Genomic DNA, 57,671 nt, shown 5'->3' with positions numbered 1-57,671 from the left:
CCCAATAGAGTAATTAGAGGGTTGATGGCGTTGCGGAGAGCATGAACATATATTACTCGGTTTTCTGGTAATCCTTTAGCACGAGCTGTTTGGATGTAATCTTGGCGCAGGACATCTAATAATTCGCCGCGAGTGATGCGTTGTAAACCAGCAAAACTAGTAATCGAGAGAGCTATGGTTGGTAAAATCATGTGCCAGGCAATATCAAGGATTTTACCAAACCAATTGAGTTCTGAGTGATTGATACTAGTCATATCACCTACTGGGAATAGTGGCGAGGTGACTTGAGCAAAAAAAAGCAGCACTAAAACGGTGATGAAACTGGGAAATCCTTGCCCAGCGTAACTAATAACTTGTAAAATCCGGTCAACCGAACGATTTTGCTTGATGGCGGCGATAATTCCTAAGGGAATAGCGATCGCCCACGTTACAATCAAAGAAGCGATCGCTAAAAGTAAGGTTGCTGGAACACGTTCCCACAACAGCGATACTACTGAGCGTTTATAGGAAAAACTTGGGCCAAAATCGCCTTTCGACACAATATTCCACAACCAAAACCAATATTGTTCTACCCACGATTTATCCAAGCCCCAAAATTTCCGTAAGGCGTTAATTTGGTCTCTAGATTTTTTTGGATCTGCTTCTAATTGGGTGACAAAATCTCCTGGAGCAAGTTGCATAACTAAAAACGATAGCGCTGAAGCTAAAAATAAAGTTAGCAACGCCTGCAACAACCGCTTGATTACGTATATAAAAGTTTCACTCGTGACTAGCCTAATCAGCCAATCCCAACCCGTTGCTAAAGAAATTTTTGTTGTAGTTGTCATCATATTTTGCTAGTTATTCGTTGTCAGTTGGATTATTCTTTATGGTCACTGACAAAAGAAGCAGGGGAGCTAGAGAAAGATGAGGGAGAGAAGCACAAGGCGTAGGGAGAGAAATAATCAATGACAAACGACAAATAACTTAATATTCAACTAAAGTGATAATCGGCACATTTGGTAAATGCTTGCGCCCTTCTAAATCCCGTAACTCGATAATAAACGCAAATCCTACTAGATTGCAGCCAATCTTCTGCACCAAGTTTGCTGTTGCACTTGCAGTTCCACCGGTGGCAATCAAATCGTCCACAATTAAAACTCGGCTACCTTCATCTAAAGCATCTTGATGTACTTCTAGGCAGTCTATACCATACTCTAGTTGATACTCAACTGAGTGAACTGCTGATGGTAACTTACCTTTTTTGCGAACGGGAATAAAACCGACTCCTAATTTATAAGCTAGAGGTGAGCCAAAAATAAATCCCCTCGACTCCATACCAATGACATAATCCACCCTCATCTCAGCTTCAATGCATTTTTGTGTTAAAAAGTCAATAGTATAGCGTAGTCCTTCAGGGTCGCGCAGCAGCGTTGTAATATCCCGAAATAAAATTCCAGGTTTGGGGAAATCTGGGATGTCACGAATCAGAGACTTCAAATCCATAAAATGGGTTAAGGGGTTAGGAATTAGAGATTAGGGATTGGGGATTAGGAAAGTAAGGAGTTGAAACTGAGAAGTTATGAATTTAAATTTCTAGCTATCCCAGTCCCTAGTCCCCAGTCCCCAATACCAGATACCTGAAAAATCGTACACTATAATGTCATACGCCGAGGTGGAGACTGAAGCTTGACCCTTGATTGACGATAATTAGAATCTAAATCAAGCTAGAAAAGGTATAGCACTAATAAAAAAGGTGAATTAAGTTATGTTTTAAACTTTTGAATTTAATATAGGGAATCCTTTGAGTAGAAAGAGTTAAGTAATGTATATATCAGGTAGTCATAACTGCTGTTATAAGTCTAATGTTCTTGTCTTGCTACTGATCTGAAATTTGTTTTATCTAGTCTGTGACAAGCGCACAAGGTATTTATAGAATGAATGTTTCCGCAAGTTTAACGCCGTTGAAAAGTCCAATTCAAGATTCATTGCCGATGATTCTGGACACTTTGCCAGATCCAGCGATCACCGGACAAACATGTCCTCGCAGAACCCGGTTGCAAATTGACCTCATTTTACTCGCTATTGAAGCTTTAGAGCTTGGTGGTTCTGAAGCAATCTTGGCTTTCGCTCAAGAGTTGGATCTCAAAGGAATTGTCAAAGATCGAGTGAATTTATGGCGGATGCGTAGCTCTAACCCGCTACGCAGAGCACACATGCGCCGCCCTCTAACTGTTATGGAAGCCAAAGCTTTGGTAGTCATTGCTTGTTATATAGCACGGCGTTTAACTGTGGTCATCCGCCAATTATTAATGATATGCCAACAAATGGAAGAAAAGCAGATTCCCTTAGAACAAAATTTACGCTTATCTAATTACCTAGAGCGGTTTAGAGCGCATTTTAAGAGCCGGATGAATGCTCGACGTTCTGGGTCACTAGCATTAAGTTCCGATCAAAAGTTAGATGAACTAGCGATAAATTTGTTAGGACAATTACTATTTTGTACTGGTACAGCTGGAATGCAGCGGTTCTGGATTAGTCTTTTTGACGGTGAGGTGGAATGAATATTCAACGTAAGTACAGTTTACCCAATTGTACACTGCTTTTAGAAGGGTTAAGTGATGTCACTAGGGCTGCACAGTTTCAAGAACTGCGACCGGAATTATCAATATTGGTAAATGCAGAATGCTATATATCTGGATATAATCAGCCTTTAACCGGAGGGCGGGAGTTTTTTGAAAGTTTAGTCAGGGCGGTTAGTGGCTATGCTCAAGAATTTTTAAGTAATGTACCTAACCCTCAGGCCCACAACCACGAGTCGGAACTAGTAGAGTTTCAAAAAGTTGACAGCAACCGACATAAATTAATTGTGCATTCAGAAGGCGCACCAGAGGGTTTCGAGTCTCGCTCAAGCAATTCTAAACGTCCACCGATTGAAATAGATTTAAGTACTGTGCAGTTGTTTGATTTGGTGGAAGCAGTGGATCAGTTTTTTGCTGATACTCAGACTTTACCAGAACTTTCCTTAGAACTACAACCAGTTACCAGACGCTATGGCGGTGCTAGTCAAGCGTTGATTAATCAGACAGTTCCCGCAGCTATAGGAGTATCTAGTTTAGCAGTAGCGGCGATCGCCTTTAACTTGATTCCACCTCCACAAATACGTCCACCGCAGCCCAAGCCAAACGAGCAAACTACCTCAACAATTCAAAACCTCACTCCACCATCAACTGCTGCAATTCCCACATCGGCTGCAACACCAATAACTGCTGCAACTCCCATCCCAACACCTACAACTAATAGCAAGCCAGCAGTTAAAGATTTAGAAGCACTTTTAAATACAGTTCCAGAAATTACTGACCCATCCCAGCTACGTGCATTAAATCGCCAAGTATACAATCAAATTCATCCAGCTTGGACTAATCGCTCAGGATTGCAACAGGATTTGATCTATCGTTTAGGTGTAGCTGCCGATGGAGCGATCGTTGGTTATAAAGCGGTGAATAAAGAAGCGAATGAGGGAGTAGGGCAAACTCCTCTACCTAACGTACTTTACAATCCAGCTAATCGCGCTCCCATCTCCAATGAACCGATCGCTCAATTCCGAGTAGTATTTACTACAGGAGGTGTACTACAAGTTAGCCCTTGGCGGGGATATGCCAGAACACCAGAGGTAGTAGGAGCAAAAATTACTGACTCTAATATAATTAAAGGTTTAAATCAGAAACTTTATAATACAGTTGGTCAAGCTTGGAGTACCACCCCCACTTTTACACGAGATTTGAAATATCGGGTAGCAGTCAACAAAGATGCTGTAATTGCTGACTATGAACCACTTAATCAAGTTGCCTTTGACTATTTCCGGGAAACACCCCTTCCCCAGATGTTCAATTCTATCTACGGTTCCAATGTCGCAGCTCCCAATAACAAAGAACCCCTTGCTCACTTTCAAGTGATATTTAAACCTAATCACAAATTAGAAATCACTCCTTGGCAGGGATATCAGTAATTGGGGGCTAGGGATTGGAGACTGAGGACTGGGTATTAGGTATTGAGGATTAGATATGGGACATAAATAAGAGGTAGAGGGCAAACGGGCAAACCGGCAAAGGGAAAAGACTGCTCTGCGCTTCCCAGTCCCCATTACCCCTTATCCTCAGAGGGGGCCCCACCTTCCCCAGTCCCCAGTCCGCAATTCACCTTGTAATCCGCCCCATATAATTTCCCCACAGTTGAGCTGCTTGAGCGCTACTACCAGATGTAGGGGAATTGTTGTCGTTTCCCAACCAAATGCCAGTTACCAGCCGCCGACTGGGAATGAAACCTATAAACCACAAGTCAACGTTTTTATTAGTAGTGCCTGTTTTACCAGCTTCTCCTAGTCCAATGGCGGCACTACGACCAGTACCTCTGCTGATTACACCGCGCATTAAACTAGTCATTTCATCGGCGACACCATTTGATAATACTCGTTTGTTGCCGTCTGGGTCTTGGTCGAAGGAGTAAATGACGCGGCAAGTTTTGAGATCGTTGCGGTCTTTGCAATCTCCACTGTCTAAAATCCGATTAATCGCATGGGGAGGATTCCATACGCCGCGATTGCCAATGGCGCCAAAAGCACCAGTCATTTCTAAAACATTAACTACACTTTGACCTAGTACCAACCCAGGAACCGGATCTAGTGAGGACTTTACCCCCAAACGCTGGGCCATAGAGACTACTTTATCCAGCCCAATTTCTCTAGCAACTCGCAAAGCGATGGGATTTTCCGAAAGCGCCAGCCCAGTGGCAATATCGAAAGTAGTATCTGCACCTGCACGACAGGGTTTGTAAGTAAACCCTTGCCAAGTTAAAGGAGCACAAGAATAAGTTTTTGATGCTGGAATCCCCTGTTGGATAGCGGCAGTGTAAGCAAAGATTTTGAAGGTGGAACCTGGTTGTCTTTTAGCTTGAGTAACCCGATTGAACTGACTTTTTTTATAATCAGTTCCCCCCACCATTGCCAAGATACTACCAGTACTAGAGTCAAGGGTGACCACTGCCCCTTGAGAAAAGTTAAAACTTCTACCACTACCATTTACTGAATTACGCAATGCAGCTTCTGCTTGGCTTTGGATGCCTGGATCAAGCTTGGTTTCAATAATATAGTTTCCTTCTCTTGCTGCTCCTTCCCCCAAGATTGATTCCAACTCAGAGAAAACGTAATTGTAAAAATAAGGAGCGATGGTTTTAGCTTGTTGTTCGCAGACTTTTGGACTAACTTGTACTGTGGAACGTCTGGCTCGGTTGGCATCTTCGGGTTTGATTTTGCCCATCTCCAGCAGCCGCTTAATTACACGATTGCGGTATTCAGCAGTTTCTAGCTTATTTGGCCCGTCTCCACAATAATCAAAACCATTGGGAGCTGGTAAAATTCCCACCAATGTTGCAGCTTCTGCCAGACTTAAATCTTTAACTGGCTTTTCAAAATAATACTTAGCTGCATCCTCAAACCCAGAGGTGTCCCCTCCCAAAAAAACTCGATTTAAATACATCAGCAAAATATCATCTTTGCTGTAAAACGTTTCTAGCTTTAAGGCGACAACTGCCTCCCGCAATTTACGTCCCAAAGTGTCTTGTCTGCCTACATAATCGCGGAACAAACTGCGGGCAACTTGCTGGGTAACAGTGCTAGCTCCTTGTTGCACATCTCCGGTGCGGCTATTAATTAATACGGCTCGTAAGATTCCCAACGGATCGACCCCAAAGTGCCAATAATAACGGCTATCTTCGGAAGCAACCACGGCAGCAGGCAAATAAGGACCAAAGTCCTCTAGTCGCTTCAAGTCTACGTGAGAGGTAGTCCGAGGCTCTCTTAAGGGGGTGGCTCCATCGCGGGCATAAACAACAACTGGGGCGCGTGTCGCTGTGGGTAAGGGTCTAACTGAAAATTTTAGCCATTCAACGCCAATCACTAATGCAAATAAGGCGCTGACACCACCAATGCCATAACCTGTCCAAGTCGCGGCATTGATATACCAAGGTGGCGGATCGACGTATTGCAATCGTACAGAAGCAGCGAGTTCTGGTGGCCCCAAGGTGAGAATATCCCCATGACGTAGTTCCAGAGAATTGACACGACGCTTGCCACGATAAATGCCATTAGTAGAGTTTTCGTCTTTGATGATGAAAACAGGTGTGCGCTGAGTAGAATTGCGCGATAACGACAAGTGAATTTGGCTGACAACAGGGTTACGGATGACGATATCGCAGGACTTGGAGCTACGACCTAGAATATAGCGATCGCCCAACAGTGGATATACCTCTGCTTTATCCGCCCCCGCATCCTGCACCCAAAGTTCTGGTACTTTGGCATTAGGCTTGAGCGCCAATTTAGAAAAATCGACCCTAGCTTGAACTGTTTGTACTGCTTGAGTCAGTTGACCTAGTAACGTTTGTGGCTTGTGAGGGGGTTGGGGAGAACTCATCGGCTATTTACATCACAGTTTTTAGTGAATAATCGGGCGAACTACAATTTAGATGTTAATCTTCCATCATTTTACTCATAAGCCAAGGCATAAATTGGTTTTATGGTTTTTGTGATTTATTTTATACTTTCTTCTTGAGGTGGCAAATAATTACTTGTTACTTTTAATACCTTGTTTATCGAAAGCTAATTTCATTTTCCTATTGTCAAATGACTGTTATATCTAACTTTTTTTAGTTCATAACTATAACTAATAATTTAATGTTTGCATTTTCTTATACTAGTAATTATTAATATATAGATTCAATTTATACCATTTTTACATATTCACATATTTTGAAACAAAGCTAAATATCTTCATTTAGGAAGATTTTTTAAATCTTATTATCTGTTTTAATGAGTCGAGTGTTCCGTTGAGGTTAATTTCAGAATGATGGGAAAATCTCTGACCCTGATTGGTACAGCTTTATGTTTGGCATTCACCACTAATATTGCCGTAGCCCAATCCAGTAAATCCCCCATAGCGCAATCCAGTAGTAACTCCTCCACTAGTTCACCAACGGAAATCAAGATGTCGCCAGAAGGTATGAAAATTCTGTGCGAATATTTCCCGCTTAACTCCCGCTGTCCTGGTGGTACAGCAGTCACGCCTACCACTCCTAGCAGCACTACAACTCCTGATACAACGACTCCATCGAGTACCACTACTCCTGATACAACCGCACCATCAGGCACTACTCCACCTCCAGCTAACACCCCGAGTGACAGCACGACTCCAGCACCAGGAGGAACTATGACTACTCCTGATTCTGGCGCTCCTAATAATATAACTCCAGCACCGGGAAGCATTACCCCTTCTGAACCTGGCGCTCCTAGTAATATAACTCCAGCACCGGGAAGCATTACCCCTTCTGAACCTAGTACCCCTGGCAGCACTACCGAACCAGGAAGCATTACCCCACCTGAGTCTGGCACTCCTGGTAGCAGCACTGAACCAACTCCTGTTACTCCTGCGTCGCCAAAAACTCCTTCCACAGGTAATTAAATTCAAAGCTTTGGCACAATCTGAATATCAATTTGCCATTGGTGATCGCTGTGTATCTTGACATCCTGCACCAGTTATACTTAAAGGTGTAGGATAAAAATCTAAATGGCTTGAACATACAAAGCGAGTTGTCGGATATTATCTATTCAAAAAAGCTTTGAGCAACCAATAGCCTGGGATAATTCATCCCAGGCTTAATAGTTTAATGCCTACTACCAGTTGAAGTCGGTGCTTTTTGCAACGAGGCAATTAGCAGGCAGACAATACCGATACTAATAAATGAATCTGCCACATTAAATACAGCAAAGTTAATCAGGCGAAAATCTAGAAAATCAACGACATAGCCTAAAATAAAGCGATCAATACCATTCCCCATTGCTCCACCTAAAATCAAACCATAACCTAGCTGATCCCACAGATTTAACGTTGGGCCAAACAGTGCTACTGCTATCAATACTAAACTCACTCCTAAAGATAACCAGCGCAACCATTCTACTTTCCCACTTAACAGGCTAAAAGCTGCACCAGTGTTAGTGACATAAGTCAGGTGAAATATTCCAGGTAAGAGTGGTCGCGTTTGTTCCAAGCTGAAGGTTTGCACCACCCAATATTTTGTTATTTGGTCTAGGAAAAAAGCTATAAAGGCAGCAATCCAAAAAAGGCGATTTTTTAAACGCATAGCGAATTTGTCATTGGTCATTGGTCATTGGTCATTGGTCATTAGTCATGAGTTTTTGACAAATGACAATAAACTAAGTAGGTCGGTGTGAATATTTACGGTTGGGATGAGGCAGTTCGCGTAGCGTGTGGAAGACAAGATAGCTATGCTGGAGGGAAGAGGGTTTAAGTCTATTTAATTTTTCTTAACATAGTTTTGTTTTCCACACTGTTCTACTTAATAAAACATTAAGTGACGCAATACATATGCTATTACAGTAACGGCACAGACTACAGTTAGTTGCCCTGGTAGTGCAAACCAAGAATATCTGAGAATTGCTTGCATCAAAGGTAGATTTTCTGTGCCTTTCCATTGAAGAAGATAACTAATAATCAAATAAGTAATACCGCATAGGTGGAGAGTTAACAAGCCACAAACGCAACTAAAGGCTAGGGTTTCTAGTCGAGGTCTAGCTTTAAAGGCAAATAAGCCACAAATCCAAGCTCCGGGAATAAAGCCTAGCAAATAGCCAAATTGAGATAACTTGACATAACCAATACCACCACCATCGGTAAATACTGGTAATAAGGTTAATCCCATGACTAAATAGGCTATTTGCGAGAGCGCACCGGCATTTTTGCCCCCTAAACAACCCACCAAGAGTACTGCACCTGTTTGAAAATTTACACCTAAAGAAAAGGTCTGAATTCCATGCTTACTCCAACTCCAAGGTGAAGTTATACCATAAGCTTCTAGGAAAGCGCCACCGATTGTCAGGAGTAAGCCAATCATTGACCATAGTAATTGGTTGGAAGCAGCAAACATTTATCAGGCAACTAAAGAAAGGCAAAAGGAAAACCAATAGCAACCAGTATAGACATTAATATTAAAATCAAATCTGTATTGACACTTAAAGAACTAGCATATTTTCTTTTGCCTTTTGAGTATGTAATTTTTCAGCTGTGCAAATTGTAGCTTAGGCATCTATTGTCTAATTTACTTAATTGTGGTTTGGTTTGATTATGACTAGTATTTGATTTAGATTTTGGTCAAATTAATATCAAATAGTCTAGTATTTATACTGTTTTTTCTAATTTTTTAGATAATTATTGTTTAAATAAGTTTTTTAGCGATCGCCTGCCCTATTTTGCATACATAGGCAATCTACTTTTACTCTGACTCTGCTTTCTCAAAGAAGAATTTTCCGGTTTAAATCTTTTCTTCACTAGCCTCCGGTTGTAAAGCTAGAGAGCATAAACAGTTTTTTCTTATATAAAAATATTAAGTTTATTAAATTACCATATTCTTTTACATATTTAAATATTTTTTCTGAGTTGAGTAACAACAATACACGAGCAATTGATTTCTGCTACAACATGTAACGAAGATACGCTCAGATTATCTTAAAAACATAGGTATAAAATTTATCAACCATCATTTTAAACAAGTATTTGCTATTTGTCTAAAAAAAACATTAGATTTTTCTGTTTGTTAACCTATTGTTTACCTAGAGCTTCACCTTTTAAGGGTATGTTAGAAGCGCTCACCTGGAAAGTTACTAAAAATTGATAGCAATGCTTTCACGTATTAGTGTAGAAAACAGTCACAAAATTACAGGTTTAATTTCAGTATTAGCACTGGCTATCAGCTTAACAGGCTGTGGCGGCCAGCAAACCTCAGATAATACAACCACCAAAGATAGTCCTTCTGGTACTGCTACAGATACTACTGCTTCTAGCCCAGCTAAACTTGACCTTGGTGGAAATGTCAAGTTAACAGGGGCTGGTGCGTCTTTTCCAGCACCACTGTATGACACCTGGTTCACAGATTTGAACAAAAAATATCCAAATCTGCAAGTTGACTATGCATCAGTTGGTAGCGGTGCTGGAGTTGAGCAATTTATCAAAGGCACTGTAGACTTTGGTGCTAGCGATGTTGCAATGAAGGATGAAGAAATCAAGAAGGTGCCACAGGATAAGGGCGTTATTTTACTGCCCATGACTGCTGGGAGCATCGTGCTAGCTTATAACTTGCCAGATGTTGCCGAACTAAAGTTACCACGGGCTGTTTACGCTGATATTTTATTAGGCAAAATCAAGTCTTGGGATGACGCACAAATTGCCAAGGCTAATCCAGGTGTCAAACTTCCGCAACAGCCAATTACAGTTGTTTATCGTTCTGATGGTAGCGGTACCACTGGTGTATTTACAAAACACCTCAGTGCTATCAGCCCAGAATGGAAGAGCAAAGTTGGCGAAGGTAAAACTGTTAACTGGCCTACGGGAGTTGGTGCTAAGGGGAATGAGGGTGTTACAGCCCAAATTCAACAAACTCAAGGTTCTGTTGGTTATGTCGAGTACGGCTATGCCAAACAAAATAGTCTCAAGTTTGCTGCTTTGGAAAACAAAAGCGGTAAATTTATTGTACCTAGTGATGAGTCAGCCGCTAAAACCCTAGAATCAGTAACTCTACCACCAGATTTGCGCGCCTTTATTTCTGACCCCCAAGGAGCTGATTCCTATCCGATTGTTACCTACACCTGGCTATTAGCTTACAAGAAATATGCTAATCCGGCAAAAGCTAAGGCTATAGAAGCTGCGATCGAATATGCTTTAACTGACGGTCAAAAGCAGGCTACTGCACTAGGTTATGTTCCTCTACCCCAAAATGTAATCACCAAGGTAGCTGCTGTTGCTGACCAAATTAGTCCAGAGTATAAAATCGCTGTTGGTAGTGGTGCCAGTGCTAGCAAGTAGCTACATCCTCGCTCAAAAATCGAGCGCCTGCCCGCTAGACTGATGATTCTATAGCGATTCGATGTCTTAGTTTTAAAAAATTATGAGGCGACAATTATTCTCAATCTGGTTGCCTCGCACATTTTTCTCTGATTTAATTGTAACAGTCGGTATTCATGACTACAAAATCTCCAAGTCTGTCATCAGGGATTAAAAATCGCTCTGATACAGAAAAATCTCTAGATCGGAGTTTTATTTGGCTAACTCGCGTTTTCGCATTTGGGGTTGCTGCCACCTTATTATGCATTGGGTTACAGGTTGCAATTGGCGCTTGGCCTGCTATCCAAAAATTTGGTGTTAGTTTTTTAGCTAACAGCACTTGGAACCCAGTTAATGATAACTACGGAGTGCTACCTCAAGTTTATGGAACTCTCATAAGTTCTTTCATTGGTCTGCTAATAGCTGTACCAATTGGGGTTGGCACAGCTATTGTACTGAGCGAGGATTTTCTGCCTGCAAAGGTGAGGCTGGTACTGGTTTTTGCGATAGAACTGCTCGCAGCTATTCCCAGTGTTGTCTACGGCGTCTGGGGTATTTTTGTTTTGGTGCCCATTTTAACCAACTTGGGAAAATGGTTAAATAGTTATTTTGGCTGGTTACCATTTTTTAGCACCTCACCCACAGGGCCAKGAATGCTACCGGCAGGAGTCATATTAGCAATTATGACTTTGCCGATTATCACAGCTTTATCGCGCGATGCCTTAATTTCTATACCTCCCAGTTTGCGCCAAGCTGCGGTAGGACTAGGAGCAACGCGCTGGGAAACGATTTTGCAAGTCCTGATCCCAGCAGCCTTTTCGGGCATAGTTAGTGCTGTGATGTTAGCACTCGGTCGGGCTATGGGAGAAACAATGGCTGTAACCATGTTAATTGGCAACTCCAACAATATTAGTCTTTCTCTGCTAGCACCAGCCAACACAATTTCTTCTTTGCTAGCAAATCAATTTTCTGAAGCTAGTGGTTTGCAAGTTGCGGCTTTAATGTACGCTGCTTTAGTTCTATTCTTTTTGACTTTGGCTGTCAATATCCTGGCAGAGTTAATCCTTGTGAGAGTCAAACGACTGTAGCGTGGTTTTGGATTGAATTATGACTTCTAGTTTTCCAGAGCGCAGTTTAACTCGCTCTCCCATGTCTAAAAGAACACTGTTTAATAGTGTAATGACGGTAATAGCATTTATCTGCGGCATATTGGCGCTTGTGCCTTTACTAGCAGTGCTTTCTTACGTCATTATTCAAGGTTTTAGCAGTTTGAATCCCAGTATTTTTGTTGAACTGCCACCCAAAGCTTTACAAAAAGGAGGAGGCTTTGGTAATGCAATTTTGGGCACACTATTAATGGTAGGAATTGCCGCCGCGATTAGTATCCCATTTGGTGTTTTAGGGGCAATTTACATCACAGAATTTAGTTCGATTAAAGTAGCCAGATGGGTGCGTTTTGCGGCTAACGTCCTGAGTGGAGTTCCCTCAATTATTGCTGGGGTATTTGCTTATGGGATTGTAGTTTTAACGTTAGTAAAGCTGAACTTAGGCTCATATTCAGCTCTTGGTGGAGGAGTAGCGCTGGCAATTTTAATGTTGCCAATTATTGTCCGAACCACTGATGAAGCTTTACAGCTAGTATCACAAGATTTGCGACAAGCATCTGTAGGGTTAGGAGCAACTAACTTTCAAACAGTTACACAAGTAGTTTTACCAGCAGCCCTACCAGCAATTGTAACTGGAGCAACGCTAGCGATCGCCAGAGCAGCTGGAGAAACCGCACCCTTACTGTTTACCGCTCTGTTTTCCAACTTTTGGCCTGATAGCTTATTCCAACCCACGGCTTCCTTAGCTGTTTTAGTTTATAAGTATGCCATTTCTCCGTTTAAAAATTGGCAGTCCCTAGCTTGGGCAGCGTCTTTAATTTTGGTATTGATGGTTTTGATCGCAAGTATTATCGCTCGCTGGGCAACTCGCAAAAAAGCTTAATCCAATAGCATCTCCAGAGCAAATTCTCATCAGTAAAATATATATCACACTGAATTTATGGCTAGTAACATTAGCACAGCTAATAACACTGAAACTGTTTTACGCACCGAAAACCTCAATATTTATTATGGCAAGTTTTTAGCCTTGCAGAATATCTGGCTAGATATACCCAAAAATAAAGTGACAGCCTTCATTGGGCCTTCTGGTTGTGGTAAAAGTACGCTGCTGCGATGCTACAATCGGCTTAATGACCTGATTGAATCATTTCGGGCAGAAGGTAAAATATTATTCTACGATAAAAACTTGTATGCCTCCGACATCGATCCTGTAGAAGTGCGTCGGAGAATTGGAATGGTGTTTCAAAGACCAAACCCATTTCCGAAATCAATTTATGACAACATTGCTTTTGGAGCCAAAATCAACGGCTACAAAGGTAATATGGATGAATTAGTAGAAAGAAGTCTGCGGCAAGCAGCTTTATGGGATGAAGTCAAAGATAAACTCAGGCAAAGTGGCTCATCCTTATCAGGTGGACAGCAACAACGGTTGTGTATTGCCAGAGCGATCGCCGTTCAACCTGAGATTATATTGATGGATGAACCTTGCTCCGCCCTTGACCCAATTTCTACCTTGCGGGTTGAAGAACTGATTCACCAACTTAAAGAGCAATATACCATTGTCATAGTTACCCATAACATGCAGCAAGCTGCGCGGGTTTCTGATAAAACAGCCTTCTTTAATGTCCGCACTGGTGAGACAGGAGGTCGCAGTGGCTATATGGTAGAGTTTGATGCCACAGAAGTAATATTTAATAATCCTAGACAGGAAGATACTAGAGATTACGTCAGCGGCAGATTTGGATAAATATTTATTTCGACTCCTTGATTCGGGAATATCGTTTAGGATGGTAACTTCATCTTTAAAAATTAACTACGTTAGTACAACAAGGCAAAAGTAAAAAGTGAGCCAGTGCGCTGGACGGGTTAAGAGTCATAAAGAGAAACAACAGTTATGCTGTAAGCTTTTGACTTATTTCAGGTGGTAGCTTTATTTGAGTCGCGTTGTACTAGTAGTTTATCAAGCGGAAATTGCTGAGTTATGGCCGATGCAATCAAAAGTATCGCCAAGTTCTAAATAGTGCCGAAAGTAACACCCTGCTGTTTGAGCCACTTACGGTATGCAATAGAATAGCGATCGCTTGGTAAATGTACTTCAGCTTGCAAATCCAAAGGTAAGCGTCGGGGTTGTTGAGACTCGACAATGGCAATATCTTGACTAGCAACTTGATTTTGAATATCTAGATAGAGTTCTACTGGAACTTTACCGGAGTTGTTTACCATTAACCAATATTGCGCTACGCACTCATCTTCATCGACTGGCGTAATAGTGTAAAAGATATTTAAACGATGCTCTCCAGGTCCAAGTTTAAAGTATGCTACTAACGGGCGGAAAATACGGTAATCGTAGGTATTGAAAATTAGTGGTGCTTGGTGAGGATTACCCGAATTAAAATCTAATTCCCACAAACCACATTTGAAACTAATCCCATCTGTAACAGATTCTAATTCATAGTGCGTCAACTCAGGACGACTGGCGTGGGCAAATAATCCCGAATGCATAATTGGGAAGTGTGCCGGATCGATGAAATTTTCCAGCGCCCGCAGAGGGCTAGAGTGATAGTAATAAGGACCACAGAAAATCTTGCAATAAATCGGATCGTTCCACTCAGAAAACGGAGCTATGTCTTGTTTTGGTGTCCCTAAACAAACCCAGAGCAGATCGTAACGCTCTTGAACTTGATAAGTTTTAACACAAGCTTTTGTGGGGGGCGATTGGTCTGGATTAGCCGGAACTAGTACACATTTGCCTTCGCTATTAAAGGCCAAGCCGTGATAAGGACAAACAAGATTCTCTTTGTTGACATATCCTAGAGAAAGACGAGCACCACGATGCGGGCAAAGGTCTTGCCAAGCTAAGACTTTATCGCCATTGTGCCAAAGCACTATTTCTTCACCTAATAAACGCTTTCGTAGGACTGTTCCAGGTTGGAGGTCTTGCAAGCGCGCTATTACATGCCAATCATTCAGCAAAATCTGGTCTTGTACCATGAGTATTGACACCCATTAGGTCAAATACTTACATCTTAATCATCCAACAAAAAAAGCCATCAAAGCAGTTTTGGGATTTGTTACTAGATTTTAAGACGTATCACAAGTTAAGCATCTAATATCAAGTTCGGCTAATTACTTACAAAGGAGTTAGTCTTTTTGGTAATAGGTAATAGGTAATTGGTAATTGGTAATGGGTAATAGGGAAAAAGGTAATTGGGAAGAGGTGAACAGTTATGTTTTTCTCCCCCATCACCCATCACTCATCACCCATCACCCATTACCGACCCTCACAGATATCATAAGTATTTACCGGACATGATATAACTCGTCTGTTGTTTGACTTTATTAAGTATGCTGTATTCTTTAGTTCAGCGAGAAATTGCTTTTTGAATAAATGCTTAATTTTATTTCTTATTTGTTTTTGGCTCAAGTAGCGCCATCTATTCCACCTGCTCCTCAGGAAGTCTTCATTCCCCAACAAGCAAGACCTTTAACAGGCCTTCTTGATGAAGTACCAGTATTTAACAGTAATAACCCAGAAGTAGTTCAAAGTGAAGGAATTCTGCTGTCTACATTTCCTCCTCAAGGCAAAAGAGTGCCCAGCGCACACCTGAACTTTCCATTTCAGGGACGGTTTGATTTATTTTCTCACCACATTGCTAGAGCGATTGAGACTCCAAATGATTTGCGGACTCTTTATTTGGGGGTGATTATTTACAATCCAAACGATCAGACTGCAACTATCAACATATTGCAAGCAGCCAGTTATATTAGTCAACCTGATGCACCTTTTATTAAACTTCCCCCTATGCAGTCAAATAATTCCGGAAACATTTATGCTGGGCCTGGCGATCGCGTGATGAATGATGTGCTACAAGGAAAACGACAGTTAGGGTGGCCAGCACAGTTAATAATTCCACCAAAACAAAGCCGGATGTTAATGAATCATCCAATCCCAGTGCGGACTTTAATACCGCCATTGAATGGACGTTCTACTTTGTTGCGTTTAAATAGCGATCGCCCAGTCTATATGGCGAACCTGGCGATGTTTGCCAAACCCAATCCAGATGGTAGCGAACGAGCGCCCACTTTAGAAGAATGGAAGAACTTATTAGAAAATGGTAATTTAGCTGGGCCGCGCGAACCTGCCCCCAGCCCTCCAAATAACCTCAAAGGGGCAGCAGAAATTTACGGACGGGTAGCGGGGGTAGCTATTGGCTCTCGTTGGCAAACACAAGTTACCAACTCGAATAGTTCATATTTGGCAATTCCTGAATCAGGACAAGCTTTTTCCTACGGTTTAAGTACCCTTTTAGCGGGTAAAATGGGTACTGGACAAAACCAAACTGCCAAACTAGTGGCACGTTATCCTGGTACTGCTTACGAGGCTCACGGTAACTACGGCATTGAATACAACGTATCTCTACCATTAATCAACAATACTGGTAAGCCGCAAACTGTAAATGTGCTTTTCCAAACACCTATCAAAGAAGATGAGTTAAGTAAACCAGGGCTTCGCTTTTTTTCACCACCTCAACCGTCCGTCTTTTTCCGAGGTACAGTTCGTATTCGCTACAATGACGATAATGGCTTGCCCAGAACCCAATACTGGCATTTAGTTCAACAACGGGGACAGATGGGAGAACCGCTTGCTCAATTAAAAATATCTCCTGGTCAGCTGCGACTGGTAGAAGTGGATTTTCTCTACCCACCTGATGCTACACCCCCTCAAATGCTAACAATTCAAACTCTAGACCAAAGATAAGGCAAAGGATACATTTGTAATATCATGTCCATTACTTCGCTTAACTCCGTTTTGCTGGTAATGACATTTCACGTTTAATTAAGTTGACCTATTTAATAAATAAAGCAATCATATTCTACCAGCCAAGTTCATTAACTGTTTGAAGTTTATAAGATAAATAATGTTATTGGCGCTGTCAATATTAATCCACCCTTTTTCATCTAGCTTTTCCATAATTTTGGTAGTTTCTTCAGCGCCGATTTCTGTTACCTCTGCTAAATCTTTAAAGGGAATGTTAAAAATTTCTCTTCCCTGGTTTAATTCCTGACCATAGCTTTCACCTAAAGTCACTAAGGTATGAGCGAGTTTTACTGCTGGTGGTGAAAACCGCATTTGCAAGCGCAGGTTAATTTGCCGTAATCGTCGCACCATGAGTTGCAACATTCGATGATGTAATTGAGGGTCTTTAAACAGTATTTGAATAAAACGCTCTCTGGAAATGCTAAGTAATTTTACTGGTGAAAGAGCAATGACATCAGTTGAACGCGGAGATTCATCTAAAATTGCCATTTCTCCAAAAAAATCCCCACGACCAAAAATTGCCAGAGCCACTGAATCGTCCGCAACGGTACGTCGGACTTTCACCCAACCAGAAACTACTAAATAAACGGCATTACCCCAAGCATCTTCCATGACAACAGCTCGCCCAGCCGGGTATTCATGTTCAATAGCAACGTTGAGCAGCCATTCCAAAGTCTGGGGGTTGGCCGTACTCATTAAGGGGAAAAGTTCACTAAAAACCTCTGTTTGCATGAAATATTTGCAAGAATAAGGATTCAAGAGCGAAAAATTAAATTGCTACTATTAAGTTAATCTCAACCGTAATCTTACATAGAATACAGAGGTAAGATTTATATTTATTTGTTCTAACCTTTTTAAATCGATGGCTGAAAGTTCGATTACAACATAACAATTATGTATTGCGATCGAAATCAGCGGTTTCACTGATAGACTTATGATTTACTGTTTGTTGGTGGATTGCTATCCAATACTAGTGTTTTGAGCTGTTGGTCTAAATTTTTTACTATTTGATTTAAAGTAACTAAAGCCTCTAATTTCTCAGAGTCAAGGCCGGGATTTAGAAAAAGCCGTTCTTGTAGTTCGTGCAACTTGAAGCTTAATTGTTGAGAAATTCCCAAAGCATCGCGGCTCAAACGCGTTAACTGTTGTTGTTGATAGAACTTTAATGCTGCTCCTCGCAAGACTTGGAGTGTAGCTTCTTCACCATAGATTCCTGGCATAACTCGCAAGCGTAATAATAAACGGTTTTTTTGATACAAGCATTCTTTCTCTACCTGTTTTGGTTCTCCAACCTTGGTAATAGGTAGGGAAGCAAACCGCTTTAACTCATTAAGTACTCCTTGAAAAACAGAAAGCGGTAGTTTATCTAACACAGACTGCAAGACTCCGTTGTCACTCCAAAGTATCTTGCCTTCATAAGGTTGTCTTTCTAAATATAACCGACCAATTCCTCCTGCTAAAATTCGCCCTAGTAATTCTTCTAGTAATCTCTTGGGTGGTAGTGTTGCCAGTACTTCAATAGGACTAAATAGTTTAGGAACTTCCACTGGTAGAATAGATAAATTTTCTACTAGCGCGGCTTCGGAAGTATCCCCTTGACCTCTATTTCCGGAGGTCAAGAAGGTGCTAATTTGAGAGGGATTATCTGGATTTGGGGCTGGCAAATCTATCTGCTGCCAAGAATGATCATTAGTCTGTGTCTCAGGTGCTATGAATGGGGGTAGGTGCTGTGATTCAGAGTAAGTATCCGTAGAGACAGCTATGGTAACTGTTATTTGCTGATCCGCTTGTTGAGCATCTAATTGGGATCTATTTTTGTGGTTGAGATAGGCTGAGAGTATTCTCCGATGAGCCTCAGCGGCGATCGCCTCAGTAGTCAGCGTGCAACTGATATAAGATACAATGCGACCAACATAATCTAGTGCTTCAGTGTCTTGTGGATGAACCATACCGAGTAAAAGCTTTTTGTCTTTTAACCAAAAAGGCAAAATCTGGTGGTAAAGACAAGCTTCAAAGGACAAAAAACTATCCATTAACTGGAATATTTGCTCGCGTTCGCGTTCTTGCTCCCAATTAACTTGTGTAGCATTTAGCACTTGTTGTCTGTTGACTGTGGTATTTGTGAGTTCGCCCTCTGAAGACAACATAGATTTGATTACTTGGTGATTGCTTATATAATATTTTGCCTCTAATTTAGTAAGTAGTTAATAAAGATACTTTGTTTTATTCTTAAAAATTTAATTATCTATTACATAAGTAGACGTAAGTAAAAGATAAATTTTCGATTCAGGTACTAGGGGAAAATACTGGTAATTGGGGCATAAGCGTATAGGGGAAAGACTTACTTTAACTTCCCCTGTACTTTTGTGCTTCGCATCTCTCACTAAAGCTTACTCTTGGGTTCTTAAAGCTTGGGCTACAAGATAGACTTTTGTCCATTCACCTAATACTTGATGAGTTTTGAGTTTTAATTGTTGGGCTATCTCTTCTATTGATTTACCTGCTCTCCGCAAATCTAGGATCTGCCGCATCACAGGAGTGAGTTTTTCCTCTAATTGCTGCCATTGATTTGGTGTTAGCCCTAAGTTATGTTCTTGCAAGGAAATTGAGAGCCAATTATCTACCAGTTCTGGTTCACCTTTGAGGGCGAAGACGCGCACAGCGTGGTAACTAATTTTTTCTCGGAGTCGGTATACTTCCCGAGTCGGCTTATTCATTCTCTTGGCAATCTCTTCTTGGGATTTACCTTGGAGATACAGTCGCAGCCAGTCCACTGCTTCGGTTCCCAGATTTTCTTGTAAATAATTTTCAAATTCTCTTTGTACGGACTGACGTAACGCCTGTTGTTCTTCTAGTTGTTGTGCTTGTTGATATTCTGCGATTGCTTGACTATCGACTAAGTTAACTCGATTGTCACTGTCGTCTGTGAGAACTTCTTCTGACACTAGTTTAACCAAATCGCGGCTTGGTACTTGGGTTAAGCCTCCACGCTGAGTACGACGCAAGTAATTTACAAAACGGTAAGCCAATAGTGGTTGATTGCGTACTGGTCGCAAACAATATTCTTCTACACTGGCAAACAGTAGAGCATCCGCCAATCGTCGATCGCTTGTATATTTGGCAATATCAGCCATTTGTTGTTGCATGTAAGTATCATTTTGCAGTAATTCTTGTATTACTTCTTGCAACACATCGATGACAGTACGTTGGCGATCGCGGCTAAGGGCAACCCAAGTTTGAATTTTATTCCGTAATGTTGCTAAACTCCCTAGTCGGGTTATCAAGTTGCGATAGGCACGTTCTCGCCCTAACCCTAAATAGCGTTGACGTAAAATTCTCCAACGATATTCCATTGCTTGCTTGGCAACCTCAAGTTCTTTTGAGTTAAACAGATCGAACCGTTTTGAGTCAGATCCAAGCAGCCAGAGAACAATACTTTGTCTAGCAGGTTCAGTTTGTTCTGAACATTCTACACTCAAGCGCTTTTGCCAATCTAGAGCCAGTTTTTCCACGTCTGTTGTCATAGCGAGATTGCGCTCCTCGAAACTCAATTTTGAAGTTTGCATCACAACCCCCATTTGTCCCACATAACCTAATTGTTTAACTGGCATCTGCCCCGGATTTCATGAGTTTCATGAAAACATCTCAGTGATTCCACTTTTATTACGTCTCAATTCACTAACTTTATGCAGAAATTTCTGTATTGATGTTTTTACAGGAAACTCAAACTGCCCCAAACCAATGTATATGAAGCATTTCCGTCAATTCTGATAATTTAAACTTTTTATTAAGTTATGTTTTGAAACTGAGAACACTAAATCTACTAGAGTAGTTGGGGAAATCTGACCTTTGTGAACCTAACCGAGGAACGAATATAATTTAACTCAAGATCGGACGTTATTTCACCCGTATAAGTTTCAACTTTCTGCAATGCTTTACGTACTACAATACTTAGTGATAATTAAATTTATTAAAAATTCAATTCAGTGTATGTATGGAAATTAATGGAAATTAGCAGTTAATAATAAGAGGGTTAAAATTTTAATGCTACAAATATAGAGAAAAATTCATCGGTCAATTTAAAAACAGCAAATTTTAAATAAGTAGATCGGTGCGAATATTTATTGTTGAGATGAGCCAGGAGGCGGGATGCAGAGGGCAGGAGCAAAAAGGGTTTAAGCTTATTTAATTTTTATTAACATAGTTTTGTTTTTCCACACCATTATACTTAGATTCTGTCAGTATAATGAAGAATGAATCTAAGTATGGCAAATGGCGATCGCTATTCTAGATAGTACAGCTAAATATCAAGACTGTTCGTTTTGATTTTTCAGTAAAGCCAAAGACGCTTAACTTCTAAAGAAGCATCAGCCGTTGGTTTGGGGCAATAGCGTAGCGTTAGCGAGCCTGCAAACGTCTGACTCCGCCAACGCCAAAAGGGGAAAGAACGGGGCGTAATTTGGAATTCCGAAAAAGGGTTGACTTTATCGCCCGTTCGGCGATCTCACAATTGGGTTTTCTACAGATTCTCGATATTGTTGCACTTCTTCTGTATAAGCAATTGGCAGAATAGTTTCAACGTTTTCATGGGGACGAGGAATAATCACCCAAGATTCGAGGGTACCACCATAAACATTTTCTGCGGCTTCAATACCAGCAGCCATAGCTGTCTTGACCTCAGAAACATCACCACGAATATTAACTGTAAAACGAGCGCTACCGACTCGAATGTAACCAACGAGAGTGACTCGACCAGCTTTTACCATAGCGTCTGCTGCGGCTAGCACAGCAGGAAAACCTTTAGTTTCCAGCGAACCAACTGCCTGGAGTGACATTAGTAATCTCCTGTATGAATAAACGATATGTGGCGCTACAAATTAATTCTACGAAGCTTCCTTACAGATTTTTATCGCAAAGCTGCTTAGAAGATGCGGAAAGGTTCTGATTTTTCAGTGAAATGGATTGGTAATATGGTCTCCACATTTTTTGGAGGATTGGGAACTATATAGTGGGTAATTACTGTTTCAGCCTTTACTTGCTCTCCAGCATTAATACCTTCTTGAACAGCTCTTTTTACTTCAGCAACTTGTCCCCGAACGGCAACTACAAAGCGACCACTCTCGGCTAGACCATAGTACACCAGCGTGACCGCAGCAGATTTCACCATTGCATCTGCTGCGGCTAAGACACTAGGAAAACCTAAAGTTTCAATTACGCCAACCGCCATTGGCATGGCATTAGCTCCTGAGTCAAGAATAAGTGATATTTATTGTACGAGGCTTTAGTCCCAATTTTGACATTTTAAAAAACTTTCTTTAATTGAGTGGGCAGTTAGGAGCTAGGAGTTAGAATATTTTGCTAGCAGCTGGATTATGTTTTACATATCACAAGTAATCCTTGAGAATATTTAGTTGTGTAATTTGTGATTTAACAAAAAATCAGTGATGCGTGGAAGTGAGCTAGTACGATAAACTGAAGTTTATGTTTCCGAATTTTCTTCCTACAGCAGTTGGGCAATTGACAGAACCAGCTTCGATCGCCTTAGCTCGGAGTATTCAAACAACTGCGATCACTACTCCTTTAACTAATCAACCAATTACCACAACCTATACCCAGCAAGGAAGTGGTGGAACTCCTATTTTATTAATTCACGGCTTTGATAGTTCTGTATTAGAATTTCGTCGGCTTTTACCACTGCTTGCTGAAAATAATCAAACGTGGGCGGTGGATTTGTTGGGTTTTGGGTTTACAGATAGACTCTCAGGAATTGCTTATAGTCCGACAGCAATTAAAACTCATCTTTATTATTTTTGGAAAAGCCTGATTAACCAACCTGTAATTTTGGTGGGGGCTTCAATGGGTGGTGCGACGGCAATTGATTTGGCGCTGACTTACCCAGAAGTCGTCAAAAAGCTAGTATTAATTGATAGTGCGGGGTTAGCGGGTGGTTCACCGTTAAGTAAATTAATGTTTCCCCCATTGGATTATTTAGCAACTCAGTTTTTGAGTAATATGAAGGTGCGCGATCGCGTTTCCCGGATTGGATATAAAAATCAAAGTCTTGCCTCTTTGGATGCTCTATATTGTGGCGCATTACACCTACAAATGCCGAGTTGGCATCAAGCTTTAATTGCTTTCACTAAGAGTGGTGGTTATAGTGCTTTTAAATTGAAAACTCTATCACAAATAGTGCAACAGACACTCATTTTATGGGGCGATTCAGATAAAATTTTAGGTACTAAAGATGCCATAAGATTTAAAACAGCAATTCCCAAAAGTACCCTCGTTTGGATTCAAGATTGCGGACATTTGCCTCACTTAGAACAACCACAAATCACTGCCGAGCATATTTTAAAGTTTTCTGCTGAGTGACATTAAATCTGTAGGTCAGCACAACTATGCTAACCTACTCAATCTCTGGACAAACGGTCAAAGCTTTTAATTGAAATTGTGACAATTGAGATATTTTATGTTCTTCTCTTAGCGGATTTTACCATATTTTTGAGTTTGCAAATAATTGTACCTAACAGTGTTAATCATACAGCCAAGTATTCTCTGCAAAATCATCATTTGTTACTGTTTGTTGTTCTGCTAACTTCTCAGATGAACGATGTGATTTTTTATAAGTAAGTGGATTGTAGCTTTCCTTAACTGGTCTTATAGCACTAGTTGGTTTAGCCGTAATTTGAGAAGTAGTTTTTGCTGATTGTTTTAAGACATTAATTTCTTCTATAAGTTGAGAATTGGCTTCTGCAAGTTGTAATGCTGTTTTTTTAGCATCATTAAGTTCTTTGGTTAGCTGTTCTGCTAAAGTTTTTTGTTCAGAAGCTAATGTTTTTTGTCGAGATAAGTTTAATTTCAAATCAGCAATTTCCTGTTCTAAGACAGCTTCTTTTTTATGACTTTTTTCTAAATCACTTGTCAACTCTTTGATAGTCACCTCTAAATCAGCTTTAGTGGGATTTGCGCGCCTAGTAGTAGTTGGTTCAGGTGTTTGTGGCGAGGATTCTTCATCAGTTGAAGCTTGTTCTTGGGCAATTTCTTGTACGGGAATTTCAATCGCAGAGTCATCTTCTGGTGATGTAATTTTTTGCGCCTCTTGTTGTAGTAAATCCGATAGACTTTGTTTCTTAGCCATTATTTTCTCCAATCACGCTGTAGTTCGTCAGCTGCGCGGCGATAGTCTAACTCCGCCTCCCGTGCGTTTCCTCCTCGCCATTGAGTAATTGCTACACCTTCAAGCGCAGCTCGCTCGTGAGCTTTATAGGTACGGATGAGGGTATCAAAAGCAGGAATACCTAACTGAGTCAGAGTTTTTTTTGCTTCTAGCGCTTCCCCGATGCTGCGCGTATCGACTTTAGTGAGCAATACCCGATGGGGGGTTCCCAAAGGGATAACGGCTTCCTTGACTGTTTCCACGAGGACAGCTAAATCCATTGCAGACGGGGGTGTAGGCAAAACTAGGTAATCTGCGATCGCAACTACTGCCACTAATGCTTCAGAGCGCAGTGCGGGAGGCGTATCCACCACTACTAAATCGTAACCTTTTATCTTTGTTAAATCACCTAAAAGTGTTGGATCGGTTTCTTGAGATAAATCAAATCCCATTCCCTGCTGACTCCGCCCAAACCACCAGCTAGCAGAACCTTGAATATCTGCATCAATCAGCAACACCTTTTTTTTCTTGGCAAAATTTGCAGCCAGATTGATTGCGGTAGTCGTTTTACCGACTCCTCCTTTACCGTTGAGAATAGCGATGATTTTTGGCACTGCTTTAGGTAGAAAAAGGGAGTGGGAAAAGTGGGGTCCCCTCTGGGGATAAGGGGTAATGGGGAGATGAGGGGGAAAACGCCTCGTTGGCGCAGCCTCTCATAGACAATAAACCTAACAGCACTTAGCACTCCTAAGTCAACAGTCAACAGTTAACAGTCAACACCCAGTAATGCCCTATGCCCCAATGATGAATATACCGCTTTGTGTGTCCCTCAATCACATAAAAACTAGTAACAATAAAATTTAGAAGCTATCAATTCCACAAATTTCTATGACAACAAATTACAACCTACCTGACGGGCCTCTATTACCGCGCTGGCTGCGGATGGTCAAGTTTATTAGTCAGCCAATAAAATATGTGGATGATTTTGCCAAAATCTATGGTGACACTTTCACAATCAAGAGTAATCGCTCAGATAATGCTCTTGTCTACTTTAGTAAACCGGAAGCACTTGAGCAAATTTTTACAGCTGATTCGAGTTATTTCGAGGTTGGTAGAGGAAACACTGGGCTGGGATTTTTACTTGGCGATCGCTCTTTTATGTTAACCGATGGCGACCGCCATCAACGGCAACGGCAATTATTAGCTCCTCCTTTTCATGGCGAAAGAATGCGGGCTTACGGCGAGGATATCCGTAAAATAACACGACAGGTGAGTCATGATTGGCAAATTGACAAGCCTTTTAAGATCCGTGAGTCGATGCAAGAAATAACTTTGTGTGTTATCCTGCGGGTTGTGTTTGGTTTGGAAGCAGGAGAGCGGTTTGAGGAATTAAGGCGATCGCTAAGTGATTTATTAGACTTCATGACTTCGCCTTTAATGTCTAGTGCCTTCTTTTTCCGGTTCATGCAAAAAGATTTTGGTACTTGGAGTCCCTGGGGTTGGATTCTCCAACAACGACAAAAAATTGACCGACTGATTTATGCTTTGATTCGAGAACGTCGGGCTGAATCTGATAAAAATCGCCAAGATATCCTGAGTTTGATGATGGCTGCTCGTTATGACGATGGTCAAGGAATGTCAGATGAAGAATTACACGACGAGTTAATGACACTGCTAGTGGCAGGACATGAAACTACTGCTTCGGCGTTGACATGGGCATTTTACTGGATTGATTCTTTACCTGAAGTGCGTGAAAAATTGCTACGAGAACTTGAGACTTTTAGTGTTAACTCAGATTTAAGTATCATTGCTAAATTGCCTTACTTGACAGCAGTTTGCCAAGAAACATTGCGAATCTACCCAATTGCGATGAATGCTTTCTTGCGGATTGTGAAAACCCCAATTGAAATTATGGGCTATAAATTGCCCCAGGGCACGGTAATTCTTCCCAGTATTTATTTAGCACATCATCGCCAAGAAGTTTACCCACAACCCAAACAATTCAAACCAGAACGATTTTTAGGTAGACAATATTCACCATACGAATATTTACCATTTGGTGGCGGTAATCGTCGCTGTATTGGCATGGCATTTGCTCAGTATGAAATGAAAATTGTCTTGGCAACTGTTATGTCAGAATTTCAATTATCCCTAGTGAACAAACGTCCCGTGCGTCCTGTGCGCCGTGGGTTAACTATTGCCGCACCGGCTGGAATGCGGATGATTGCAACGCCTCAAGTTAAGCGTGCGAATACCCCAGCGTTGGTTTAACTGATATCTTGCACCATTGTTAACAATCGCCTCAGAATCAATTCTGAGGCAAAGAATTACTTTCTTGCTGAGAAGCGAGTTGTTGATAATGTTCTTTGTCGCGGTATTTAATTATTCTCATCGGTTGATTGCCAACAATTGCTAAAGGTTCAACATTAGCAGTGACAACGGTACCAGCTGCTACAATTGCTCCATCTCCAATAGAAACTCCTGGAATAATTAGGACATTTCCGCCAATCCAAACATTGCGACCGATGACAACAGGTTTATGAATATAAACATTGTGTTCGTAGGGCAAATCATTACTTTGATAGTCGTGATTTGCAGACAAAATCACAACGTTAAATCCAAGTGTTGTGTTATCACCAATAGTGATGCCGCCACGTCCATCTAATATGACATCTTGTCCAATGTAGACTTTATTTCCTAAAGATACATTTTGCGGGTGTTGAATTCTCAAGTCTCGCTTGAATCGTAGACCTAAGCCACAAAATTTTAACTTACTTTTCAGTTGTTGATGTTTATATCGCCTGATTTTGGTTTCTACGTATTCTCCCCACTCAACTAGATGAGGTACTAACCGTTGTTCAAATAGTCGCTCTAATTTATTTATAATTTTCTGTTTGATTTGTTTCATAAAACCTCACGGCAGTTTAGCAAAGCTTGAGTGTTTAACGTAACGGCGATTTTTCTGGCTATCATGCCTATTTTCTGGCACTGAGGTTTTAGCTAAGTTCCCAGAATGCAGTCTCAGCGATGCAATTGTAGAACAACAAATGACAAAGCAGCACCTTGATTTAAGCAGTGTATAGAAATCATCAAAAAACACTTGCCACAAGAACATCGATTTGTCGCACAAAGCCTCAAAAACCTAGCAGAACCTACAGTGAACAAGACAGATACAGCGAAGCCAAATCTCTTTACATCCATGCTTTAAACATTTGTCAGCGACAGTTAGGAGTGGGTCATCCAAATACTGTAACTGTGCGTAAAAATTTAGCAAATCTGCGCGTAGGCGTTCGCGCGGCGTCTCGTAGAGAAGCCCGCCGTAGGCATCACTTCACCTCAGAACAGTAAAATTCAAGTTCCCAACCTCATCAATCAAGCTTTTATCTGCAAGTTTCGCATTTAAAACGAGAACATTCTTGTTTGAAGTGAAAATGTTCTTGTTCCAAATGAGAACGTTTCTATTTAAAGTAAGAATATTCTTATTTCAAACGAAAATATTCTTGTTTTAAGATTTAAGGCGATCGCTTGGCTTAAAATTGTAAAATTATGTGTTAATTAAACCACATAATCCCTAAACGCACACAAACGAGTAAAATCTTTTCTCTGTGTTTCTTTGCGCTTACCTTTGCGTCCCTTTGCGTTAAAAAACAATCTCCTCACTCATTCTCTGTTCCAACAATTCCAACAACCCATCTACATCCTTACCAGCTTCCTCAAAACAAATCGGCGGCGCAGGTTCCGGTCCAAACTGAATTAACTTAATTTCCCCCTTGCCAATCCCAATCATTACAACTTCCACTTCCGGCTTATGATTTTCCACAATTCCTAAAATTTCTTGCAGCCGATTTTCAACTTTATCATTTAACTTTTCTATTTGTTCTTTCGGACAATAAACAAAATGGGGTGTTGGCTGCAAATCAATGCCAACAGTACCCTGGCTGTCACTATTTGCTAACCATAACCCCCAAAACAACGCCGCCAATTCTTTTTGATTTGCTTTGACAAACTTATCTAACTGGCGACGCCACTTGTTATCTCCTGTTTCCGGCTGGGTACTACCAAACATCATAATTAATTCGTAATTAAGGGCAAAGAATGGGTGATATTTATTTCAACCCACTTTGTACGCGCCAGAGACTAGAATAAATTCTATCTTTCTCCAACAATTCCTCATGGGTTCCTGATTCTACTAATTTCCCATGTTCCATGACATAAATGCAATCGGCATTGCGGATAGTGGAAAGACGATGAGCGATCGCAATTGTAGTTCTATCGACTGTAATTCGTTCGAGCGATCGCTGGATTGCGGCTTCTGTTTCATTATCCACGGCTGAGGTCGCTTCGTCTAAAATCAAGATGGGGGGATTCTTTAAGACTGCACGGGCGATCGCAATCCGTTGTCTTTGTCCACCAGATAACTTTTGTCCTCTTTCCCCCACAATCGTCTCATAACCTTCGGGCAAGTTAATAATAAATTCGTGCGCTTCCGCTATCTTCGCTGCCGTGATAATTTCTTGCTCTGTGGCATCAAAGCTACCATAAGCAATATTCTCCGCTACAGTGCCGTGAAATAGAAAAACATCTTGACTCACCAAACCAATGCAGCGGCGTAAATCTCGCAAATTCAAACTTTGCAAATCAATACCATCCACAGTAATACTTCCCGTTTGCACTTCGTACAACCGTAATAAAAGTTTGACTAAAGTGCTTTTACCAGAACCGGTGGAACCGACAATTGCAATAGTTTTCCCGGCTGGAATCTTCAAAGACAGATTTTTAATCACTGGAAATCTATCTTTATAAGCAAAATAAACATTATTAAATTGTACTTCTCCACGCACTTCTTCCACAGGTAACGCCATATTTCCTGTATGAATAGCAATGGGAGTATCTAACAAATTCATAATTCGATTAGTAGAAGCCATTGCCCGTTGATATTGGTCAAATGTTTCGCCTAATCTGGTTAAGGGCCACAGCAAACGTTGAATTAAAAACACCAATACACTATAAGTGCCGACAGACATTTTTCCCGAAACTGCTGCCATCCCGCCATATAAAAGTAATGCGGTGAACCCCACTAAAATCAGCATCCGAATTAACGGTACAAAAGCCGCAGAAAGGGCAATTGCTTTGGCATTACTGCGACGATAAGCTTCACTATCTACTTCTAAACGATACGCTTCATAAACTTCAGCAGTAAAACTTTTAATAGTAGTAATGCCGCTAATATTATTTACTAAACGCGAGTTGATAAAACCTACCTTTTCCCGCACATCGGCGTAGCGCGGTGCAAGTAATCGTTGATAAGCAAACGAACCCCAAAGAATAAATGGCATCGGCGACAGAGCCATCCAGGCTACACTAGGAGCCAAAATAAAAAAAGCACCGCCAATAATTAAAACTGTTGTGGCAACTTGGATAATATCATTTGCTCCGACATCCAAAAATCGCTCTAATTGGTTAATATCATCACTGAGGACAGACATTAAACCGCCAGTGCTGCGTTCTTCAAAGTAAGCTAATTCTAATTCTTGTAAATGTTTATATGCATCTAAACGCAAGTCATGCTGAATCTTCTGTGCCAAATTACGCCAAAGTCGAGCGTAGGCATACTCAAAAACCGATTCTAGTACCCAAATGATTACAGTCAGGAAAGAAATAATCAAAAATTGTCCAAAGACATCGCGTACCCCTAACTGTGCAATTATGGAATCCTGTTGTTTGACTACAACATCCACTGCAACACCAATTAAACCTGGTGGCGCCAAATCGAAAAACTTATTGAGGATAGAATAAGTAGTCGCTAGCCAAACTTGTTTACGGTACCGATGTCCATAGTCAAACAAGCGCTGGAGAGGATGCGTAGAATGTTTACGCCTTCTTGATGCCCGATGAGATTTTAATACAGTAGCCACGGCTTTTTGCAGTTGCGTGCAACTGATATTAACACGGAATCAAGTTTTCAATCCCCACCCGAAGATTGGGGAATGCGGAGATGGGGAGATAATTTTTCATTCCCAATTCTTGTACAGACGTGATTTATCGCGTCTTTCACTCATAAGGAGAGAGGAAATTGAAAAGTCAGCAATTTGGCAATTTGCAAACCACAGTTTTGGGTATTGTGTTAGCAATATTAGTGATTATTGGACTAAATTCCTTTATCATTATCAACCCAGGACAAGCAGGAGTGATTAGCATTTTGGGTAAAGCGAGAGATGGCGCTTTATTGGAAGGCATTCACCTCAAACCACCTTTTATTTCTGTAATAGATGTGTATGATTTGACAGTGCAAAAATTTGAAGTACCAGCGGAAAGTTCTACTAAAGATTTGCAAAATTTATCTGCAAGATTTGCGATTAACTTTCGCCTCGATCCCATACAGGTAGTTGAGGTGAGAAGAAAACAAGGAAGCTTAGAAAATATTGTCTCGAAAATTATTGCCCCTCAAACACAAGAAGCATTTAAAATTGCAGCAGCTAGAAGAACAGTAGAAGAAGCAATTACTAAAAGAAGTGAATTGAAAGAAGACTTTGATAATGCATTGGGCGATCGCTTAGATAAATATGGGATAATTGTCTTAGATACTAGCGTAGTTGACTTGACATTTTCACCAGAATTCGCTAGAGCAGTTGAAGAAAAACAAATTGCCGAACAACGCGCCCAAAGAGCAGTTTATGTAGCGCGAGAAGCCGAACAAGAAGCACAAGCAGAAGTTAATCGTGCCAAAGGTAAAGCAGAAGCCCAAAGACTCTTAGCAGAGACACTCAAAGCCCAAGGAGGGCAATTAGTTCTGCAAAAAGAAGCAATTGAAGCTTGGAAAACTGGTGGCTCTCAAATGCCAAAAGTCCTCGTCATGGGTAGTGACTCGAAAAGCGGCGTACCCTTCATGTTCAACCTGGGGAATGTAGAAAATCAACCGTAAAAGTGACTGGGGAGTGGGTGAACTTTCAATTATCAATTACCAATTACTAATTTAATCCCATATACCCAATCCCCAAGAAAAAATCTCAAATGGTATGGGGCTAGCCCTAACTGAAATACTAAAAAATAATCAACAATATAATAAACGAAATTTATGTCAACTCCTGATCGTCTCTCTCTTGAAGAAGCAAAAAAAGTTCTGAATAAATTCAACTGTCTAGACATAGCACCCGTCCTCAAGCCATCAGAAAAAGCTGTAATTCGAGATGCCTTAATTTTGCTCGCTAGCCTTGCTGACTATGAAATTTTAGGAATTTGTGCTGATACAGCAGAAGAAGGAATATTAGCCATGAAAACTTATTCTTTAGCCTTTGGTTATCAACCGCCAAGCAATTTACCGACACCAGAAGGGCCAGTTTATATCAAATTAAACGGTAAAAATGGCTTATGTTATCTCGATTCCTATCCCGGACATCATCGTGGCGTATTAGTCTCTTGCCAATCTTTCAATGAAGACGGAATTAACGAAATGTATGGACATCTACCTTTGGATCTATTCGTCTAAAATTCATTAACCGTCGATTTAGCCATACACCTTACTTATCCCCTCCTTCTCTTCGTTTGCATTTCTGCGCCTTTGCATGAGAAAAAATCTATATATTATTGAATCCTATGAGTATCATTACCCTGCAATCAGTCCAAAAAGACTTTGGCATCAAAGAAATTTTAAAAGATGCCAGTTTTAGCCTCGATACTAGCGATAAAGTTGGTTTAATTGGTACTAACGGTTCAGGCAAATCAACCCTACTAAAAATCATCGCTGATTTAGAACCCATTGATAGCGGTCAAATTTTAATTAACTCTGGTTCTAAAATTATCTACTTACCCCAACAGCCAGACTTAGATGAAAATCGCACAGTTTTAGAGCAAGTTTTTGCCGACAGTGGCGAACACATGACTTTAGTGCAGGAGTATGAAGAACTCTCCGATAAATTGGCTCACTATCCAGATGATAATCAATTGATGTCCCGCCTTTCTGCGGTGATGCAACGGATGGATACAAGTAACGCTTGGGAACTAGAAACCAACGCCAAAATCATCCTCACCAAGTTAGGAATTTCTAACTTTGACGCCAAAATCGGCACTTTATCTGGAGGTTATCGCAAACGCATTGCCTTAGCAACAGCATTGTTAGCAGAACCAGATGTTTTACTCATGGATGAGCCAACAAACCACCTCGATGCTCTTTCTGTAGAATGGTTACAAAGTTATTTAAATCGCTATCGCGGCGCACTTTTTCTGATTACTCACGATCGCTATTTTTTAGATCGCGTCACTAATCGGATTATCGAAATAGACCGAGGTGACATTTACACTTACACAGGTAACTATTCATACTACCTGGAAAAGAAAGCTTTAGCGGAAGAATCTGCAATTAGCACTCAACGCAAACATCAAGGCATATTGCGGCGCGAGTTGGAATGGCTCAAAAAAGGCCCGAAAGCCAGAAGTACCAAACAAAAAGCGAGAATTGACCGCGCTCACGCTCTGCGAGATACTGAGTTTAAACAAGTTCAGGGTAAAGTTGATATTTCGACAGTTGKTCGTCGCATTGGGAAAAAAGTTATTGCATTAGATCACATTTCTAAAGCATACAATGGACGCACCCTAATTAAAGATTTTACCTACGAATTTAGTCCAGAAGACCGCATCGGTATCATCGGCGCTAACGGTGCAGGAAAATCCACTTTAATGGATATCATTACTGGTCAAATTCAGCCTGATTCTGGCAATGCAGAAATTGGTACTACAATTCACATCGGTTATTTTGACCAGCATTCTGAAGAATTGCTCACAGCATTAAATGAAAATCAGCGCGTGATTGACTACATCAAAGAAGAAGGAGAATTCATCAAAATTACCGATGGTACTCAAATTACTGCTTCCCAAATGTTGGAGCGATTTCTATTTCCTGGTAATCAACAATATGCCCCAATTCATAAACTTTCTGGTGGCGAAAAACGCCGTTTATTTCTGTTACGGGTGCTGATGAGTGCGCCCAATGTTTTGATTTTAGACGAACCGACAAATGATTTAGATGTCCAAACATTGGCAGTACTAGAAGATTATTTAGAAGATTTTGTCGGGTGTGTAATTGTAGTTTCTCACGATCGCTATTTTCTTGACCGCACCATCGACACAATTTTTTCCTTTGAAGAGGGCGGGAACCTGCGACAATATCCAGGCAATTACTCTGTTTATCTGGACTACAAAAAAGCCGAAGAAGCAGCACAGCAACAAACTGCTAATACAAAAGAGAAGCCGAAAAATGTCGAAGTTCAAAATGGCGCATCTTCACCCAAAAATGCCGAAAATCAAAAGCGGCGGAGATTATCGAATTGGGAGAAGCGAGAATTTGAGCAGTTGGAAGGTAAAATAGCCCAGTTAGAAGCCGATAAGGCAGAAACCGAGAAAAAACTGGCGAATGTGCCTCCAGGGAATTATAGCCAAGTGCAGAAACTATATGAAGATGTGGAATCTTTGAAGCAGGCGATCGATGTAGCGACTGAAAGGTGGTTAGAATTGGCGGAGATGGAATCTTGATGCCTGAATATGGTGCGTTAAGCTAAAGCGATAAACATAGCTTGAAATATTATCGCTAACTTATTTAAGAACTTCTAAAGTGTGATTGAGCTATCAAAGAATCGCACTTTGGAATTTCCTTAGTTGCTCAGGCTAATTTATAGATAAAAACTCCTAAATTTACGTAATTATCAACCTTACTCTTGATTTATTTACAGTAGACCTCTTGCATAAATATTTTTTTCTCACGCAGAGGCACAGAGACGCAGAGAAGAGAACGCAAAGAAGGACTTTTGCAAGAGGTCTGGTAAACTGAGCTTAATCTGAAATTCTTGTTTTCAACATTACCAAATTCCCACTATGGCAAATAGATCAGACATCAAACTCACAATTACCTTCATTGGTCAAGACTTAGATGCAGAGGAAAAAGACGAAGAAGCCAAAAAACTATTGACTCAAATGAAAGAACTCGATGAGGTAGAAGAAGTTAATCGAGTAGCTGAAATTGAAATATCAGAGGGAAGCAAGTCAATCACAGGTTATGTTGTCGGTCAAGTAATTGCTTTTGTGAAATCAGAAAGTATCAAGCAAGTTTGGAGCTTTCTCCTGATCGCTTAGGTAACAAACCCATTGAAATAGAATTAGAAGTAACTAAAGACAGTAAAAAAGTCAAAGTCAAAGCTAGCAGTCGCAAAGAATTAGAAGCAGCAGTTAATGCTATAGAAGAAATTTCAAAGGTGTAGATAGGTACATGGCAAAGGTAGCATTACTGATTGGAATTAGTAACTACGAACCTGGGTTAAATGCTTTACTTTCGGCTGTGCAAGATGTAAAAGCAATGCAGAGAGTCTTACAGCATTCAGAAATGGGCGATTTTGCGGCTGCTGATATTACACTACTGGAAAATCCCCCACGCCAGTTAATGGAAGAAGCAATTGAAACCTTGTTCTCTGGTCGTGAAAAGGATGACCTAGTGCTGTTGTATTTTTCAGGACACGGTATCACAGATGAGTCTGGCAGATTATATTTAGCAACTAGCCAAACTCGTAAGAACAATAAGGGTAAACTCATTCAAACTACCGCTACTGCTGCCAGCCTCATACATGGGATGATGGAAAATAGCCGTTCTCGGCGACAGGTAATTATTCTTGACTGTTGCTTTAGCGGTGCTTTTGCTGAAGGAATGAAGGCGAAAGACGATAACAAAGTAGACATCAAAAATCAACTGGGAGGAGAAGGACGGGTGGTACTAACTTCTTCTACGTCTACTCAACGTTCATTTGAACAACAAGGGGCAGACTTATCAGTTTACACCCGCTACCTTGTCGAAGGGATTGAGAAAGGTGCGGCTGACACTGATAATGATGGCATGATTTCTGTAGATGAATTGCATGAATATGCTCGTAAAAAAGTGCAGGAAGCAGCCCCAGCCATGAAGCCAGAAATTTATGCTGTTAGGGAAGGCTTTAAAATTAAGCTAGCGAAAGCTCGTGTAGGCGATCGTCAATTAGAGTACCGTAAAGAAGTAGAGCGATGGGCTGGAAACGGTAATATTTCATCTGTGAGTCGCCGCATTCTCAAGCGTCGGCAAAATGAATTGAGTTTGTCAATTGAGATAGTAACCCAAATAGAAAACGAAGTTTTAGAACCTTATCGCAAGTATCAAGAAAATCTCAAAGAATACGAAGAAGCTCTGTTTGAGGCTCTGGCTGAGACAATACACGATGAATGGACTTTAAGTCACCATATACGGAAAGAATTAAAGCACTTACAGCAACTTTTGCAACTCACAGATGAGGATATTGTGGTCATTGAGGCGCGAGTTATCCCACTCAGCAAGCGAGTGAGTGAGCAAGAAGAGGGAAAAGATTTTAACACTGAGGGTGCAAAAAATATTACCTCGAAATCGCCTACAAAGGAAGATGACCTCAGTTCAGAGAAAAACATAGACTATGTTAAGCTGCGCGACTTGCTAGCAGCAGGGAACTGGAAAGACGCTGATTCTGAAACCTATGTGATAATGCTTCAAGTAGTAGGGTGTCAGAAAAATGACTGGATTAGGGATGAAGAACTATTAAACTTTCCCTGTACTGACCTCAGGACAATTGACCGCCTATGGGTAAAATATAGCAATGGACACTTTGGCTTAAGCGTTCAAAAGGAAATTTACTTAAGCGTTGGTGGTAAGCTAGACGGGAAGTATTACGAAGAAGCCTGGAATAAATTTGGCGAGCGCGTTGGATGGAAAGTAGAAAAAAGTTGGATAAGTTACACTAGCGTCACTTATAATATCTCAGCCACAAGAGGACACCTCCCGATTACTGCGACATCAGTCCGTTTTGCTAAATCCTCAATCACAATATTTGGTGTGGGGTTATTTGAACATCTCTTCTCTCGCATTGAGACTTGTAAAGTGTAACATTTAAAGCTACCAATCCGGATGTGGTACTCATTATCAAAACTCTTTAACTTGACAATTCCATCGGGACGCGGTTCCAAAGCAAGATTTTAGATTTTCTCAATCACACGCTCAATAATATCATTGGGTAAGTTATTAATCTGTTTTTGCACCAACTTTGAAATAACGACTGTATAACTCATTATCTCTGATACGATCGTTTAGCAAGATATTCATCAATAGTTATAGATTCACCATCTCTATACTCAGCGCGAATTGCTCGAATTTCTGGCTATGTTTGTGCATCCTCTGTGTACAATGCTTTTTCATCTGCAAAAATTTGTTGCTCAATTAGCTTTTGAAGTTGACGTTTTTCTGTTAAATCAAGGGAAGTTATTGCTTCTGCTAAAACTTCTAAGGAGAGTTGTAGTTTAACAATGGCTGGCATTTATTCTCCTGTTGGGTGTATTTTTTTCGCTTTGACACCATCATGCCATTGGGCATTGGGCACGAGGTACTCGTTATTAATTCTTGCTCAGTGGCTCATCTAGTCCTTTTACCTAGCGCAGCAATTGAATTTGCCTGACTTGCAAACTGCKATCGCTATTCCCTAACCTATATTTTTATCTCAAAAAGCTTGTGAAAATCAGAATCATTTTTAGCCAACTTTCTGAGCCGCAATAATCTATAAGAGAACACAGCTTTTTTCATCAATTTATCAGTTACTTTTCGCACGATTGAACGATTTTGGTATTCAATATTTTCGTGGATATCGAAGTAAATTTGTTTTTCTTCTAAATTAGATTGTCCTTTTTTGATTCTTACTCGCTCTATATTGTCTTTAAAAAATGGAAATTTATCTTCGCGGTCATATCGAATTGTCATTCCCACTTTAGCGGCAGCTAATCCCATCGCATAACCTTCACCATGATAGATTCCTCGCATCTCAAACAAGTAAGAAATAGTTTGCCAAAGCTGAAAAAAGTTTGTATCCAATCCTGCTTGTCTGCCCATAGCAAACATGAATTCATGCAACCACTGCACTTGTTGAATATCGATATTTAGTTTTTCAGCTACTTCTTCTATAACTTGAATTTCTTTAGGATTTTTGATTTGTACCATGTGTTGCCGTAAATCACAACCTGTTCTAGCTGTGATTCCGGGAAGCCAATTCATTTCTCCGACTACACCACCAAGAATTCGGACATCAGAATCTAAAAACATGCAACTCTCAAATAGTGAAAGAGCCTTTTCCAGGACGAAGCGTTTATCATGATACCCTTTGACACTTTGAAGGCTGTGCTTGAATGCCAGAACGTGAGGAAATTCCTGAAAATACTCTGGCTTATCAGTCAGAACGCATAGAGCTGTAGCGTGTGTGTGTTGCTGAATATCTTTAGCTAGCATTTGTGCGTGAGTACGATATCTATCACCCACAGCCAAGGTACAAAAGCAGAATTTGTCAGATGTGTTCATATTAGGATGTCAGTACTTTATTATCATCCTTTTCCTATGTTACAGGTCAAAATTTAGTTTCAAAATTTGGTGAAGCTTTAATTTTGAGTTAATTGCTGTCAACACTTAAGTAGTCAGTATCATCAGCACCTAGTTGTGTTTTACTACGCCATAATCCAAGCGGCTACTGTCAAGTCTGTAGTGGCTGCTGCCAAATCTGTAGCGGCTACTGCCAAATCTGTAGTGGCTACTAACAAATCTGTAGCGGCTACTAACAAATCTGTAGCGGCTACTGCCAAGTCTGTAGCGGCTGCTGCCAAGTCTGTAGCGGCTTGTGGCGAGTCTGTAGTGGCTACTGCCAAGTCTGTAGCGGCTATTGGCAAATCTGTAGCGGCTTCCCTTATAGCTATTCTCTAAAATACCGAAATCTTACTGGTATAACCGGAAAATTTGATGATAAAAAATTGCGATTTTTGCTGAACCGGAATCTAGTTTAATTGAGGCAAGCTAGCGTTAGAAGTATCTTAAAGGAGCAAATTTATGTCTCGTAAAAAGCGCACATCCCGCGTTCTAGAAAAAGCTGAGTTAAGATCTGCTGGAATGAAATTAATTCTTCCCAGCATTAAATTTGATGAAGATTATAACCTAGAAAAACTGATTGAGTCAATCGATGATTTACGTAATGAACTTAATATTCATAATAACGCTTTGGCTGTAGTTGATTCTTCACTAACTAAAGTTGAACAAATGGAAAAAAATTTAAATCAGCTTTCTGAAAAAATGCTAATGTTAGTTGCTATCAAGTATGGCAAAGATAGCGCTGAATATGAAATGGCAGGTGGTATTCGGGATAGCGATCGCATCCGCAAAATGAGATCCAGCCGCTTGAAAAATGCTGCACAACAAGCATTAGAGAAGAATGGTAAAACTGCATAGTCGGGTCTGTCATCCCTAAGGCTAACACAGCGTTTTCACCATCTATTGTGGTGCGTTATAGTATTAGCCTAACGCATCCAACTGGGTTGGCGATCGCAAATCAAAATTAGTGCGCGAATTTCAGTAAAATATAGATAGATAATATATATTTACCGTAGGGTAGCATAGCTGTGCTACCCTACCAACGTATTTATATCCAAGTAATAATCTAAAATCTAAAATCGACTTATGCCACCGAATAACCAAGCTGCCGTCGAATTCCGCGATGTCACCTTTAGCCGCAATCATCGCCCTTTGGTGTCAAATCTCAATTTTACGATTCATCAAGGAGAAGCACTAGTTTTACTTGGACGCAGTGGTAGCGGCAAAACTACAACAATGAAGTTAATTAATCGCCTATTTACACCGACACAAGGCGAAGTTTTATTTGATGGAATTCCTACAACTAAATGGGATGAAATTAAACTGCGGCGAAAAATTGGTTATGTGATTCAAGAAACTGGTTTATTTCCCCATTTTACTGTGGAAAAGAACGTCGGTTTAGTTCCTTCTTTAGAAGGTTGGCAACCGAAACAAATTAAAACGCGGGTTTATGAATTGTTGCAATTAGTAGGTTTAGAACCCGCCCAATTCGCAGGGCGTTACCCGCACGAACTTTCAGGAGGACAAAGGCAAAGAGTCGGTGTAGCTAGGGCTTTAGCAGCAGATCCACCAGTGTTGTTGATGGATGAGCCTTTTGGCGCACTCGATCCGATTACGCGGCTAGAAATTCAACAAGAGTTTCGACATTTGCAACAAGAATTAGGCAAAACAATTGTTTTTGTCACCCACGATATTCAAGAAGCCTTTATTTTGGCATCCAGAATTGGTTTAATGTATGGTGGGGAATTGGTAGTATTGAGGACAACAGATGAATTTCTCAAGTCCCAACATCCAGAAAGTCTTGCTTTTTTGGCATGTTTGCCTTCTTTAAATTGTTGAAAGCCGCTATTGATATTTTTACAACTCAAATAGGATTGCTATGGACTATTTTTAATTTTGAATTCTGAATTTAAAATTCTGTATTCTGACTCTTGTTTATGAAAGATTTCTTCCTCATTAAGTATGCTCCTGAAATTCTTGAGCATACTCTAGAACACTTTTTCTTAGTCGGTATTGCCATTGGAATTGCCATACTTGTAGGCATTCCATTAGGTATTTTAATTACACGTAAAAATTATCTTCGTCAACCAATTCTTGGTATAGCAAATATTCTCCAAACTATTCCTAGCTTGGCGCTATTTGGCTTACTMATTCCCATTGCCGGAATTGGTGTATTACCAGCAATCGCAGTATTAACTTTATATTCTTTTTTACCAATAATTCGCAACACTTACACAGGTATCACTGGCGTCAATCCAGCAATTCGAGAAGCTGGCAGAGGTATGGGAATGACAGATAGACAATTACTATTACAAGTTGAAATTCCCTTAGCAATGGGAGTGATTCTGGCGGGGGTACGAGTAGCAACTGTAATTGCTGTTGGTATTGCCACTATTGCAGCCGCAATTGGGGCTGGTGGTTTAGGAGTATTTATTTTTCGTGGGATATCACTAGTCAACAGTGAGTTAATTTTAGCTGGGGCAGTTCCGGCAGCGGTAATTGCATTAATGGCTGATTTTGCAATTGGTTGGATAGAGAGTCAATTAAAAATCAAAAGTTAGTCAAAGATGTATATTCTTGAATACACAACTTGATAGTTTTTCCAATCTCCCAAAAGCTTCAACACTGCCCCAGGTGGCAACTAGATTCTTTCTTGTGTAATTACGGTATCAATAATTACCTTACATTTTAGATATTGGAATAGATGCGTACTCTTGCAGAGAAGCAAGCTAGCAAGAGCGTCTCGTAGAGAAGCGGCTTGTCGCCAGACATCGCATTACATGGAGGATAACGATTAAACAACCACAAAATTGTTATTCGTTAGTGACAGCCCAGCAGATAATCCTGCAAATTGTACCTGAGTAAATGCGCCTGCACTACCATCCTGGTCAAAGAACAATGCACCTGTAGTGGAGTTATAAATAAATCGCTGGCTGCTAGTGGTTGCAAATTCTCCAACTGTAAACTGACTTGCCTGAAGTACACCTGCTGATAAACCGCCACCAAAACCAGCAGCTGATACCTGAATTAGTTCATTCGGTTCATTATTGGCACCGAAGTCACGTATCAAATTGAGACCTTTATCGAAACTATTGAAAACAAAGGTGTCATTACCCTTGCCACCGATGAGGATATCATTACCATTGAAAGAATCATAATCATTGCCAACGATGAGGGTATCATCACCATTGCCACCTTCGAGGGTGTTATTACCACCGAAACCAGAGTCTATCAGGGAATCATTACCATCACCACCGTTAAGGGTATTATTAGCTGAGTCATAAGAGACTATCAGAGAATCATTACCAACACCACCGTTGAGTGTATTATTTGAGTCATAAGAAGAGGCTATCAGAGAATCATTACCATCGCCCCCATTTACTATGGTGGCATTTAAACCGCTAATATCGAATGTATCGTCACCAACACCACCGTTGAGTGTAGTATTTGAGCCAGAATAGGCATAGAGAAAATCATTACCATCGCCCCCATCTAATATGTTGGCACTTGAACCGTAAACGTTCAATGTATCGTCACCAACACCACCGTTGAGTGTGGCATTACCTGAGTTATTAATAGAGGCTTTCACAAAATCATTACCATCACCCCCATCTAACAGATTGTTGCCTGTTAAACCCCTAATATCCAATTTATCGTCACCAACACCACCGTTGAGGGTGTTATCACCAGAGATGCTACCATAAACGCGATTTCCGAATTCGTCGTAACTGTAATTCGACCCCCATAAATAATCATCGCCATCGCCTCCATTGAGCAGGTGATTTCCTGTTGAAAGACTAATATCTAAGAAATCTTCACCAGCGCCGCCATCTATTGTATCGTTGCCATTGCCTGAACGAAGCGTATCATTACTATTGCTTCCCAGAAGATAATCATCGTAGTCTGTACCTGTGATATTTAATTGTTCGATATTCTTGTAGCTAAACACTGTTGTGTCCGGTGTCGTCGAAATTACTACAGTGTTAGTAGTCGGATTGAAAGTCGAAGTAATTCCGGTGGTAGCACTGCTATAACTCAAAGACAAGCTGTCGTTACCTGTTCCCCCATCTACTGTTTGAGTCACTAACGTAGATAGAGAGGGGAAATTAAAGGAATCATCGCCATTGCCACCATTGAGGGTGTTATTGCCAGTACCACCATTGAGAGTATCATTGCCATCGCCACCATTGAGGGTGTTATTGCCAGTATCACCATTGAGAGTATCATTGCCATCGCCACCATTAAGAGTATCATTGCCATCACTACCCCTCAAAATGTCATTGCCACTTAAGCCTTCAATAATGTCATCACCCCCTTGACCATTGATGACATCATTTGAATTGTCAAATCCACTAACATTGTTGTCGAGGTCGTTTAGGAAGGTGACTGTGTTTTTTTTAAAGACAGTGCTTTGGGTGGAGTTAGCATCAAAAACATCAAAACTGTCGGTGATGGTAGTTTGCCCATAAAACAAAATATTGCCCAAATCTACAGTCGCTCCGGTGGATAAGCTGAGGTTATCAAGGTTGGATAGGGCAAAGTTTTCTAGGATGAATCTGGTATCACCATACCCTTGAAAGCTGATTTCCAGATTGTTGCCATTTTGGGTAAGAAGCAAATTGTCGGCAGTGAAGCCACTATTGTCCTGGAATATCAGAGTATCGACTTCGGCAATGACTGGTGCTGTGGGGTTTATTCCTTCACCTACTCCAGTAAAATCGGCGATAGTAGTAGTACCATTATTAATCGTCTCGCTGCTCTCATTATTAGTGGTGTTATTGCTTAAGCCTTTGTAAACAAATTTATCCTTACCACCGCCGCCTATGAGGCTATCCTTACCACCACCGCCTGTAAGGCTATCATCGCCATTACCACCGTTGAGGGTGTTATTACCAGTGGCACCAAAAGCTGTTAGAGTATCATTGCCATTGCCCCCAAAAAGGAGGTTTTTGCTAGATGAGCCAGAGTCGAAGTAGAAGTAGTCAGATTGGTAATCATAGCCAGAGATATTTAGAAAATCATCGCCATTACCACCGTTGAGGGTGTTATTACCAGTGGCACCAGAAGCTGTTAGAGTATCATTGCCATCGCCCCCAAAAAGGAGGTTCTTGCCAGATGAGCCAGAGTCGAAGTTGATGCTTTCAGCTAGGTAAATATAGCCAGAGATATCTAGAAAATCATTGCCATCACCACCATTAAGCTGGTTATCACCATTTGAACCACTAGCGCTTAAGGTATCATCACCAGCACCACCGTTGAGGATGTTATCGCCATCTGAGCGAGAGTTAGACGCTGTGAAATCCCCAATTCTTCGACTCCCAGAGATGGAGAGAGAATCATTGCCATCACCTCCATCTAAGAGGTTATTACCTAATGAACCGCTAGCGCTTAAGGTATCATCACCAGCACCACCGTTGAGGGTATTATTGCCTAAAGAGCGATCGTCGTAGTCTGGTGCGTTGTAGGTGTCTTCGTCGCTGCCAGAGATGGAGATAAAATCATTGCCATTACCACCATTAAGCAGATTATTGCTTGAGGGGAAGTCAACATCCAATGTATCGTTACCAGCACCACCGTTAAGAGTATTATTGCCCGCGCCACCCCTCAAAAGGTCATTGCCACTTAAACCTTCAATAATGTCATTACCTCCCTGACCATTGATGACATCATTTGAATTGTCAAATCCACTAACATTGTTGTCGAGGTCGTTTAGGAAGGTGACTGTGTTTTTTTTAAAGACAGTGCTTTGGGTGGAGTTAGCATCAAAAACATCAAAACTGTCGGTGATGGTAGTTTGCCCATAAAACAAAATATTGCCCAAATCTACAGTCGCTCCGGTGGATAAGCTGAGGTTATCAAGGTTGGATAGGGCAAAGTTTTCTAGGATGAATCTGGTATCACCATACCCTTGAAAGCTGATTTCCAGATTGTTGCCATTTTGGGCAAGGAGCAAGTTTTGCACAGTGAAGCCACTATTGTTCTGGAAACTTAGGGTATCCACTTCGGCAATGATTGCTGCTGTTGGGTTTGTTCCTTTACCTACTCCACCGAAATCGGCGATCGTATTAATGTAGTTTGAGTCGCTGTTAAAAAATATATCGTTACCACCGCCACCAGTTAGGGTGTCGTAGTAATCCTCGTAATCTAAAGTGCCCTGTAGGGTGTCGTTACCGCTGGTTCCAATGATAATTGCCATAAGTTTTTCCTGATTTAATCGGTTTTTGGAGTAACTTCAGTTGTCAATAATCCAGTTAGTGCTGTTTTATGGCACACATAATCTGCCAAAAGTTCAAGCTTTCGGCATACCTTATTCAGTCTTTAGATAGACGCGCAAATTGTTCATCAAAGATTTCCTCTTTAATTCACTTGCAAACACTATTTATCTTGGTATCAAGCACTATCTAAGTCTTAAGCACTGTACAAAATTTAGTTGGTTTGTCAATGCATAAGTCTTACCCTGTTCAAAATAGGGAACACTTGAGACAGCATAAAACGGGAAATCTTTATGCATTCGTTGTCGGCATTGCCCTTGAATTTCTATCTGGAAAATAGAAAATATCAAAATAACTTAACAATAACTGAATACCGAATATTTACTTAGATGTCTATCTTTTATAAAAATCTTTGCATACTCTTCATATTTATAATCCTTCAAGTGGGGGTAGGAGAGCAATGCCTATGGCAGCAAGCTACGCAAAAAATGGTAATCAAAATCTGATAAATTAAGTACACCAAAATGCTAAAAAAAGATACTAAAAATGTATAAGATTTTATGAGTAATGGTATAAAAAAGCTTACTGTCACTAAAGCCAAGTCAGTTGTGATACCTGCGGCGCGCGTAGCCATTACAGTCTTTTGTTTCACCCTCCTTGTTTATAGCCAAGTAGCATCAGCGGCTTTAACTTTACCTTTACGCAGCAAAAAGGGAATGGTGGTTTCAGCGCACCCTTTAGCCAGTGAAGCGGGAATTTCCATGTTGCGTAAGGGTGGTAATGCAGTAGATGCAGCTGTAGCCACAGCCTTGGCAATTTCTGTAGTTGAACCTTTTTCGGCAGGAATTGGCGGCGGTGGATTTTTGCTGATGCATTCTGAGAAAACAGGCGAGATGAAAGCCTTAGATTTTCGCGAACGCGCACCCCTAAAGGCTACAAGAAATATGTATTTAGACGCCCAAGGTAAGGTGCGTCCCAATGCAAGTACTAATGGTTATTTAGCAGTGGCGACACCAGGAACGGTGGCGGGACTTTATGAAGTGCATCACCGCTATGGTAAGCTTTCTTGGCAAGAGGTAGTAAAACCTGCGATCGCACTTGCTAAAGATGGCTTTATTATTGGCGATGCACCAACTTGGCGTTCTCTGCAAACAAGCCAGTCTAGCAAACGAGCAATTCTCAACAATCCAGCAGCGCGGGAAATTTTCACTCATAACGGCGAATTTTATAAACCAGGAGACAGGCTGGTACAGCGCGATTTAAGCGAGACTTTAACAGCAATTGCGGAAAATCCCCAAAGTTTTTACACTGAAAAAATTGCCCAAGCGATCGCTGCTGATATGGCAAAAAATAACGGTTTAATTACTCTAGAAGACTTAAAAGCTTATAAACCAATTTGGCGGACTCCAGTTTGTGGAAATTTCCGCCAAGCTAAAATTTGCTCAATGCCACCACCCTCATCTGGAGGGGTTCACCTATTAGAGATTTTAAATATTATTGGTGACACAAATTTAAAATCTTTAGGATGGCATCATCCTGACGCCTTACATTTAATGGTAGAAGCAATGAAGATTGCTTACAGCGATCGCTCGCAATATTTAGGCGACCCAGATTTTGTTAAAGTCCCCGTACAACAAATAATCAGTCTAGCTTACGCCAAAAAACGTCGCCAAGAAATTAACATGCAAAAGGCCAGACCTTCCACTGAGGTCAAGCCAGGAAATTTGAATTTTCAAGTCCAAATTCCAAATTCTAAATGTCTCCCCATTGCCCCTAATCCCCACTCGGCTCCGCCCCGCTTTGCTAACGTGGGGGCCCCGAGTTCCCCATCCCCCTGTTTGAGCTACGAATCTCCCGAAACCACTCACCTTACAGTTGTCGATGAACAACGCAATGCTGTAAGTTTGACTTTCACGATTAACCTTGTTTTTGGTGCTGGTGTAGTGACACCGGGAACTGGAATTGTCCTCAATAATGAGATGGATGATTTTGCAGCTGCGCCAGGAGTGCCTAATGCCTTTGGTTTAGTTGGGAACGATGCCAACAGCATTGCACCCCGTAAAACTCCTTTATCCAGTATGACTCCCACAATTGTCACAGAAAATGGACATTTTCGCATGGCAGCAGGCGCGCCTGGTGGTAGCACCATCATCACTCAAGTGTTGCAACTGATTTTGAATGTACTGGAATACAACATGGATGTTGGTGCGGCTGTTTCTGTGCCACGCATACATCATCAATGGCTTCCCGATGAGTTGCGCGTCGAGTCTTGGGGCTTGGATGCTTTGACTTTACAAGATTTACGCCGTCGAGGACACAAAATTATAGAAACTGCACCTTGGGGAAATGGTAACGCGATCGCAGTTACGACTGATGGAACTCTAGAAGGGGCGGCGGATCCTCGCGGTGAAGGTTCCCCAAGAGGATTGTGAGGGATAGGGGGATAGGGGGAGATCAGGAGATAGGGAAGTGTGGGGAGTGGGGAGAGAGGGGGGAACCTCCTCTATCAACAGTCATCAATCAGCAACTTCAAGTGGTTGTTTTTATTTCTTGGAGAATCTGAGCTTTCGCAATCTTTGCCTTTGCTCCTAACTCAGCACTTGCAATCCCGTTATTGATTTTCGATTGTTTTTTTCAATTCAAAATTGCTTGACTCTGCATAGCTACTGCTACCAAACTCGTTTGCGCGTGCACTAGGTACTAGCGTCCAACCTGCTTTGAGAAGTTTTTGATAAGTTGCCCAACCTTTAGAACCGCCTGGTATTCGATAATCTGGGACTGCAAAATGTCCAAAAGCTGTGTAAGGACGCCAAGGTTGACTAGGTTCTGTCTGCAAATACAAGATTTTCTCTCCGTCGCCACCAGATTTAGATAACCAACACATTTGTCGGTGCATTACAAACTCCTTTACTTGTAGTTGAAAATGCATAATGGCAAAATCTTGTCAAGCCATACCTCAACCTTCTGGGGTACTTTGCCTAATACTCTAGACAAAATCTAATTAATTTCTATGCACTACAGGATAATTACTTAGAAATTCCTACCCATGAGGGAAGCTGCTAGGGCGATCAAATATCAACAGCTTTCCCTCATCTCTCCAGGATGAAGTTTTTCTAATGTTATCCGCGTTTTTTAGGCTTGTATGTAACCAGAACTACTATTTTATTTAGGGTGCGTCGTCATGCAGTGTAATGTAGCGTGAACAATTCAATGTCAGTTTGACGGTGATAGCGCGATACACCATATATCTATGAGATTATTTAGATTAATTGCTTTGGTGCGTGACGGCAACCTACAATTTTTTGCTGTGTCCAATCTTCTATTTAAATATTCTCTATCTTTTAGAATTAGCCACATTTGCCGTCACTAAAATCTATTTTTACGAGTGCAGCTAAGGAAATAGACCTCATTAGAATTCATTTTCAAAGGATATAAACAACCGCATAAGATGCCGAAAATTTTATGTGAATATCCTTGAAAATTAATTACTCCAACAATACCCTATGTTTTGATATAAATCAAAAATGCCGTGAGACGCAACCAATCAAGATCGCAAAATTCTTCAGTAGCGATTTAGAGAATAAATGAATTGAGCAAGTTTAATTGCTAAATTCATTATTATGCTACTACAAGTCGCACTTGGCTTGAAATAATAAATTGGTATTTGATAATCCGTAACTTGGATTATTAAAAGGAAGGGGCATACAATTTATCACCAACAATCCCGCGAATTGTCTCTACTAGTTGGGTATATCCAAAGTCAGATAAAACTGGTTTTGCTCCTTCTAATTCAATTGGTTGGTCTAAATCAATCCATGATTTACACCCACCGTATTTAGCATAATAGGCAATCTCTTGCTCTTGGGGTAGTTTATAAGTTCGTAGCAGAAGAATATATAGGGGTTGACGTGGTTTCCATTTGAGGCGATCGCTAATAAAATGCTCGTTCCAAATATGAAAGGGAAGTAAGGCGCTAACAATAGACTCGTCACTAACTGGCAAAATATCTGTAATTTCAGCCCAACTACCAATACGAATTGTTTCTGGATGCCAGCCTGATGTTACTGGATAAACATCATCGGCATACTCAGATTTGAGCATGAAAGCTTGTTGATGTTCATAAGTAGGGTAAAGCAAAATTTGCTTGTGGGCAACTTGGAAATGTCCATTTCGTTCGTGGATACCGCCTTTGCGGAGCAACATAATTGTTTTGCCAGTTTCCAAGGCATTTACGGCGACTGCCCATTCTTTAAGAGCATGAAAAGTTGTAGTCAATTCCATCACATCTACTGTAACTCTGATTTAAATTCAAGCTAAAACCTATAAAGTATGAAACTATCTAGAGAAATGAATTAAGAAGTAATTATGGAAAAGCGATCGCTAGGTACTTCTGATGTGCAAATCACACCCATTTTAATGGGAACTTGGCAAGCAGGTAAAAAAATGTGGGTGGGAATTGAGGATGCTGACTCGATTAAAGCAATTCGAGCAGCATTTGAGGCTGGTATCACAACAATTGATACTGCTGAAGCTTATGGTCAAGGACATTCTGAAAAGATTGTAGCTGAAGCTTTACCTGATGTGCGCCATCAGGTAGAGTATGCCACAAAAGTTTCTGTTAGCCATCTTAAGTATGAACAAGTAATTGAAGCTTGTGAGCGTTCCCTAACAAACTTAAGAACTGATTACATTGACCTTTACCAAATTCATTGGCCTTCCGGCAATTTCAATAGTGAAATAGTACCTATCGAAGAAACTATGAGCGCTCTCAATTTGCTCAAAGAGCAGGGTAAAATCCGAGCGATCGGTGTTTCCAATTTCTCTGGCGCCCAATTGGCAGAAGCCGCAAGTTTTGGACGTATTGATAGTTTACAACCACCCTATTCTCTATTCTGGAGGCAGGTAGAACAGGATACCCTGCCTTATTGTATCGAACACAATATTTCTGTCCTTGCTTATTCGTCTTTAGCACAGGGATTGTTAACAGGGAAATTTGAGAGGGGTCATCAATTTGACCCAACAGATAACCGTGCTAATAATAAACTCTTTCAAGGTGAAAACTTTGAACGCGCTCAACAAGCACTAGAAAAATTGCGTCCTATAGCCTCTATTCATAATTGTACCCTTGCTCAGTTAGCTTTGGCGTGGTTAATTGCTCAACCTCAAACAAATGCCATAGCTGGGGCGCGATATCCCCAACAAGCACAAGACAACGCCAAAGCCGCTAAAATACAACTTTCTACCACCGAATTAGCACAAATTGATGGCATTGGACGCATTGTTACCGATCCCATTGATAACAATCCAATTATGTGGGATTTTTGACAATATAGTTTAATTGAGCAACCTGAACTCTGCAAAATCCCTTCAACTCTCTTCAAAAGAGGGTTAGGGATCAAATTTATTTCCCCAGATTGCAAAATCTAACAAAACGTCAACTTTAGTAAACTAAGAGTTGCAACTAATCAAGTTAGTGATAACTTAAATAGTAGGACACCAAAGAAAGAAAAACTAAACAAAAAGGGTAATGACTAGTGTCCCCTGTCATCAACCCAAGTAAACTTCCGTATATCAAGATACAAGTGGTAAAAAGTCTATTAAAAGACAAAGCCAAATCCCAAAGCGGAAAAACGTAGAAATGCGAAGTTTGCCAGCTATTCAGTCCACCTTAGTTATTAACCTCTCAGTTAGTTAATTAGTTTAACAATTTGAAACCTGTAAACTCGATAAAACCTGGTTAACCTCGACCAGGTTTTTGGATTTTTATAATTAGAAAATTTTACTCACCTTATATACACGAACAAGCCCGCATCAGTGGGCTTATTTTGTGTAGTCTATCAAATAAAACTCTTGGTAATTTTCCAGCAACGAATAAAATAAAACAGCAACATATCCTGCTGTGAATTAATGAAAAACTATAGCTTTTTGAAGAATATTATTACAGCTGTCATCATAGCCGCTGTCTCTTTTTCCTGCGAATCTAAAATTACCAGAAAAACCGAACAAGCAAAAGCGACTGACAAACCGAAGTCACAACCAAATATTGTTTATAGTGATTTAATTATTAAAGAGCTATCGGATTATCTGATGATTCCAGTTAATCTTCCAGAGGATAATCAAGAAAAAGAAAGCAATTTAAATCTTTCGCGTTCTTATCAAAGAAATAATCCATTGTATAACATGATATTTTATCGTAAGCAAGATGGCGAAACTCATCTTTTATTAGATAAAAAAGCTATTATTAACTCCTTTGATTTATTAGAAGTCAAAGCGGCAAATAAACCAATTACAAGAGTTTGGTTGTATAGAATTATTGATCAAGATACAAATGCAGATCGAAAACTCAATACCGAAGATGCCATTATTGGTTATATTTCTGATTTATCGGGTAAGAATCTCCAGCAAATTACTCCAAATAATACAAAAATTATTAATTGGGTGGTTGTTCCCGGTCAAAACGCAATTTTTCTGAAAATTCTCAAAGATTCCAATAATGATAAAAAATTTACTGAAGAAGACAAGACAAATTTTGTAAGAGTAAATTTAGATAAACCTGGTATCGGAACTGAAATTATTAGCGACCAAATAGAACAGGAAATTAAATCTTATGTTTTTAAATAATTTAAAAATTATCTCTTAAACTCAAATCTACTCATTCTACATTAACCATTTAGTATTTATGTATTAAATATAGCGATCGCATTTTCGAGTAGTGTGTGGCAGTTGCGTAAGTTCTGATTTAAATTAAAGCTCAAAAATTTCTTTCCTCATACTACACAAATGTGAAGCGATAAGCGCTCGGTGCAAACGCACGGTCAACTGTAACAGTTATGTTAGTTCTGTCATTTTTCAACTCAATAGTTTAGAGACGCGATTTCTCGCATCTCTACTCAGTATTTCATAGCGAAATTTCATATCACTAAGAAATAGACAAAACCCAATCGCGAAAAAGTTGGTTTACTCTATCCGGCACTTCGTCATGAGGACAATGACCGGCCGTTAGAAAATATTCTGCAAGTTGAGGATAATATTGACGAAACTTTTGAGAACGTTCTCTAGCATTCATCCAAGGATCTGCTTCTCCCCATAGCAGCAATAAAGGACAAGTTAATTGCTTTAGTAGTACATCAACTTTTTCTCCTTGAGGCGTACTAAAAACTGAAACAAACACATCCATTGCTCCAGGATCGTAAGCTGGACGATAAATTTCTTCTACTAATTGGTCTGTAATCGCACTCTTATCAAGATAAACTTTCTCTAGAGTTTGGCGAATTACCCAACGTTGTCGCACGTATTGAAATAATAGAAATTGAGCTAAAGGTTGTTGAAAAATCCACTTAACCGAGTCACCTAAGAGTGTTTGTAAAGAAGGTTGTTTGGGAGGCTGAATTTCTGATTGTAAAGCTTCAGGTTCAGGTGTCGCCTGGCTTTCGCTAAAGGGGCCGGCGCTATTGAGTAATACTAAACCAGCCGCACTCTCAGGACGTTGTGCTGCAACACACAAGCTAGCATAGCCACCAAGAGAATTACCTGCCAAAATTGCTTTTTGACCGATCGCTTCACTGATAAAATCGTGAAGTTGGTCGCGCCATAAGTCACCACTGTACTGCAATTTCGGTTTTGCCGATCGCCCAAACCCCAAAAGGTCAATCGCAAATACTTCAAAATCTTCACACAATCCTGTGATATTCTTGCGCCAGTGGTCTGTTGAAGCTCCAAATCCATGTACCAAAAGCAAAGGCGGACGTTGCGGTTGCTTCTCTCCCGCACGCACATAGTAAATGTTGTGCCCGCGCCACTGCCAATATTTACCAGGAATTGGAGTTGTAGAGGGGGCTGTAGTTGCCTGCATGATTCAAAGAAGTGTTAAGGAGCTTTTAATAATTGTAGGGTAAGTCCGCGAGCAGGTGGGCACAAGGGAGAGGGGCAGGGAGCAGGGAAGTAGGGGAGAAATAACCAATGACTAAATTAATAACAGGTAAAACTAAACTCTTAGGAGTAATTGGATATCCGGTGGAACATTCGCTGTCGCCAGTGATGCATAATGCAGCAATCGCTCATTTAGGATTAGATTATGTTTATCTGCCTTTTCCCATTGCACCAGAAAATTTGGAGATAGCGATCGCAGGTTTCGCCGCTATTGATGTTGTTGGTTTTAATGTGACAATACCTCATAAACAGGCGATCGTGCCTCTACTTTCAGAAATTACCCCTATTGCCCAAGCTATAGGCGCAGTGAATACTGTGAGTCGCCAAAATAATCAATGGGTGGGAACAAATACAGATATAGAAGGATTTATTGCTCCTTTACAGACAACCTATAACCAAGATTGGAGTCAAAAAGTAGCAGTGATTTTGGGCAATGGTGGCGCAGCCAGGGCAGTTGTCGCAGGTTGTCATCAACTAGGTTTTGCCAAAATTTATGTGTTGGGGCGCAATGAGCAGAAATTACAAGCATTTTGCGATAGTTGGAATAATTCATCTATAGATGAGAATTTGCAAGTCGGTACATGGCATGAATTAGCAAAATTGATTCCTCAAACAGATTTGTTAGTAAACACAACCCCTATTGGGATGTATCCTAAAGTTGATGAATCACCTTTGAGTGCAGCAGAAATAGCACAATTGCCCCAAGGTGCGATCGCCTATGACTTAATATATATTCCTAAACCAACGCAATTTCTCCAATTAGCAGAAAAACAAGGTGCAATTGCAATCAATGGATTAGAAATGTTAGTTCAACAAGGCGCAGCAGCCTTAAAAATCTGGTTGCAGCAGGAAATCCCTGTAGAAGTCATGCGCCAAGCTTTACAAAATCACCTGGGTTTAAAAAATAGCTAAATACTAAAGCAACTCCAACAAATAAATTATCGTGTTAGAAGTTGCTGAGTGTTAATTGTTGACTGTGAACAGTGGGACATTTTTATATTTGTTAGTCCTAAGGATAAAGACCCCTGTCAGTCAGTGCTTGAGCAACTCTACCTACCCCTAACGTATAAGCTGCTAACCTCAGAGAAACTTGCCGCTTCTGCGACTGCTGAATCACTTGTTGATAAGCCTGCACCATCAAATGTTCCATTTCGTGGTTGACGCGTTCCTCGTCCCAAAATAGGTAAGAAAGACCCTGCACCCACTCCAAATAACTCACCACTACACCGCCAGCATTCGCCAAAATATCTGGTAGCACTGTCACACCCCGCGCCTCTAACGACAAGCTAGCCTCAAGAGTCACCGGACCATTAGCTGCTTCTGCGACAATCTGCGCTTGCACCTGATTGACATTTTTTTCAGTAATTTGGTTCTCCAAAGCTGCTGGTATCAGGACATCGCAAGGCAAAGTCAATAAATCTGCATTACTAATTGCTACTGCTTGCGAAAAACCCACAACACTCTTGCGATTCTCAGCAGCGTAGGCTTTCAATTTGGGAATATCAAGACCAGCTTCGGAAAATACTCCTCCTGCACCCGTAGAAACAGCGATAATTTTCGCTCCCGCTTCGTATAGTAATTCAGCTGTGGCAGCGCCAACATTTCCAAAACCTTGAATCACTACTCGCACTCCTGCCAAGGATTTACCTTGGTCTGCTAGCGCCTCACGTACAATAATCATCACCCCACGTCCGGTTGCCATTTCCCGTCCCCTGGAACCACCAATAGAAATCGGCTTCCCAGTCACAACTCCTGGTACAGCATGACCGACATTCACAGAGTAAGTATCCATCATCCAAGCCATTTCCCGGGCAGAAGTACCCATGTCTGGTGCAGGAATATCTACGGAAGGCCCAATATCTTTAATTAACTCACTGATATAACGACGGCTGATGCGTTCTAGTTCGCTGAGACTATAACGTTTTGGATCTAAGGCAATACCACCCTTAGCACCACCGTAAGGAATACCCAACAGCGCACATTTCCAAGTCATTAGCATTGCTAAAGCCGAAACTTCCCGCAATGTCACAGCCGGGTGATAACGAATTCCACCTTTGTAAGGGCCTAAAACATCAGAGTGCTGCACCCGATGTCCAGCGAGAACTTGTATTTCTCCATTATCTAATTTCACAGGAACCGAAACCGTTACCACTTTGCGTGGATGGCTGAGAATTTCTATCAATCCCTGATCTAATCTTAATTCCTTAGCCGCTGCCTCTAAGTAGCTACAGGCTTGGTCGAATGGACAAATATACGCTGGAGAAGCAGCTTCCAACGGCAACACAGATGTTAAACTCATAAAATTTTCTCCTAGTCGCGGTTTGTTCCCCAACCAGATCTCATATATTGCCTAGCTTATCGTTTTTTTTGAGGAAATAACAATTTTGTAGTTCTTGTTACAGTTTTATTGCATAAGTCGTGAGTCATTAGACAAATAACAAACTATTTTCCCAAGGCGATCACTGCATTCTGTCCCCCAAAGCCAAAACTCAAACATAGTACGCGGTCAATTTTACCCAGACGTACTGCTGTAACCAAATCTAAATCAAACTCTGGCTGCTGCAATCCCACACAGGGAGGTAAAATTTGATGCTTTAATGCCATCAAAGAAAAAGCTACGCCTAAAGCGCCAGATGCTCCAAGGGTATGACCTGAGCTTCCTTTGGTAGAACTAACTGCCACGCCTTGGGGAAACAAACGCTGGATTACCATACTCTCCATCTGATCATTTAACTGGGTAGCTGTACCATGAGCATGAATGTAATCGATATCAGCTGACGATAAAAAGCTACGTTCTAGACATTGTTTAATAGCAGCGATCGCACTTTTTCCCTCAGGTTGGGGTGAATTAGTATGATACGCATCGTTGGTTAAGCCGAAACCAAGAATTTCACCATAGACTTTTGCTTGACGCTGCTTTGCCAACTCTGCTGACTCCAAGACAAACACAGCCGCACCTTCGCCCAAAACTAAGCCTTCCCGGTGCAAATCAAAAGGATAAGCCCCAGTTTTTGCCAAAGCACCCATCTGCTGAAATCCTGCCAAAGTCAAAGGTGTAATTGGTGTTTCCACTGCGCCGGCAATCGCTTGTTGACATTGCCCAGTTTCTATAAGTAAAGCCGCTTGGGCAATAGACAAAATTCCAGTAGCACAAGCTGCCATTGGTGCTAAAACTATCCCAGATGCACCAATTTGTCGCGCAGTTGCGATCGCGTTCATCTGAGGTAATGTATCCAGCCAATTTTCTAAATAGGATGGTTTAAAGGGGAGACGCAAAGAGGAAGAGAAATTCTTTGCCTCTTTTTCAGTAGCCGCGTCTTCATAGAACTGCTGTGCCAAGACTTCCCAAGATGCTTGATGAGAGCGACTTGAGCCAATAACTACAGCACAATCAGCTAAAGGTGGAATTAATCCAGCATCTTGCAAAGCAGAATTGACAACCTGCTGAGTTAGCACTGTTAATTGAGTTGGTTGTCGTTCGATTAAAGCTAGAGGAAAAGGTCTAAGTTCTGGGAATGGTTGATGTAATCGAATTCCAGATTTACCTGCAAGCAAACTTTGCCAACTATCTTCTAAATTTCCACCTAAGGCAGAAATTAGACCAATACCAGTAACAACAACCTTCACCAATTTAGAAATCCTAAGTCAGAAGTCTTGCATCAGAGCCTCTCCTGAAGTTCTAATCGGTGGCTTTTGCCGATCTGACTTCTGTGTGTATCTTCTTTTACTGCGCTGGTACTTTCAGATTTTCTGCACCTTGGGTAACTTTAGCAGAGTCAATGCGATCGCCTCGCTGAATTTTGTTGACTACATCGAACCCTTGAGTAACATTACCAAACACGGCGTATCTACCATCTAAAAATCCTATATCCGCTAAAGCAAAGTAAAACTGGGAAGAAGCGGAGTCTGGTGGTTCGGAGCGTGCCATTGCTACCGCACCTTGCTTATGGGACAATACAACGGGTTGAGCGGTAGCATCAAATGTTTTGTTATAAATCGGTGTATCTGAACCTTTTGGCTTAATTTCTAAAGGTATGTAGCGGATATTTCCTGTTTTTGGGTCAATATAACTACCCGTTCCCAATTGTTCTAGGGGAAATTTTGGGTCTTTGCTTTGGGGATCGCCACCTTGAACTACAAACGGCTGCGGTTTGTCCTCAGTTCCGCGCTCGACTCTATGGAAAGCTAAGCCATTGTAGACACCCTTTTGCACTAAATCTACAAAGTTGCCCGCTGTAATTGGGGCATCAGTACCATCTACTTCGATAGTAATCGGCGAGCCTTTGACTGTAAGCACTACAGTAGCCTTGCCTTCGAGCCTTGGTAAATTTTCAATTCCTGGGACACTCTCATTAGTACTTTGAGATACAGACGTTGCTTCAGTAGTTGTGTTATTACTTGCCTGACTTGTGGTCGAGGTAACTGTCGATGTTGGAGAAGAACTATTAGAAGCGACTTGCTGTGTAGAGCATCCTCCCAGCATTAAGGCACTGACGATCGCCGCACCAAGCAAAAATTTGGAAATTTTCAACCGCATTGCTAGTTACTGATTTAACTAAGGTATCTTATCCTTTTAAAGGAGAATTGGGGATTAGGAATGTTAAGTGTTAACTGTTGAGCAAAGCCGGAGACTCCGAAGCTCCGGTTAGAAATTATTTTCTTTGTCTTTTCTTCCCATTCTCCCTACCTCCCTATCTCCTCATCTCTCTAATCCCTAGACTTTTAAAGTCCTTCTAGTGATACTCCTAAAAACCGAGCTAGCTTTGCACCTTCTGTTTCCAATTCTGTCAAGGATAAGGGTTGTCCAACCCGTGTTAAGGGTATATCTCGCCGACCTTTAACACGGAGATACAGTGAGCGACGGGGATTAATACCTTCTTTAACGGCTATTCGCACAGATTGCACATCTTCTATGCGTCCGTCAATTTCAATTCGACGGTTTTTGCCAGGAAATCCCCAACGAAATATTTTGATCGTACCAGTTTCCTGATCAAATTCGTTATAACCGCCTCCCACATCCCATAAAATCACTAACCAGAGGTATGTGGCTAGTAGTAAGCCAGCAGTGCCATATAATGCCATTACCAATCCTTGAGGAAGGAATAAAAGTTCAGTAGGATCGGTAACTATAAGTAAATTAATCTTTAGATAACTGGATATGCCAGCCAGTAAAAAGCCTGTTGCTCCCAAGGTAACGATAGTTGCCCACCAGTAGTTACTGAACCGCCGAGAACCGAGAAGGTTTTGATGCAGCAGGCGATCGCCTTTGTTAATCGTTGTTGATGCTGTCATTGAACTACCATTGCCTGTGAGATACTCTCTTTAAAAGTCTGCCATTTAATCGGGATACATTGCAACTGGATTGGGGCAGGGAGCAGGGAGCAGAGGGGAAAATCTTCTCCCCCTGCCCCTTTGACTCTTTCTCATGCCCCAATCAAATTGTTTAGATTTCTGAGAAAACTTGTGTCAAATTGTTAAAATTCTGATATTCATATTATTAATATAGTTTCGTGTTAAATACCTGATTCGCTTGCGTATGTCTGGCCAAAACCGAACTAATATGATAAGTTAAGAATCATTAAGTTACCACAAGCTAAGTTACTAGCCAGTGGTACGTGTAATGGCATAGACCTGAGAAATGCTGACTTCACTAGACAGCTAACTCTCAGAATCTCAGTTGCTTTAAGGCTGTTGAGATTGTCAAAAAACGTTAATTCCTCACGGCAGTCGCCCAATAAAGCAAAGCTTTAAAGCGGCGCTGGTTCAAAAACGTTGCAATTTTAGTAAAAAAAGAGGATTTTAGTCCGATGACCATCGCAGTTGGACGCGCCCCGAGTAGAAGAGGGTGGTTTGACGTAGTAGACGACTGGCTCAAGCGCGATCGCTTTGTATTCGTAGGTTGGTCAGGATTACTACTATTCCCTTGCGCTTACCTAGCACTAGGCGGTTGGCTGACAGGCACAACGTTCGTCACCTCTTGGTATACCCACGGTTTAGCCTCCTCCTACCTGGAAGGCTGTAACTTCTTAACAGTTGCAGTATCGACACCAGCAGACAGTTTAGGACATTCGCTATTGCTGTTATGGGGGCCA

At 41.0% G+C, this 57,671-nt stretch carries 51 protein-coding genes and 1 pseudogene (1 of these 52 running past the window's edge); 24 read left to right on the top strand and 28 right to left on the bottom strand.

Annotated features, from left to right (window positions below; translation table 11 throughout):
- Together FCR06_RS15440 and FCR06_RS15435 are read right to left on the bottom strand one after the other, a co-directional pair.
- On the bottom strand, nucleotides 1-830 hold the 5' portion of the coding sequence (locus tag FCR06_RS15440) for an ABC transporter permease (RefSeq protein WP_223280152.1). Its footprint begins 223 nt before the window's first position; the window shows 830 of its 1,053 coding nt (coding positions 1-830); it begins with the start codon at nucleotides 828-830; its stop codon lies beyond the left edge, outside the window.
- Nucleotides 831-966: 136 nt separating this feature from the next.
- Entirely contained in the window at nucleotides 967-1,485 is a 519-nt protein-coding gene (locus FCR06_RS15435) for an adenine phosphoribosyltransferase (RefSeq protein ID WP_138501153.1), read from the bottom strand.
- A gap of 431 nt (nucleotides 1,486-1,916) precedes the next feature.
- Between FCR06_RS15435 and FCR06_RS15430 the strand changes: the two genes are divergently transcribed.
- On the top strand, nucleotides 1,917-2,543 hold the full coding sequence (locus FCR06_RS15430) for a DUF3038 domain-containing protein (RefSeq protein WP_138501151.1): 627 nt from the start codon (nucleotides 1,917-1,919) through the stop codon (nucleotides 2,541-2,543).
- On the top strand, nucleotides 2,540-3,988 hold the full coding sequence (locus tag FCR06_RS15425; protein WP_138501149.1) for a DUF4335 domain-containing protein: 1,449 nt from the start codon (nucleotides 2,540-2,542) through the stop codon (nucleotides 3,986-3,988). The genes FCR06_RS15430 and FCR06_RS15425 overlap by 4 nt, the downstream gene beginning before the upstream one ends.
- A gap of 187 nt (nucleotides 3,989-4,175) precedes the next feature.
- Here the strand turns inward: FCR06_RS15425 and FCR06_RS15420 are convergent, their stop codons facing one another.
- The 4 genes from FCR06_RS15420 to FCR06_RS15405 form a co-directional block, all read right to left on the bottom strand.
- Complete coding sequence (locus tag FCR06_RS15420) at nucleotides 4,176-6,446, bottom strand: transglycosylase domain-containing protein (protein WP_138501147.1); 2,271 nt, start codon at nucleotides 6,444-6,446, stop codon at nucleotides 4,176-4,178.
- Between the two features lie 392 nt (nucleotides 6,447-6,838).
- Nucleotides 6,839-7,480 carry a hypothetical protein gene (locus FCR06_RS34610; protein ID WP_189523439.1) on the bottom strand — a complete coding sequence of 214 codons (642 nt, stop codon included), beginning with the start codon at nucleotides 7,478-7,480 and terminating at the stop codon, nucleotides 6,839-6,841.
- A gap of 212 nt (nucleotides 7,481-7,692) precedes the next feature.
- On the bottom strand, nucleotides 7,693-8,169 hold the full coding sequence (gene lspA, locus FCR06_RS15410) for a signal peptidase II (RefSeq protein ID WP_138501306.1): 477 nt from the start codon (nucleotides 8,167-8,169) through the stop codon (nucleotides 7,693-7,695).
- Nucleotides 8,170-8,385: 216 nt separating this feature from the next.
- Nucleotides 8,386-8,973 (bottom strand): biotin transporter BioY, encoded by a 588-nt coding sequence (locus tag FCR06_RS15405; RefSeq protein ID WP_138501143.1) that lies wholly within the window; start codon nucleotides 8,971-8,973, stop codon nucleotides 8,386-8,388.
- 749 nt (nucleotides 8,974-9,722) lie between these two features.
- Between FCR06_RS15405 and pstS the strand changes: the two genes are divergently transcribed.
- From pstS to pstB, 4 genes are all read left to right on the top strand, one after another.
- The gene (gene pstS, locus FCR06_RS15400) at nucleotides 9,723-10,904 is read left to right on the top strand and encodes a phosphate ABC transporter substrate-binding protein PstS (RefSeq protein WP_138501141.1); all 1,182 of its coding nucleotides are present in this window, start codon (nucleotides 9,723-9,725) and stop codon (nucleotides 10,902-10,904) included.
- 155 nt (nucleotides 10,905-11,059) lie between these two features.
- The gene (pstC, locus tag FCR06_RS15395; RefSeq protein WP_138501139.1) at nucleotides 11,060-12,010 is read left to right on the top strand and encodes a phosphate ABC transporter permease subunit PstC; all 951 of its coding nucleotides are present in this window, start codon (nucleotides 11,060-11,062) and stop codon (nucleotides 12,008-12,010) included.
- A 19-nt stretch (nucleotides 12,011-12,029) separates the two neighbouring features.
- Complete coding sequence (gene pstA, locus FCR06_RS15390) at nucleotides 12,030-12,911, top strand: phosphate ABC transporter permease PstA (protein WP_138501137.1); 882 nt, start codon at nucleotides 12,030-12,032, stop codon at nucleotides 12,909-12,911.
- A 57-nt stretch (nucleotides 12,912-12,968) separates the two neighbouring features.
- On the top strand, nucleotides 12,969-13,775 hold the full coding sequence (gene pstB / locus FCR06_RS15385) for a phosphate ABC transporter ATP-binding protein PstB (RefSeq protein ID WP_138501135.1): 807 nt from the start codon (nucleotides 12,969-12,971) through the stop codon (nucleotides 13,773-13,775).
- Between the two features lie 266 nt (nucleotides 13,776-14,041).
- Here the strand turns inward: pstB and FCR06_RS15380 are convergent, their stop codons facing one another.
- Nucleotides 14,042-15,019 carry an aromatic ring-hydroxylating oxygenase subunit alpha gene (locus FCR06_RS15380; protein ID WP_138501133.1) on the bottom strand — a complete coding sequence of 326 codons (978 nt, stop codon included), beginning with the start codon at nucleotides 15,017-15,019 and terminating at the stop codon, nucleotides 14,042-14,044.
- 397 nt (nucleotides 15,020-15,416) lie between these two features.
- Between FCR06_RS15380 and FCR06_RS15375 the strand changes: the two genes are divergently transcribed.
- On the top strand, nucleotides 15,417-16,787 hold the full coding sequence (locus FCR06_RS15375; RefSeq protein ID WP_138501131.1) for a DUF3370 domain-containing protein: 1,371 nt from the start codon (nucleotides 15,417-15,419) through the stop codon (nucleotides 16,785-16,787).
- 108 nt (nucleotides 16,788-16,895) lie between these two features.
- Here FCR06_RS15375 and FCR06_RS15370 read toward each other — a convergent pair whose 3' ends face one another.
- The 5 genes from FCR06_RS15370 to FCR06_RS15350 all read right to left on the bottom strand — a co-directional run bounded on the left by FCR06_RS15370 (nucleotide 16,896) and on the right by FCR06_RS15350 (nucleotide 22,080).
- Nucleotides 16,896-17,579: a Crp/Fnr family transcriptional regulator gene (locus tag FCR06_RS15370; protein ID WP_138501129.1), complete on the bottom strand. Its 684-nt coding sequence runs from the start codon at nucleotides 17,577-17,579 to the stop codon at nucleotides 16,896-16,898.
- 200 nt (nucleotides 17,580-17,779) lie between these two features.
- Complete coding sequence (locus tag FCR06_RS15365) at nucleotides 17,780-18,994, bottom strand: pilus assembly protein PilB (protein ID WP_138501127.1); 1,215 nt, start codon at nucleotides 18,992-18,994, stop codon at nucleotides 17,780-17,782.
- A 243-nt stretch (nucleotides 18,995-19,237) separates the two neighbouring features.
- The gene (locus tag FCR06_RS15360; RefSeq protein WP_138501304.1) at nucleotides 19,238-20,425 is read right to left on the bottom strand and encodes a HetZ-related protein 2; all 1,188 of its coding nucleotides are present in this window, start codon (nucleotides 20,423-20,425) and stop codon (nucleotides 19,238-19,240) included.
- Nucleotides 20,426-21,331: 906 nt separating this feature from the next.
- Nucleotides 21,332-21,682, bottom strand: a complete 351-nt coding sequence (locus FCR06_RS15355) for a carbon dioxide-concentrating mechanism protein CcmK (protein ID WP_138501125.1) — start codon at nucleotides 21,680-21,682, stop codon at nucleotides 21,332-21,334.
- Nucleotides 21,683-21,768: 86 nt separating this feature from the next.
- The gene (locus FCR06_RS15350; RefSeq protein WP_138501122.1) at nucleotides 21,769-22,080 is read right to left on the bottom strand and encodes a carbon dioxide-concentrating mechanism protein CcmK; all 312 of its coding nucleotides are present in this window, start codon (nucleotides 22,078-22,080) and stop codon (nucleotides 21,769-21,771) included.
- A gap of 248 nt (nucleotides 22,081-22,328) precedes the next feature.
- Here FCR06_RS15350 and FCR06_RS15345 point away from each other — a divergent pair, with 248 nt between their 5' ends.
- Nucleotides 22,329-23,219 carry an alpha/beta fold hydrolase gene (locus tag FCR06_RS15345; RefSeq protein WP_138501120.1) on the top strand — a complete coding sequence of 297 codons (891 nt, stop codon included), beginning with the start codon at nucleotides 22,329-22,331 and terminating at the stop codon, nucleotides 23,217-23,219.
- Between the two features lie 160 nt (nucleotides 23,220-23,379).
- Here FCR06_RS15345 and FCR06_RS15340 read toward each other — a convergent pair whose 3' ends face one another.
- Both FCR06_RS15340 and FCR06_RS15335 read right to left on the bottom strand, forming a co-directional pair.
- Nucleotides 23,380-23,985 carry a hypothetical protein gene (locus FCR06_RS15340; protein WP_138501118.1) on the bottom strand — a complete coding sequence of 202 codons (606 nt, stop codon included), beginning with the start codon at nucleotides 23,983-23,985 and terminating at the stop codon, nucleotides 23,380-23,382.
- Entirely contained in the window at nucleotides 23,985-24,617 is a 633-nt protein-coding gene (locus FCR06_RS15335; protein WP_138501116.1) for a ParA family protein, read from the bottom strand. The genes FCR06_RS15340 and FCR06_RS15335 overlap by 1 nt, the downstream gene beginning before the upstream one ends.
- A gap of 274 nt (nucleotides 24,618-24,891) precedes the next feature.
- Between FCR06_RS15335 and FCR06_RS15330 the strand changes: the two genes are divergently transcribed.
- Entirely contained in the window at nucleotides 24,892-26,274 is a 1,383-nt protein-coding gene (locus tag FCR06_RS15330; protein ID WP_138501114.1) for a cytochrome P450, read from the top strand.
- A 37-nt stretch (nucleotides 26,275-26,311) separates the two neighbouring features.
- Here FCR06_RS15330 and FCR06_RS15325 read toward each other — a convergent pair whose 3' ends face one another.
- Entirely contained in the window at nucleotides 26,312-26,911 is a 600-nt protein-coding gene (locus tag FCR06_RS15325) for an acyltransferase (protein ID WP_138501112.1), read from the bottom strand.
- A gap of 167 nt (nucleotides 26,912-27,078) precedes the next feature.
- Here FCR06_RS15325 and FCR06_RS15320 point away from each other — a divergent pair, with 167 nt between their 5' ends.
- Entirely contained in the window at nucleotides 27,079-27,351 is a 273-nt protein-coding gene (locus tag FCR06_RS15320) for a tetratricopeptide repeat protein (RefSeq protein WP_223280151.1), read from the top strand.
- 292 nt (nucleotides 27,352-27,643) lie between these two features.
- Here the strand turns inward: FCR06_RS15320 and FCR06_RS15315 are convergent, their stop codons facing one another.
- Together FCR06_RS15315 and FCR06_RS15310 are read right to left on the bottom strand one after the other, a co-directional pair.
- Nucleotides 27,644-28,072, bottom strand: a complete 429-nt coding sequence (locus FCR06_RS15315) for a hypothetical protein (RefSeq protein WP_138501110.1) — start codon at nucleotides 28,070-28,072, stop codon at nucleotides 27,644-27,646.
- A 37-nt stretch (nucleotides 28,073-28,109) separates the two neighbouring features.
- A complete protein-coding gene (locus tag FCR06_RS15310) occupies nucleotides 28,110-29,918 on the bottom strand; it encodes an ABC transporter ATP-binding protein (protein WP_138501108.1) in 1,809 nt (602 codons plus the stop codon).
- A gap of 158 nt (nucleotides 29,919-30,076) precedes the next feature.
- Here FCR06_RS15310 and FCR06_RS15305 point away from each other — a divergent pair, with 158 nt between their 5' ends.
- The 6 genes from FCR06_RS15305 to FCR06_RS34605 all read left to right on the top strand — a co-directional run bounded on the left by FCR06_RS15305 (nucleotide 30,077) and on the right by FCR06_RS34605 (nucleotide 35,926).
- Nucleotides 30,077-30,925, top strand: coding sequence for a prohibitin family protein (locus tag FCR06_RS15305; protein ID WP_138501106.1), 849 nt, complete (start codon nucleotides 30,077-30,079; stop codon nucleotides 30,923-30,925).
- A gap of 153 nt (nucleotides 30,926-31,078) precedes the next feature.
- Nucleotides 31,079-31,489: a DUF1824 family protein gene (locus FCR06_RS15300; RefSeq protein ID WP_138501104.1), complete on the top strand. Its 411-nt coding sequence runs from the start codon at nucleotides 31,079-31,081 to the stop codon at nucleotides 31,487-31,489.
- 107 nt (nucleotides 31,490-31,596) lie between these two features.
- Entirely contained in the window at nucleotides 31,597-33,528 is a 1,932-nt protein-coding gene (locus FCR06_RS15295) for an ABC-F family ATP-binding cassette domain-containing protein (protein ID WP_138501102.1), read from the top strand.
- Between the two features lie 339 nt (nucleotides 33,529-33,867).
- Nucleotides 33,868-34,125 carry a hypothetical protein gene (locus tag FCR06_RS15290; RefSeq protein WP_138501100.1) on the top strand — a complete coding sequence of 86 codons (258 nt, stop codon included), beginning with the start codon at nucleotides 33,868-33,870 and terminating at the stop codon, nucleotides 34,123-34,125.
- Nucleotides 34,101-34,250, top strand: coding sequence for a hypothetical protein (locus FCR06_RS32655; protein WP_189523438.1), 150 nt, complete (start codon nucleotides 34,101-34,103; stop codon nucleotides 34,248-34,250). The genes FCR06_RS15290 and FCR06_RS32655 overlap by 25 nt, the downstream gene beginning before the upstream one ends.
- 8 nt (nucleotides 34,251-34,258) lie before the next feature.
- On the top strand, nucleotides 34,259-35,926 hold the full coding sequence (locus FCR06_RS34605; RefSeq protein ID WP_189523437.1) for a caspase, EACC1-associated type: 1,668 nt from the start codon (nucleotides 34,259-34,261) through the stop codon (nucleotides 35,924-35,926).
- 271 nt (nucleotides 35,927-36,197) lie between these two features.
- On the opposite strand, the gene FCR06_RS33560 is transcribed toward FCR06_RS34605, so the two are convergent.
- The 3 genes from FCR06_RS33560 to FCR06_RS15270 form a co-directional block, all read right to left on the bottom strand.
- Nucleotides 36,198-36,353, bottom strand: a complete 156-nt coding sequence (locus tag FCR06_RS33560) for a hypothetical protein (protein ID WP_223280150.1) — start codon at nucleotides 36,351-36,353, stop codon at nucleotides 36,198-36,200.
- A gap of 167 nt (nucleotides 36,354-36,520) precedes the next feature.
- Nucleotides 36,521-37,381: a hypothetical protein gene (locus tag FCR06_RS15275; protein WP_138501098.1), complete on the bottom strand. Its 861-nt coding sequence runs from the start codon at nucleotides 37,379-37,381 to the stop codon at nucleotides 36,521-36,523.
- Between the two features lie 143 nt (nucleotides 37,382-37,524).
- Nucleotides 37,525-37,743, bottom strand: coding sequence for a hypothetical protein (locus FCR06_RS15270; RefSeq protein WP_138501096.1), 219 nt, complete (start codon nucleotides 37,741-37,743; stop codon nucleotides 37,525-37,527).
- Nucleotides 37,744-37,900: 157 nt separating this feature from the next.
- Between FCR06_RS15270 and FCR06_RS15265 the strand changes: the two genes are divergently transcribed.
- The 3 genes from FCR06_RS15265 (at nucleotide 37,901) to FCR06_RS15255 (ending at nucleotide 39,999) form a co-directional block, all read left to right on the top strand.
- On the top strand, nucleotides 37,901-38,296 hold the full coding sequence (locus tag FCR06_RS15265; RefSeq protein WP_138501094.1) for a hypothetical protein: 396 nt from the start codon (nucleotides 37,901-37,903) through the stop codon (nucleotides 38,294-38,296).
- 228 nt (nucleotides 38,297-38,524) lie between these two features.
- Nucleotides 38,525-39,277 carry an ATP-binding cassette domain-containing protein gene (locus FCR06_RS15260; RefSeq protein WP_138501092.1) on the top strand — a complete coding sequence of 251 codons (753 nt, stop codon included), beginning with the start codon at nucleotides 38,525-38,527 and terminating at the stop codon, nucleotides 39,275-39,277.
- Between the two features lie 98 nt (nucleotides 39,278-39,375).
- Nucleotides 39,376-39,999 (top strand): ABC transporter permease, encoded by a 624-nt coding sequence (locus FCR06_RS15255; protein ID WP_138501090.1) that lies wholly within the window; start codon nucleotides 39,376-39,378, stop codon nucleotides 39,997-39,999.
- A 233-nt stretch (nucleotides 40,000-40,232) separates the two neighbouring features.
- Here the strand turns inward: FCR06_RS15255 and FCR06_RS15250 are convergent, their stop codons facing one another.
- On the bottom strand, nucleotides 40,233-43,634 hold the full coding sequence (locus FCR06_RS15250; protein WP_138501088.1) for a beta strand repeat-containing protein: 3,402 nt from the start codon (nucleotides 43,632-43,634) through the stop codon (nucleotides 40,233-40,235).
- A 576-nt stretch (nucleotides 43,635-44,210) separates the two neighbouring features.
- Here FCR06_RS15250 and ggt point away from each other — a divergent pair.
- Nucleotides 44,211-46,082 carry a gamma-glutamyltransferase gene (ggt, locus tag FCR06_RS15245; RefSeq protein ID WP_138501086.1) on the top strand — a complete coding sequence of 624 codons (1,872 nt, stop codon included), beginning with the start codon at nucleotides 44,211-44,213 and terminating at the stop codon, nucleotides 46,080-46,082.
- Nucleotides 46,083-46,261: 179 nt separating this feature from the next.
- Here ggt and FCR06_RS15240 read toward each other — a convergent pair whose 3' ends face one another.
- Nucleotides 46,262-46,546, bottom strand: coding sequence for a hypothetical protein (locus tag FCR06_RS15240; RefSeq protein WP_138501084.1), 285 nt, complete (start codon nucleotides 46,544-46,546; stop codon nucleotides 46,262-46,264).
- Nucleotides 46,547-47,337: 791 nt separating this feature from the next.
- Nucleotides 47,338-47,931 (bottom strand): DUF1802 family protein, encoded by a 594-nt coding sequence (locus FCR06_RS15235; protein WP_138501082.1) that lies wholly within the window; start codon nucleotides 47,929-47,931, stop codon nucleotides 47,338-47,340.
- A gap of 84 nt (nucleotides 47,932-48,015) precedes the next feature.
- Here FCR06_RS15235 and FCR06_RS15230 point away from each other — a divergent pair, with 84 nt between their 5' ends.
- Both FCR06_RS15230 and FCR06_RS15225 read left to right on the top strand, forming a co-directional pair.
- A complete protein-coding gene (locus tag FCR06_RS15230; RefSeq protein WP_138501080.1) occupies nucleotides 48,016-48,975 on the top strand; it encodes an aldo/keto reductase in 960 nt (319 codons plus the stop codon).
- Between the two features lie 582 nt (nucleotides 48,976-49,557).
- A complete protein-coding gene (locus FCR06_RS15225; RefSeq protein ID WP_138501078.1) occupies nucleotides 49,558-50,271 on the top strand; it encodes a hypothetical protein in 714 nt (237 codons plus the stop codon).
- 298 nt (nucleotides 50,272-50,569) lie between these two features.
- Here FCR06_RS15225 and FCR06_RS15220 read toward each other — a convergent pair whose 3' ends face one another.
- Nucleotides 50,570-51,502, bottom strand: a complete 933-nt coding sequence (locus FCR06_RS15220) for an alpha/beta fold hydrolase (protein WP_138501076.1) — start codon at nucleotides 51,500-51,502, stop codon at nucleotides 50,570-50,572.
- A gap of 107 nt (nucleotides 51,503-51,609) precedes the next feature.
- Here FCR06_RS15220 and FCR06_RS15215 point away from each other — a divergent pair, with 107 nt between their 5' ends.
- On the top strand, nucleotides 51,610-52,491 hold the full coding sequence (locus FCR06_RS15215) for a shikimate dehydrogenase (RefSeq protein ID WP_138501074.1): 882 nt from the start codon (nucleotides 51,610-51,612) through the stop codon (nucleotides 52,489-52,491).
- 97 nt (nucleotides 52,492-52,588) lie between these two features.
- On the opposite strand, the gene FCR06_RS15210 is transcribed toward FCR06_RS15215, so the two are convergent.
- From FCR06_RS15210 to FCR06_RS15195, 4 genes are all read right to left on the bottom strand, one after another.
- Entirely contained in the window at nucleotides 52,589-53,878 is a 1,290-nt protein-coding gene (locus FCR06_RS15210) for a Glu/Leu/Phe/Val family dehydrogenase (protein WP_138501071.1), read from the bottom strand.
- Nucleotides 53,879-54,021: 143 nt separating this feature from the next.
- Nucleotides 54,022-55,209: a beta-ketoacyl-ACP synthase gene (locus FCR06_RS15205; RefSeq protein ID WP_189523436.1), complete on the bottom strand. Its 1,188-nt coding sequence runs from the start codon at nucleotides 55,207-55,209 to the stop codon at nucleotides 54,022-54,024.
- A 94-nt stretch (nucleotides 55,210-55,303) separates the two neighbouring features.
- Nucleotides 55,304-56,116 carry a peptidylprolyl isomerase gene (locus FCR06_RS15200; protein ID WP_138501067.1) on the bottom strand — a complete coding sequence of 271 codons (813 nt, stop codon included), beginning with the start codon at nucleotides 56,114-56,116 and terminating at the stop codon, nucleotides 55,304-55,306.
- A gap of 185 nt (nucleotides 56,117-56,301) precedes the next feature.
- Complete coding sequence (locus tag FCR06_RS15195) at nucleotides 56,302-56,871, bottom strand: photosystem I assembly protein Ycf4 (RefSeq protein WP_138501065.1); 570 nt, start codon at nucleotides 56,869-56,871, stop codon at nucleotides 56,302-56,304.
- A 515-nt stretch (nucleotides 56,872-57,386) separates the two neighbouring features.
- Here FCR06_RS15195 and FCR06_RS15190 point away from each other — a divergent pair.
- Nucleotides 57,387-57,671: pseudogene (locus FCR06_RS15190) on the top strand (photosystem II D2 protein (photosystem q(a) protein)); the annotation flags it as partial.

The organism is Nostoc sp. PA-18-2419, from assembly GCF_005869855.1.
In the GTDB taxonomy this organism is placed as follows: Bacteria; Cyanobacteriota; Cyanobacteriia; order Cyanobacteriales; family Nostocaceae; genus Nostoc.
This window is presented reverse-complemented; position numbering and strand designations above follow the sequence as displayed.

Excerpts from the sequence above, each read along its gene's own strand:
- FCR06_RS15435 (WP_138501153.1), bottom strand. The coding sequence starts at position 1,485 with ATGGATTTGAAGTCTCTGATTCGTGACATCCCAGATTTCCCCAAACCT.
- FCR06_RS15430 (WP_138501151.1), top strand. The coding sequence starts at position 1,917 with ATGAATGTTTCCGCAAGTTTAACGCCGTTGAAAAGTCCAATTCAAGAT.
- FCR06_RS15425 (WP_138501149.1), top strand. The coding sequence starts at position 2,540 with ATGAATATTCAACGTAAGTACAGTTTACCCAATTGTACACTGCTTTTA.
- FCR06_RS15420 (WP_138501147.1), bottom strand. The coding sequence starts at position 6,446 with ATGAGTTCTCCCCAACCCCCTCACAAGCCACAAACGTTACTAGGTCAA.
- lspA (WP_138501306.1), bottom strand. The coding sequence starts at position 8,169 with ATGCGTTTAAAAAATCGCCTTTTTTGGATTGCTGCCTTTATAGCTTTT.
- FCR06_RS15405 (WP_138501143.1), bottom strand. The coding sequence starts at position 8,973 with ATGTTTGCTGCTTCCAACCAATTACTATGGTCAATGATTGGCTTACTC.
- pstS (WP_138501141.1), top strand. The coding sequence starts at position 9,723 with ATGCTTTCACGTATTAGTGTAGAAAACAGTCACAAAATTACAGGTTTA.
- pstA (WP_138501137.1), top strand. The coding sequence starts at position 12,030 with ATGACTTCTAGTTTTCCAGAGCGCAGTTTAACTCGCTCTCCCATGTCT.
- pstB (WP_138501135.1), top strand. The coding sequence starts at position 12,969 with ATGGCTAGTAACATTAGCACAGCTAATAACACTGAAACTGTTTTACGC.
- FCR06_RS15380 (WP_138501133.1), bottom strand. The coding sequence starts at position 15,019 with ATGGTACAAGACCAGATTTTGCTGAATGATTGGCATGTAATAGCGCGC.
- FCR06_RS15375 (WP_138501131.1), top strand. The coding sequence starts at position 15,417 with ATGCTTAATTTTATTTCTTATTTGTTTTTGGCTCAAGTAGCGCCATCT.
- FCR06_RS15370 (WP_138501129.1), bottom strand. The coding sequence starts at position 17,579 with ATGCAAACAGAGGTTTTTAGTGAACTTTTCCCCTTAATGAGTACGGCC.
- FCR06_RS15365 (WP_138501127.1), bottom strand. The coding sequence starts at position 18,994 with ATGTTGTCTTCAGAGGGCGAACTCACAAATACCACAGTCAACAGACAA.
- FCR06_RS15360 (WP_138501304.1), bottom strand. The coding sequence starts at position 20,425 with ATGGGGGTTGTGATGCAAACTTCAAAATTGAGTTTCGAGGAGCGCAAT.
- FCR06_RS15355 (WP_138501125.1), bottom strand. The coding sequence starts at position 21,682 with ATGTCACTCCAGGCAGTTGGTTCGCTGGAAACTAAAGGTTTTCCTGCT.
- FCR06_RS15350 (WP_138501122.1), bottom strand. The coding sequence starts at position 22,080 with ATGCCAATGGCGGTTGGCGTAATTGAAACTTTAGGTTTTCCTAGTGTC.
- FCR06_RS15345 (WP_138501120.1), top strand. The coding sequence starts at position 22,329 with ATGTTTCCGAATTTTCTTCCTACAGCAGTTGGGCAATTGACAGAACCA.
- FCR06_RS15340 (WP_138501118.1), bottom strand. The coding sequence starts at position 23,985 with ATGGCTAAGAAACAAAGTCTATCGGATTTACTACAACAAGAGGCGCAA.
- FCR06_RS15330 (WP_138501114.1), top strand. The coding sequence starts at position 24,892 with ATGACAACAAATTACAACCTACCTGACGGGCCTCTATTACCGCGCTGG.
- FCR06_RS15325 (WP_138501112.1), bottom strand. The coding sequence starts at position 26,911 with ATGAAACAAATCAAACAGAAAATTATAAATAAATTAGAGCGACTATTT.
- FCR06_RS15315 (WP_138501110.1), bottom strand. The coding sequence starts at position 28,072 with ATGATGTTTGGTAGTACCCAGCCGGAAACAGGAGATAACAAGTGGCGT.
- FCR06_RS15300 (WP_138501104.1), top strand. The coding sequence starts at position 31,079 with ATGTCAACTCCTGATCGTCTCTCTCTTGAAGAAGCAAAAAAAGTTCTG.
- FCR06_RS15290 (WP_138501100.1), top strand. The coding sequence starts at position 33,868 with ATGGCAAATAGATCAGACATCAAACTCACAATTACCTTCATTGGTCAA.
- FCR06_RS34605 (WP_189523437.1), top strand. The coding sequence starts at position 34,259 with ATGGCAAAGGTAGCATTACTGATTGGAATTAGTAACTACGAACCTGGG.
- FCR06_RS33560 (WP_223280150.1), bottom strand. The coding sequence starts at position 36,353 with ATGCCAGCCATTGTTAAACTACAACTCTCCTTAGAAGTTTTAGCAGAA.
- FCR06_RS15275 (WP_138501098.1), bottom strand. The coding sequence starts at position 37,381 with ATGAACACATCTGACAAATTCTGCTTTTGTACCTTGGCTGTGGGTGAT.
- FCR06_RS15265 (WP_138501094.1), top strand. The coding sequence starts at position 37,901 with ATGTCTCGTAAAAAGCGCACATCCCGCGTTCTAGAAAAAGCTGAGTTA.
- FCR06_RS15260 (WP_138501092.1), top strand. The coding sequence starts at position 38,525 with ATGCCACCGAATAACCAAGCTGCCGTCGAATTCCGCGATGTCACCTTT.
- FCR06_RS15250 (WP_138501088.1), bottom strand. The coding sequence starts at position 43,634 with ATGGCAATTATCATTGGAACCAGCGGTAACGACACCCTACAGGGCACT.
- ggt (WP_138501086.1), top strand. The coding sequence starts at position 44,211 with ATGAGTAATGGTATAAAAAAGCTTACTGTCACTAAAGCCAAGTCAGTT.
- FCR06_RS15240 (WP_138501084.1), bottom strand. The coding sequence starts at position 46,546 with ATGCACCGACAAATGTGTTGGTTATCTAAATCTGGTGGCGACGGAGAG.
- FCR06_RS15235 (WP_138501082.1), bottom strand. The coding sequence starts at position 47,931 with ATGGAATTGACTACAACTTTTCATGCTCTTAAAGAATGGGCAGTCGCC.
- FCR06_RS15230 (WP_138501080.1), top strand. The coding sequence starts at position 48,016 with ATGGAAAAGCGATCGCTAGGTACTTCTGATGTGCAAATCACACCCATT.
- FCR06_RS15225 (WP_138501078.1), top strand. The coding sequence starts at position 49,558 with ATGAAAAACTATAGCTTTTTGAAGAATATTATTACAGCTGTCATCATA.
- FCR06_RS15220 (WP_138501076.1), bottom strand. The coding sequence starts at position 51,502 with ATGCAGGCAACTACAGCCCCCTCTACAACTCCAATTCCTGGTAAATAT.
- FCR06_RS15215 (WP_138501074.1), top strand. The coding sequence starts at position 51,610 with ATGACTAAATTAATAACAGGTAAAACTAAACTCTTAGGAGTAATTGGA.
- FCR06_RS15210 (WP_138501071.1), bottom strand. The coding sequence starts at position 53,878 with ATGAGTTTAACATCTGTGTTGCCGTTGGAAGCTGCTTCTCCAGCGTAT.
- FCR06_RS15200 (WP_138501067.1), bottom strand. The coding sequence starts at position 56,116 with ATGCGGTTGAAAATTTCCAAATTTTTGCTTGGTGCGGCGATCGTCAGT.
- FCR06_RS15195 (WP_138501065.1), bottom strand. The coding sequence starts at position 56,871 with ATGACAGCATCAACAACGATTAACAAAGGCGATCGCCTGCTGCATCAA.